The organism is Candidatus Krumholzibacteriia bacterium (assembly GCA_035649275.1).
Taxonomy (GTDB): Bacteria; Krumholzibacteriota; Krumholzibacteriia.
In genome coordinates, this window is record DASRJW010000026.1 from 1 (window position 1) to 41703 (window position 41703).

General features: G+C 67.7%; 40 protein-coding genes. 13 read left to right on the top strand and 27 right to left on the bottom strand.

Features of this window, described 5'->3' with window-relative positions:
• A partial coding sequence (locus VFE28_02285; protein ID HZM14806.1) for an Ig-like domain-containing protein occupies nt 1–3276 on the top strand: 3276 nt, incomplete at its 5' end.
• On the opposite strand, the gene VFE28_02290 is transcribed toward VFE28_02285, so the two are convergent.
• A complete protein-coding gene (locus tag VFE28_02290) occupies nt 3277–3849 on the bottom strand; it encodes a hypothetical protein (GenBank protein HZM14807.1) in 573 nt (190 codons plus the stop codon).
• Nucleotides 3850–4038: 189 nt separating this feature from the next.
• Nucleotides 4039–4545 carry a peptide-methionine (S)-S-oxide reductase MsrA gene (gene msrA, locus VFE28_02295; protein ID HZM14808.1) on the bottom strand — a complete coding sequence of 169 codons (507 nt, stop codon included), beginning with the start codon at nt 4543–4545 and terminating at the stop codon, nt 4039–4041.
• Here msrA (VFE28_02295) and VFE28_02300 point away from each other — a divergent pair.
• Nucleotides 4453–4659, top strand: a complete 207-nt coding sequence (locus VFE28_02300) for a T9SS type A sorting domain-containing protein (protein HZM14809.1) — start codon at nt 4453–4455, stop codon at nt 4657–4659. The genes msrA (VFE28_02295) and VFE28_02300 overlap by 93 nt on opposite strands.
• Before the next feature lie 630 nt (nt 4660–5289).
• Here the strand turns inward: VFE28_02300 and VFE28_02305 are convergent.
• From VFE28_02305 to VFE28_02340, 8 genes are all read right to left on the bottom strand, one after another.
• Nucleotides 5290–6984 (bottom strand): PAS domain S-box protein, encoded by a 1695-nt coding sequence (locus VFE28_02305; protein HZM14810.1) that lies wholly within the window; start codon nt 6982–6984, stop codon nt 5290–5292.
• A complete protein-coding gene (locus tag VFE28_02310) occupies nt 6963–7625 on the bottom strand; it encodes a response regulator transcription factor (protein HZM14811.1) in 663 nt (220 codons plus the stop codon). Before VFE28_02310 ends, VFE28_02305 begins: the two co-directional genes overlap by 22 nt.
• A 302-nt stretch (nt 7626–7927) precedes the next feature.
• The gene (msrA, locus tag VFE28_02315; GenBank protein ID HZM14812.1) at nt 7928–8467 is read right to left on the bottom strand and encodes a peptide-methionine (S)-S-oxide reductase MsrA; all 540 of its coding nucleotides are present in this window, start codon (nt 8465–8467) and stop codon (nt 7928–7930) included.
• 129 nt (nt 8468–8596) lie between these two features.
• Nucleotides 8597–9166: a hypothetical protein gene (locus tag VFE28_02320; protein ID HZM14813.1), complete on the bottom strand. Its 570-nt coding sequence runs from the start codon at nt 9164–9166 to the stop codon at nt 8597–8599.
• A gap of 20 nt (nt 9167–9186) precedes the next feature.
• Nucleotides 9187–9870, bottom strand: a complete 684-nt coding sequence (locus tag VFE28_02325; protein HZM14814.1) for a DUF4252 domain-containing protein — start codon at nt 9868–9870, stop codon at nt 9187–9189.
• On the bottom strand, nt 9867–10469 hold the full coding sequence (locus VFE28_02330; GenBank protein ID HZM14815.1) for an anti-sigma factor: 603 nt from the start codon (nt 10467–10469) through the stop codon (nt 9867–9869). The genes VFE28_02325 and VFE28_02330 overlap by 4 nt, the downstream gene beginning before the upstream one ends.
• On the bottom strand, nt 10466–10981 hold the full coding sequence (locus VFE28_02335) for a sigma-70 family RNA polymerase sigma factor (protein ID HZM14816.1): 516 nt from the start codon (nt 10979–10981) through the stop codon (nt 10466–10468). The genes VFE28_02330 and VFE28_02335 overlap by 4 nt, the downstream gene beginning before the upstream one ends.
• A gap of 36 nt (nt 10982–11017) precedes the next feature.
• Entirely contained in the window at nt 11018–11527 is a 510-nt protein-coding gene (locus tag VFE28_02340; GenBank protein ID HZM14817.1) for a GNAT family N-acetyltransferase, read from the bottom strand.
• 191 nt (nt 11528–11718) lie between these two features.
• Between VFE28_02340 and VFE28_02345 the strand changes: the two genes are divergently transcribed.
• From VFE28_02345 to VFE28_02360, 4 genes are all read left to right on the top strand, one after another.
• Nucleotides 11719–12648, top strand: coding sequence for an ABC transporter ATP-binding protein (locus VFE28_02345; GenBank protein HZM14818.1), 930 nt, complete (start codon nt 11719–11721; stop codon nt 12646–12648).
• 39 nt (nt 12649–12687) lie between these two features.
• A complete protein-coding gene (locus VFE28_02350) occupies nt 12688–13938 on the top strand; it encodes an ABC transporter permease (protein HZM14819.1) in 1251 nt (416 codons plus the stop codon).
• 5 nt (nt 13939–13943) lie between these two features.
• Nucleotides 13944–15083 (top strand): ABC transporter permease, encoded by a 1140-nt coding sequence (locus tag VFE28_02355; protein HZM14820.1) that lies wholly within the window; start codon nt 13944–13946, stop codon nt 15081–15083.
• A gap of 225 nt (nt 15084–15308) precedes the next feature.
• Nucleotides 15309–16169 (top strand): SDR family oxidoreductase, encoded by an 861-nt coding sequence (locus VFE28_02360; protein HZM14821.1) that lies wholly within the window; start codon nt 15309–15311, stop codon nt 16167–16169.
• Here VFE28_02360 and VFE28_02365 read toward each other — a convergent pair.
• From VFE28_02365 to VFE28_02390, 6 genes are all read right to left on the bottom strand, one after another.
• Nucleotides 16099–17871, bottom strand: coding sequence for a hypothetical protein (locus tag VFE28_02365; GenBank protein HZM14822.1), 1773 nt, complete (start codon nt 17869–17871; stop codon nt 16099–16101). The genes VFE28_02360 and VFE28_02365 overlap by 71 nt on opposite strands.
• Nucleotides 17858–18772 (bottom strand): DNA-formamidopyrimidine glycosylase family protein, encoded by a 915-nt coding sequence (locus VFE28_02370; GenBank protein HZM14823.1) that lies wholly within the window; start codon nt 18770–18772, stop codon nt 17858–17860. The genes VFE28_02365 and VFE28_02370 overlap by 14 nt, the downstream gene beginning before the upstream one ends.
• Nucleotides 18773–18776: 4 nt before the next feature.
• Entirely contained in the window at nt 18777–20102 is a 1326-nt protein-coding gene (locus VFE28_02375) for an SGNH/GDSL hydrolase family protein (GenBank protein ID HZM14824.1), read from the bottom strand.
• 14 nt (nt 20103–20116) lie between these two features.
• The gene (locus tag VFE28_02380) at nt 20117–21568 is read right to left on the bottom strand and encodes a pyridoxal-phosphate dependent enzyme (protein HZM14825.1); all 1452 of its coding nucleotides are present in this window, start codon (nt 21566–21568) and stop codon (nt 20117–20119) included.
• Between the two features lie 153 nt (nt 21569–21721).
• A complete protein-coding gene (locus VFE28_02385; GenBank protein HZM14826.1) occupies nt 21722–22732 on the bottom strand; it encodes a DUF523 and DUF1722 domain-containing protein in 1011 nt (336 codons plus the stop codon).
• Nucleotides 22729–23643 carry a TIGR01777 family oxidoreductase gene (locus VFE28_02390; protein ID HZM14827.1) on the bottom strand — a complete coding sequence of 305 codons (915 nt, stop codon included), beginning with the start codon at nt 23641–23643 and terminating at the stop codon, nt 22729–22731. The genes VFE28_02385 and VFE28_02390 overlap by 4 nt, the downstream gene beginning before the upstream one ends.
• 180 nt (nt 23644–23823) lie before the next feature.
• On the opposite strand from VFE28_02390, the gene VFE28_02395 reads away from it, so the two are divergent.
• Nucleotides 23824–25497: a HAMP domain-containing sensor histidine kinase gene (locus tag VFE28_02395; GenBank protein ID HZM14828.1), complete on the top strand. Its 1674-nt coding sequence runs from the start codon at nt 23824–23826 to the stop codon at nt 25495–25497.
• Here VFE28_02395 and VFE28_02400 read toward each other — a convergent pair.
• The gene (locus VFE28_02400; GenBank protein HZM14829.1) at nt 25436–25984 is read right to left on the bottom strand and encodes a hypothetical protein; all 549 of its coding nucleotides are present in this window, start codon (nt 25982–25984) and stop codon (nt 25436–25438) included. The genes VFE28_02395 and VFE28_02400 overlap by 62 nt on opposite strands.
• 181 nt (nt 25985–26165) lie before the next feature.
• On the opposite strand from VFE28_02400, the gene VFE28_02405 reads away from it, so the two are divergent.
• The 4 genes from VFE28_02405 to VFE28_02420 all read left to right on the top strand — a co-directional run bounded on the left by VFE28_02405 (nt 26166) and on the right by VFE28_02420 (nt 31240).
• Nucleotides 26166–26669 carry a tetratricopeptide repeat protein gene (locus VFE28_02405; GenBank protein HZM14830.1) on the top strand — a complete coding sequence of 168 codons (504 nt, stop codon included), beginning with the start codon at nt 26166–26168 and terminating at the stop codon, nt 26667–26669.
• 49 nt (nt 26670–26718) lie between these two features.
• A complete protein-coding gene (locus tag VFE28_02410) occupies nt 26719–28230 on the top strand; it encodes an AlkA N-terminal domain-containing protein (GenBank protein HZM14831.1) in 1512 nt (503 codons plus the stop codon).
• Nucleotides 28211–28732 (top strand): methylated-DNA--[protein]-cysteine S-methyltransferase, encoded by a 522-nt coding sequence (locus VFE28_02415; GenBank protein HZM14832.1) that lies wholly within the window; start codon nt 28211–28213, stop codon nt 28730–28732. Before VFE28_02410 ends, VFE28_02415 begins: the two co-directional genes overlap by 20 nt.
• 108 nt (nt 28733–28840) lie before the next feature.
• The gene (locus tag VFE28_02420) at nt 28841–31240 is read left to right on the top strand and encodes a tetratricopeptide repeat protein (protein HZM14833.1); all 2400 of its coding nucleotides are present in this window, start codon (nt 28841–28843) and stop codon (nt 31238–31240) included.
• Nucleotides 31241–31280: 40 nt separating this feature from the next.
• Here the strand turns inward: VFE28_02420 and VFE28_02425 are convergent, their stop codons facing one another.
• From VFE28_02425 to VFE28_02470, 10 genes are all read right to left on the bottom strand, one after another.
• Entirely contained in the window at nt 31281–31850 is a 570-nt protein-coding gene (locus VFE28_02425) for a DinB family protein (protein ID HZM14834.1), read from the bottom strand.
• Between the two features lie 8 nt (nt 31851–31858).
• Nucleotides 31859–33280, bottom strand: a complete 1422-nt coding sequence (locus VFE28_02430) for a pyridoxal-dependent decarboxylase (GenBank protein ID HZM14835.1) — start codon at nt 33278–33280, stop codon at nt 31859–31861.
• Nucleotides 33281–33358: 78 nt separating this feature from the next.
• The gene (locus VFE28_02435; GenBank protein HZM14836.1) at nt 33359–34165 is read right to left on the bottom strand and encodes a hypothetical protein; all 807 of its coding nucleotides are present in this window, start codon (nt 34163–34165) and stop codon (nt 33359–33361) included.
• Nucleotides 34166–34194: 29 nt separating this feature from the next.
• Nucleotides 34195–34566 carry a DUF59 domain-containing protein gene (locus VFE28_02440; protein ID HZM14837.1) on the bottom strand — a complete coding sequence of 124 codons (372 nt, stop codon included), beginning with the start codon at nt 34564–34566 and terminating at the stop codon, nt 34195–34197.
• Nucleotides 34567–34601: 35 nt separating this feature from the next.
• Nucleotides 34602–35051, bottom strand: a complete 450-nt coding sequence (locus VFE28_02445) for an SUF system NifU family Fe-S cluster assembly protein (protein HZM14838.1) — start codon at nt 35049–35051, stop codon at nt 34602–34604.
• A gap of 58 nt (nt 35052–35109) precedes the next feature.
• Complete coding sequence (locus tag VFE28_02450; protein ID HZM14839.1) at nt 35110–36351, bottom strand: cysteine desulfurase; 1242 nt, start codon at nt 36349–36351, stop codon at nt 35110–35112.
• A 13-nt stretch (nt 36352–36364) separates the two neighbouring features.
• Nucleotides 36365–37711 (bottom strand): Fe-S cluster assembly protein SufD, encoded by a 1347-nt coding sequence (gene sufD, locus VFE28_02455; protein ID HZM14840.1) that lies wholly within the window; start codon nt 37709–37711, stop codon nt 36365–36367.
• Between the two features lie 26 nt (nt 37712–37737).
• Nucleotides 37738–38508, bottom strand: a complete 771-nt coding sequence (sufC, locus tag VFE28_02460; protein ID HZM14841.1) for a Fe-S cluster assembly ATPase SufC — start codon at nt 38506–38508, stop codon at nt 37738–37740.
• 37 nt (nt 38509–38545) lie between these two features.
• Nucleotides 38546–39985: a Fe-S cluster assembly protein SufB gene (gene sufB / locus VFE28_02465; GenBank protein HZM14842.1), complete on the bottom strand. Its 1440-nt coding sequence runs from the start codon at nt 39983–39985 to the stop codon at nt 38546–38548.
• Nucleotides 39986–40011: 26 nt separating this feature from the next.
• Entirely contained in the window at nt 40012–40584 is a 573-nt protein-coding gene (locus tag VFE28_02470; protein ID HZM14843.1) for an Rrf2 family transcriptional regulator, read from the bottom strand.
• 255 nt (nt 40585–40839) lie between these two features.
• Between VFE28_02470 and VFE28_02475 the strand changes: the two genes are divergently transcribed.
• Complete coding sequence (locus VFE28_02475) at nt 40840–41352, top strand: DinB family protein (GenBank protein ID HZM14844.1); 513 nt, start codon at nt 40840–40842, stop codon at nt 41350–41352.
• 127 nt (nt 41353–41479) lie between these two features.
• Nucleotides 41480–41703, top strand: a 224-nt coding sequence (locus VFE28_02480) for a 6-bladed beta-propeller (GenBank protein ID HZM14845.1), incomplete at its 3' end; no start/stop codon positions are given.

Consider the following 41703-nt stretch of genomic DNA (forward strand, 5'->3'; position numbering starts at 1 on the left):
ACGGGCACCGTGGCTCTCGGTGTCACCGCCGTGAACGACGCACCCACTGCTGCCAACGATGCCTACGCTCTCGACGAGGACGTCGTCCTCACCATGGCCGCACCGGGAGTGCGGGGCAACGACACCGACATCGAGGGCGACACGCTCACGGTCAGCGTCGCGACGCCACCTGCCCATGGAACTCTCGTCCTCGCCGCCGACGGCAGCTTCACCTACACACCGGCGCTGGACTTCTTCGGCACCGACTCCTTCACCTACACCGTGCGCGATCCGAGCGGCGCCAGTGACACCGGGGTCGCCAACCTCACCATTCGCGGCATCAACGACTCGCCGAAAGGCGCCGACGTTGCCTTCGTCACCGAAGAGGACATCGCTGTCCACTCCGGACCTCCCGGCGTGCTGCGCACGGCGAGCGATGCCGATGACGATCCGCTCTCCGCCTCCTTGGTGACGCCGCCGCTGCACGGGGCGTTGGAACTCGGCCCCGATGGCGCCTTCGTCTATACGCCGGCAACGGATTACTTCGGCGACGATGGCTTCGTCTACGAGGTCACCGACGGCCACGGCGGCAGGGCCGGGGGCACGGTCGGGCTCACGGTGCTACCCGTCCAGGACCCTCCGGTGGTCGTGGAGGACGCTCATGTCCTCGACGAGGACGGCAGCCTCGAGGTGGTGGCGCCGGGTCTGCTGGCCAACGACAGCGACGTCGATGGGGACGTCCTCGAATCCCGCCTCCGTACGCCACCGGCGCACGGGGTGCTGCGGGTCGAGTCCAACGGTGCTTTCACCTACACGCCGGCTCCTGATTTCAACGGCACCGACACCTTCACCTACGTCGCCGACGATGGCAACGGTGGAACGAACCAAGCCACGGTGACGCTCACGGTGCGTCCGGTCAACGACCTCCCCGTGGCGGCCGACGACGCCTTCGGCACCGCGGAGGACGCGGCTCTCACCGTCTCCGGCCCAGGCCTCCTCGCCAACGACTCGGACCTCGATGGCGACGTGACCGCGGCTCGCGCCGGGACCTCTCCGGTCCATGGCACGCTCCGCCTGCAGCCCGACGGCGGTTTCGTCTACGAGCCCGCGCCGGACTACCACGGTCCCGACACATTCACCTACATCGTCGAGGACGGCCGCGGTGGAAGTGCCAGTGCCATGGTGCGACTCGATGTGACCCCGGCGCCCGATGCACCGGCAACAGCCGCCGACACCTTCACCGGCGACGAGGATACGGAGTTGAGCGTGGGCGCGCCGGGTGTCCTGTCGAACGACCTCGACGTCGACGGCGATCCGCTCCACGCGGTTCTGCTCGAGCAGGCCGCGCATGGCGAGGTCGTTCTCGACGCCGATGGCTCCTTCCGCTACCTCCCGGCGCCGGACTGGCATGGCACCGATCTCTTCACCTACGCGGCCGACGATGGTACTGGGCGCAGCACCACCGCCGCAGTCACGGTGACGCTGGCTCCGGTGAACGACGCTCCGACAGCGGCCCTCGACGCCTACGACCTCGCCGAGGACGCGGTCTTCGTGATCGACGCCCCCGGGGTGCTCGGGAACGATGCGGACATGGACGGCGAGATCTTGCACGCCGAGGTGCAGACGACAGTCGCCCACGGCGCTCTGGCGCTACGAGCGGACGGTTCCTTCACCTACACACCAGCGCCCGACTACTACGGGCCCGATGCTTTCACCTACAACGCCCGCGATGCCGCCGGTGCCACTGCCTCGGCCACGGTCCGCTTCCAGATCGCGCCGGTGAATGACGCCCCTCTCCCCGCCGACGACGCATGGAGCGTCGCCGAGGACGACACGCTCACCGTGTCCTCTCCGGGTCCGCTCGGCAACGACCGGGACGTGGAGGGCGATCCGCTCGCGGCGGCACTCGTCGTCCCGCCCACGCACGGCGTGGTCACGCTCGCCGCCGACGGGGCCTTCCTCTACGCCCCCGCACCGGACTTTTCCGGTGAGGATCGCTTCACCTATGCAGCGCGAGATCCTTCGGGCGCGGCGCGTCAGGGAACCGCGTTGCTGCGGGTGACGCCGGTGAACGACGCGCCCGATGCCGTCCCCGATGCGTACACTGTCGTGGCCGGCGGGAGCACCACCTTCGCCGCGCCGGGTCTGCTCGGCAACGATGTGGATACGGATGGCGACTCCCTTCAAGCCGTCCTGGTGGAGAGCCCCCGTTACGGCCACCTCGATCTGCAGTCCGACGGCTCCTTCGTGTACACGCCCCTTCCCGGCTTCACCGGGAGCGACGGCTTCACCTATCGCACCAGCGACGGCTTGGAGAGCGACATCGCTGCCGTCCGCCTCCAGGTGGACGGCCGCGGCGTCACCTACCGTGAGAGCGCCTCGGGCACCGTCTCGGCCAGCACGGAGGTGGCCACGACCACGACGCTGGTCGCCGTCCCCGGCGACCTCTATCTCGCCACCATCTCCAGCCGGCCCTTCCGCGCCGTCCTCGGCCTCGAGGGCATGAACCTCACCTGGACACGGGTGCGCTCCCAGTGCGGTGCCGGCGGTGAGACCGGCCTCGAACTCTGGATGGCGCGCGGCGAGCCGGTGTCGGCGGTGGTCACTGCCAGCCTCGCGGCACCCGCCGAGCAGGCGGTGGTCGCCGTCTCGCGTTATTCCGGTGTCGACCCCATGGATCCCCTGGGCACGATCGTCGCCGGCAATTCCCAAGGGCTGGAAGCGGACTGCAGCAGTGGGGCGGAAAGCGCCGACTACGACTGGCGCCTGGCGACTCTCACCGAGGGAGGCATCCTCTTCCGTGCCGTCACCATGCGCGACCGTGGGCATACGTCCACCGACGGCTCCTTCCTGCGCCAGAGGGCAGGGTCAGGCGCTCTCGGCGGCATGGCTTCCGTAGAAGTGCAGGATCGGGCCGTGGATGCAGGCGAGCACGCCCAGAGCGGCGTCCTCTCTGCTGCCGTGGACTGGGCCGCTGTCGCGGTGGAGATCCGTTCTGCTCACGTCGACGAAGCACGCCTTGCCGCCGAAAGGCTCGAAGTCCTTCCCAACCCGTTCATCGAGCACAGCCTCGTGCGCACCATGCTCTTCCGCCGGGCTCCCGTGCGCATCGACATCTTCGACGCCCGTGGCCGGCGGGTGCGCCAGCTCCTGGACGACGTCCGTCCACCGGGCCGGATGCAGGTGGACTTCATCGGCACCGACGACCGCGGCCGCCGTCTCGATTCGGGCGTCTATTTCATGCGCCTGCAGTCCGAAGGCCGCACGATCACGCGCAAGGTCGTCCTGCTCAAGTAGTCAATCGCGGTACAGCTGCTTCACCACCGCCCATGATCCCGCCTCGACTGTCACGAACGGCTCCAGTGCGGTCGAATCTCCCGCTCGGGCCGGGATGATGCCGCGATGCTTGACGTGCGCCCAGTCATGCGATTCCTCGGTGCCCCAGCGATCACAGGTTCCGGTCTGGCAATCCGGCGCGCATCCCTGGACATGGATGTAATGCCAGTAAACCACGAGGTTGAAATCAAGATTCAAGTCGGATGCGGTCGATGGGACGGCGAAATCGAACTGGACCCTTTGCGCACTTACAGGCTCACAATCAACGATGCCCGCCTCAGAAGCTGTGCAAACTTCCGGAGAGATGTTCATCGCTGGACCGAACGCGCCCGTCACTGAAAGCGTCCACCATGGATTGCCGGTGCGCCAACAGCAATAACCAACACCACTGCAATTGTCAGTGGCTGGGGCGAGGATCTCCACTGTGGGGACGAATTGGATGCGGCACGTCTCCTCGTCGAGCCGCAGGATCGACCCCGTGACCGTGAGCGTCGACTGCCCAAGCACGACTCCTGGGATCGTAACGATCAACAACGCAGGAGGAAGCCTCCTCAATATCGAGCTCACGCTGCACCCCAATCGAAATCGACACAATCGGAACACAGCCAACGTTCCATGTGAATGCAGCCTACATCTCCTCCTTCGGCGGGGTCAATGCGGGCCCTGGAGGGTCGGGGGGGCTCGTGCTCAGTGGGCTGCTCGGCAGTGCCGCCGCAACCAGAGTCACCGGGTCTTCAGCTTGGACAGATGTTGCTTGCGGAACTTCGCCACCTTGGGGGCGACGACCGCAGCGCAGTAGGGTTGGTTCGGATTGCGCCGGAAGAACTCCTGGTGGTAGTCCTCGGCGCGGGTGAAGTCGCGGAACGGGCTGATCTCGGTGACGATGGGGCGGTCGTAGACCGAGGTGACCTCTTCCCGCACCCGCTCGGCGCTCTGCATCTGCTCTGGCGTGTGGTAGAAGATCGCGGAGCGGTACTGCGTGCCCACATCGGCACCCTGCCGGTTGAGCGTGGTGGGATCGTGGATGGAGAAAAAGACGCGCAGCAGCTCCTCGCAGGAGAGCGTGTGCGGCGCGAAGGTCACCTGCACCACCTCCGCATGCCCCGTCCGGCCGGTGCAGACCTGCTCGTACGTAGGATGCAGCACGCTGCCACCGGAATAGCCGGACTCCACCTTCTCCACGCCCTCGAGCTGCTCGAAGACGGCCTCGAGGCACCGGGCCGGATGCAGGTGGACTTCATCGGCACCGACGACCGCGGCCGCCGCCTCGATTCGGGCGTCTATTTCATGCGCCTGCAGTCGGAAGGCCGCACCGTGACCCGCAAGATCGTCCTGCTGAAGTAGCTTGCCCTCGGAGAGTCGCTGCGTTCCGAACAGGGGGCTGGTGGGCGGGGGGCGGACTTGGCCGCCCCCACCGAACGAACCGCTCTGTCGCCTAGGCGTGAGCGGAGATCTTGTGGAAGAAGCCCGTCTGCTTGCGGAGCAGGCGTGGCAGGGAACTGGCGCACATTCGCGCCATCCGGCGGCGGCGCCCGAGGGACGAATCAGGCATCGTCTGATTGTCGCGGCTGCTGAAGAACCGTCATCCTGCACTTCGCACGCTTCGCCAAGTCGGTTTGGATCTGCGTGTATGCCGCTCATGAACGGCAACCGCAAGGGTGTGGAGGACGTGGGAAGCCATGAGGTTCGCATCGACAGCGTGGCGGCTCGCCGGTTGGCGCGAGACCTTCGTCGCCAGCATTGTGTGTGGTCACGGTGACATCGAGTCGCTGTTTGACCCGGGCGTCTTTTCGCGGGTGGTCCTCGTTCGCTGACGCGACGTTCGTGACCGACCCGGAATGGCCGGGGAGCCGGGGCGCCCTATCAGCGCCCTGGCTCCCACGCGAGCTCGAACGCCGTCCTGCGGACGATGAGGGTTCGTCCAACGCCGGGGCGACGCTCCTCGGCCCGAGAGCCCCGCTGCGCGCTCCGTGATCATCGACGCATCAGATTGAGGGGGATCACCAAGGCCTGCTGCGGCGTCGCGACCACGGCCGCCGGCCGCAGCGGAGCCCGGAGCGTCGCCCGGCTCCCCTCTCCAGGTTTGGATTGCATCTCGAAGGTGCCCCCGATGACATCCAGCCGCTCCCGGATGCTGAACAGGCCAAAGCCCCCGTCCTGTCCGACACGATTCCGTCTGCCCGCTTTATCGAACCCGACGCCATCGTCTTCGACGTGGATCTCGACCTGCTCCTCCTGCCTGCGGACCGCCACGATCACCCGGGACGCCTTCGCATGTTTGATCACGTTCATCAGAAGCTCGTGTACGGCGTGGAAGAGTAGGACCCGGACGTTCTCCTCAGTCGTTTTTGGCTTCTCGTCGTCTTGGAAGCGCACGTCGATGCCGTGTCGCTCATGAATCTGCTCTGCCAGCCACTCCAGAGCGGCTTCCAACCCGACCTCGTGCAGCATCGGCGGACACAGATCCCAGATCAGCGTGCGCGTGTAGTCGATCGACTCGTCGAGCAGCCGCTGAATCTCCTCCATCGGCCCTCGCGTGTCTTCGGACCTCGGGGCTGACTGCAGCATGCAGATCTTCATTCTGGAGAGAATCAGCATCTGCGCCAGATGGTCGTGCAGCTCCGCGGCGATGCGGCGGCGTTCCCGTTGCTCGGCGAAGGACAGTGCCGACGCCAGGGCGCGCAGCTGCTGCTGATAGAGCTTGATCTTCCTTTCCGCCAGCCGCCGCCGGGTGATGTCGCGAACGAGCGCGCACACGCCACGGACGTTTCCCGCTGCGTCTTTGATCGGGGAAATGGTCAGGAGCAGCCGGACCGGGGGCCCATTCCGGCGCTGCCGTAGGGATTCGAACGGGGCGATGGTCTCTCCCCGCGAGACCCGCTCGAGCAGGTGCGGCATCTTGGAGGAGGCTTCGCGTGCGAAGAGCGCGGCGATGGACCTCCCCACCAGCTCCGAGGTAGGCCGGCCGTAGAGCCGTTCCGTTGCGGGGTTGCAGCTCACGATCGTCCCATCGACTCGTATGGCGAGAACGGCGTCTTCCGTGGACGCCTCGATCGCCGCGAACTGCGACAGCGCTTCCTCGGCGCGCTGGCGTACCTCCGCTCCCGCCTGCAGAGCCCTGTTGGCATGCAGGAGCTCGCTCGTTCGCACCCCGACCCGTCGCTCCAGATCGTCCCGCGAGCGCCGCAGCAATCCGACCGCCCGGCTCCGTTCGGCCGCGAGCGTGTTCGTCCCCAGCGCGACGAGCACAAACACTCCAAGCGCGATCCAGTCATTCGGCTCGAGCCCTCGAGGCCCGGAGCGCAGCAGGAGGAACACCGCGCTCGCGATGCCGGCGAGAACGGTCGCGAGCAGACCTGGCCACTGTCCGCCATAGCAGGTACTGGCCACCACGGCGGCGAGCAAGAGAATGGAGGGTTGGCCTTCCCGGATCCCTGGCACTAGGAGCGTCAGAATCGATGCGAGCACAATCGAGGTGACGGCGAGGCAGTAGTGCAGGAGTCGAGAGGATCTCGAGGCCCTATCCTCGGGCTTCGAGGCCCTCTCGAGGGGGTCGCCCCTCGAGGGTGGACCCCGGCGTAGCGCGCGGCCATCGGGACTGCGGGGACGGGAGAAAAGGCGCAAGCGTCGGGAATTCCACACGGGGCTCAACGTCCTTCCAAGGACCACACGATCGCGTACCGAAACAGCTCTCGGCTCGAACCGAGCCCCAGCTTGGTCTTGACGTGATCGAGATGGGTTTCGACGGTCTTGATACTCAGGCAGAGCTTGTCCGCGATCTGGCGGGGCGACAGGCACTGGGCAACGAGGCCAAGGACCTCGAGCTCGCGGTTGCTCAGGCTCTCGATCGCGGCGGTCGCGGGTTCCCGGCCGGTCAGCTTGTGGAGCATCCGTGCCGACATTTCTTCGCTCAGGTAGATGCCGCCGCTCAGGACCTTGCGGACGGCCTCGACGAACTCCTCCGCAACTTGTTGCTTCATGATGTAGCCGGAGGCGCCGGCGCGCAGAACACGCTCGGCGTACAGGGTTTCGTCGTGCATGGAGAGAACCAGAAGGGGCAGGACCGGATGCCACTCTCTGAGGTCGTGGATGAGCCCGAGTCCGCTGCCGGCGCCGAACGCGAGGTCCAGTACCGCTACGTCCGGCTTCGAGGTGGAGACGGCCTGCAAGGCCTTCTCCGGGCAGTCGGCCTGGGCGCAGACCTCGAGCCCTCCCGCCTGGTGGATGATCTGTGCGATCCCTTCTCGAACGGCCGGGTGATCGTCCACAACCAGGACTTTGGCTTTCCCATTCTTGGAAGCTCGTTGCACAGCACCGCCTCCCCACCCCGCAGCCACCTCACATTAGGACGCCGCGCGGATCGTTTATACTCATCGCCAAGCGCGTGAACTATAGGCCTTTAGTCCAATGAGGCTCGAACCTGCGGAGAAGACTGCGGGTTACAGAAGCACGAGGTCCTCAGGGGCGGGTTCTCGTACAGCTGCTGCAGCAAGCAGGGACGTCGGAGGACGGCATTGCGCTGTATCGACGTGACTGTGGACCCTACTGCCATCACCGCGATGACCTGAAGTCACCTGAAGACTCTCTTCCGATGAGGTCAGACTCCGATCCGTCACCTGGTCTTCAACCTGGAGAGGTGCTCTTTCCGGAACTTCGCCACCTTGGGGGCGACGACGGCGGCGCAGTAGGGCTGGCTCGGATTGCGACGGAAGAACTCCTGGTGATAGTCCTCGGCGCGGTAGAAGGCGCGGAAGGGCGCGATCTCGGTGACGATGGGACGGTCGTAGACCGCGGCGAGCTCGTCCCGCACCCGCTCGGCGCTCTGCTTCTGCTCCGGTGTGTGGTGGAAGATCGCGGAACGATACTGGGTGCCCACATCGGCACCCTGCCGGTTGAGCGTGGTGGGATCGTGGATGGAGAAGAAGACGCGCAGGAGATCCTCGTAGCTGAGCTCGTCCGGGGCGAAGGTGACCTGCACCGCCTCCGCGTGTCCCGTCCGGCCCGTGCAGACTTGTTCGTAGGTCGGGAGCGGCGCGCTGCCACCGGAATAGCCGGAGTCGACCTTCTTCACGCCCTCGAGCTGCTCGAAGACAGCCTCGAGGCACCAAAAACAACCACCGGCAAGCGTGGCCAGCTCTCGACTCTCACCCACGTTCCAGCTCCTTGCCAGGCGCGTTGGGGCGCCGTTGCTCCTGCCGACACTATAACGCCGCCCGAGTCCCTGTAGTTCCCAGGAACCGAGAGAAGCTGTCCGTGATGGCAGATCAGGAGCCACACCGACTCAGCGGGCGCTGAGATCGAGGCCGAGCATCTGGGGCAGCTCGCCGGCGCGGTTTTCCATCGCCTTGGCCAGGAGCTGGTCCATGCGGCCCTCGACGCGGACGAGCGCCAAATGCTCCCGGTCGAGGAGGATCACGTAGATGTCGCGGATGAGGCCGCTCTCTTCCCGGGTCAACACCCAGACCAGCTCGGCTTCGGTCTGCTTCTTCACCGCCAGGTGCCAGCCCTCGTTCACGATCCGCGACCTCAGGTGCTGGGGTAGCCGCACCTCCTCCAGCGGCGGCAGCGCCAGCGTGTTGTAGAGAGCGAGCTGCACGCGGCGCACCTCCTGCAGGTAGTCGTGGGCTTCCTTGGCTTCCGGCGCCACCGCCACGGGGATGAAACCGGTGGCGAAGCGCGCCAAGCCGAGGGAGAGAGGTCCGAGGCTGATCCCCATGTCGCGCTCGAACTGCGCCCCTGGGAGCTGCCGTTCGATCTCGCCCTGGATCTGCGAGAGCTCCGGCGTCCACAGGCAGCCCGTGAGGCACGGCAGCAGGGTGAGGAGGAGCCAGGTTCGCGGACGGCGTGTCATCGTGTCCCCCGCGGCAGGAGCTACTTTTTCTCGGGCTTTTCTTTGCTCTCGGGCTTTTCCTTGCTCTCGTCGTGCGCCTTGTCCTTAGCGCCGTGCTCCCAATCCTTGAGATTGTGCAGCTCGTCGATATCGAACTTCTTTCCCAACCGCCCGATCTGCTCCGGGTCGATGTCACCGACGATGTTCACGAAGGTGGCGGTTTCGCCGTTCTCGACCGCCATCACCGTGATCCCGCTCAGCAGCTTCTCCCCCATCTTGAAATACACATAGACGTTGTCATTTTCTTCGCGGACACGCACGGCACATACCCAGCCGCCTTTTTCCAGCTTCCCCGCCAGGTCGGACACCTTGGATTCCACCGCCGGCAGATTCGCGTCTCCCAGGCGGAACTTCTGCACCCGCACCAGCTTGAGCTTGCCCAGCATGTCCGAGAGCTCGGGCTCGGCGTTCTTCGACATGGACGCCACCATGGCCAGGAGCGCGTCGTGCAGGTAGATCTCCACCACCGCTTCTTCTTCGCCGAAGAGACCCATCGACGCGAAGTCGACGTAGCCGGCGTGCTTGCTGTAATCCTCTTTCACCTCTTTTTTCTTTTTCTCCTGTGCCGCACCGGTCGGCGGCATCAGGAGCAGTCCCGCGAGCAACGCCGCGGTCCATAGAGCGCCGCGCCGCCACCGCTCCTTCCCGGATGTGCGCTCGTTCATGGCTGTCGATCCTCCTTGAGTGGTCGGCTCACGGCGTTGGTGACCGGCGCGACCACTCGCTCGCCGATCACGTTCCCCACGACTTCTCCCACGGTGCTCTCGAGCGCCTGGTCGCTCGCTCGCGCCGTCACCTGCGCCACGTACGCCAGCGCCCAGCGCACCTCTTCCTCCGCCTGCTGCAGCGCCACCGTCTCCGGCGACGGCGGCGGAGGCTGCCGGGCGAGGAGGGCGATGAGCAGAGCGGTGACCGCGACGCTGACGCCGGCACAGACGGGCCGCCAGAGGCCCTGCCAACCTTGGCGCCAACCGGCGAGCCGCTCTCTCCAGGGCACCCGGAAGCTGGCGTCGGCGGCGCCGACTTGCGCCATGACCCGTTCCGCCACCGCCGGGGGGCAGCTCCAGCGCGGTAGCGCCCGCAGGCCTTCCTGCACCCGGCGCGCTGCCTCCAGCTCCGTCCGGCAGGCGGCGCAACCTTCGACATGGGCGAGAAACCGCTGCTGCCTTGCCGGCGCCAGGTCGCCGTCGAGGAAGGCCTCGAGCAACACCTGGGCGCGGGCGCACGAAAGCGGCGCGTCCCGCCTGTCCTTCTCGGGCGTCATGGTTCGGCGTACTCCCCCAGCTTGGCGCGCAGCATCCGGCGACCCCGGTGCAGATACACCTTCACGGTGTTGAGCGGCAGACCGAGGGTGGCGCTGATCTCCTCGTACTTGAGCTGCTCGATCTCCCGCAGGATGACGATGCTCCGGTACGGTTCGGCGAGGTCGCGCAGCGCCTCCGAGAGCTGCCGCCAGAGCTCCGACGCTTCCAGCTGCACCGCCGGCCCGGGCTCCACGCTCGCCGTTCGCTGGGCCGTCTCGCCCTCCGGGTCCTCACCCACCACGGCCCGATAGGAGCCGCGGCGGCGGAGCGCATCGATGGAGGCGTTCCGGGTCACCCGGACGAGCCAGGGCCAGACACCGGCGGGTTCGAGGCGCTCCAGGTGCCGCCAGAGTCGGACGAGGACTTCCTGCGTCACGTCCTCGGCTTCCTCGCGGTTCCCGACCGTGTACCGGGCCAGCCGGTAGATGCGGTCCTGATACATGGCTACGAGCTCCTGGAATTGCCGGCGCATCGCTCTTCCCGGAAAACGGGGCGGACAGCCCCTTGGTTACTCCGCCTGGACCGCTTGGGGGCCCTCGGTAGCCGCTTTCGCGGGCAGGTCGATCTCCATGAAGACCGCCCCCTCGACGGGGTTCGGGTAGTACGGGGCGATCTCCCGGAAACCCAGGGCGGCATAGAGACGTTGCGCCGCGGCCATGACGGGGAGGGTGTCGAGCCGCATCCGGGTGTAGCCGAGACGGGCCGCGTCGCGCAGCACATGCAAGACCAAGTCGCGCCCGAGCCCTTGGCCGCGGTGCGACGCGCGCACATAGAGCCGCTTCATCTCGCAGCTCGTTGCATCCAGGGGGCGGAGCGCGATGCAACCCGCCGGCACCTCGCCCTCCATGGCCAGGAGTAGCCGGCCCCGCGGCGGGGCGTAGCGGCCCGGCAGCGTCTCGAGCTCCTCGTCGAAACCCTGGAAGCAGAGGCTGATCCCGAGCCATTCGGCGTACTCGAGGAAGAGAGAGCGGACGACGGCGATCTGCTCGCTCCGCGTCGCCTCGACGATGTGCACCATCTCGACCTCCGCGTTGCGCCTCCAGGATGATACGCGGTCGTCGCCCACGAGGTGCACGCAGCGCCGGGGCACCGGGAGCGCACGGTGCGTTTGGCGGGTGCGCCTGGAGTCCCTTACCCGCTCTCCCGCAGTAACCGCCCGGCACCGGATCGCGTATGATCCTCAGTCCATCCCCACAGCGGAGGGCGCCGGTGATCGACGTCAAGGAACTGCGCAAGACGTACGGCGATCTCGTCGCGGTGAACAACGTCTCCTTCCGCGCCGAAGCCGGGGCCATCTTCGGGCTCCTCGGACCCAACGGTGCCGGCAAGACCACGGCCTTGAGCTGCATCTCCGGCTTGCTGCGCCCCGATGCCGGCCATGTCCAGGTGCTCGGACACGACGTGGTGAGCGACGGTCGCGCCTCGCGCGAAAAGCTCGGCGTCGTGCCGCAGGAGCTTGCTTTGTACGAGGACCTCTCGGCGCGGGAGAACCTGCGCTACTGGGGCGCTGCCTATGGTCTGCGGGGCAAGCGACTCGAGGACCGTGTCCAGGCAGTGCTCGAGCTCATCGATCTGCACGATCGCGCCAAAGAAGCAGTCAAGCGCTTCAGCGGCGGGATGAAGCGCCGCCTCAACTTCGGCTGCGCTCTGGTGCACGAGCCCCAGGCGCTGCTCCTCGACGAGCCCACCGTGGGTGTCGATCCGCAGAGCCGCGTCGCTCTCCTGGAGATGGTGAAGGAGCAAGCACGCCGGGGCACTTGCGTGCTCTACACCACGCACTACATGGAAGAGGCCGAGAGCCTCTGCGATCAGCTGGCGATCATCGACCACGGCAAGATCATCGCCGCGGGAACGCTCGCCGAGCTGCGGGCCAAGATGGGTGAACGGGATCTGCTGCGCCTGACGGGACGCTTCGACCCAGCGAAGGTGCGGCAGGCGCTGTCGCGCCTGGACGGGGTGGAAATCGTGCAGGTGGAAGCGGCGGCAGTGACCCTCGCCATTCCCGAAGCCTCCCGCATGCTGCCCAGCGCGCTCCAGCTGTTGGCCGCGACCGGCGCCGAGCTGCACGAGACCACCTTGACGCAGCCGAACCTCGAATCCTTGTTCATCAAGCTCACGGGCAAAGAGCTGCGCGAGTAACGCCACGCCGCCGCGTGCGCCCGAGGAGGACGCCAGTTGATGCGCTTCGTCTGGTGGACGGCGCTCAAGGACTTCCAGCGCCAGCGTCGCAGCCCGGCGGATCTGGCCCTCTGGTTCGGCATGCCGCTCCTCATCGGCACCTTGCTCGTGCTCTCCATGGGCGGCCGCAGCGGTCCCCGCCCGCAGGCCCAGCTCCTGGTGGCGGATCAGGACGATAGCGCTCTCAGCCGCTTCCTCCTGACCGGCCTGAGCCAGGACGCCTCCGGCAGCTTCATCCGCGCCGAGCAGGTGGAGCTCGAAGCCGGCCGCAAGCGCCTGCAGAAGGGCAAGGCTTCGGCGCTTCTCGTCATCCCCGCGGGGTTCTCCGACGCCGTGCTGGCGGAGAAACCGTGCACGCTCCGCCTCGTCACCAATCCGGCGCAGCGCATCCTCCCCGGCATCGTCGAAGAGAGTCTGCGCATCTTCGCCGACGCGGTGTTCTACCTGCACCGTGTAGTGGGCGACGAGCTGCGCCGCTTCGCCGGTGGTCCCGCCCCCGGGCTCAACACTTTCCCGGACGCCCAGATCGCCGGCTTCAGCGTGAGCATGAACCGGCTCGTCGACCGGGTGACGTCCTACCTCAACCCCCTGGCCATCGAGCTGGTGACGACGACCGATGAGGAGGAGAAAGAAGATCAGTCGCCGCAGCAAAGCTACGCGCTACTCTTCCTCCCGGGCCTGCTCTTCATGTCCCTCCTCTTCATGTCCCAGGGGCTGAGCGAGGATCTCTGGCGCGAGCGCAGTCAGAAAACACTCCGGCGCGTCGTCATCTCGCCCGGATCGGTGACCCAGTTCCTGGCCGGCAAGGCCCTCTACGGCGTCGTCCTCATGGCCTGTACCACGCTTCTGGCTCTGACCATCGGCTTCTTCTACTTCGAACTGCCGGCCTCGGTGTTGCCGCTCGCCGTGGCGTGGAGCACCTTTTCAGGCACCCTCCTCCTTCTGATCATGATGACTCTGCAGCTGCACGTCTCCAGTCAGCGCGCCGGCAACATCGTCAGCATGAGCATCATCTTCCCGCTCATGATGGTCGGCGGCAGCTTCTTCCCCTTCGAGGCCATGCCGGACTGGATGGCCAAGATCGGCGGCTACACCCCGAATGGTTGGGCGGTGCAGCAGCTGAAGGCGATCCTCAGCCAGAAGGTGCAGCCCCAGTCCCTCGGCCTGGCCTTCTCCGGCATGCTGGTGGTGGGCGGTATCCTTTTCCTCTCTTGCGCGCGCCGACTCCGGCGCGGCTTCGCCCAGGGGTGACGGCCATGCTGCGCCAGGTGTGGTTCATCGGCCGCAAGGACATCCAGTACATGCTGCGGGAGCGCGAGACCCTGGGCTGGATGTTCGTCATGCCCGTCGTCTTCTTTTTCTTCATCGGCACCGTGACCAGCAACTTCGGCTCCCGCGGCGGCAGCCAGGACCGCCTGGCGCTGTGGAGCGAGGGCGACACCGGCTTCCTCGGCGAGCAGCTGGAACACCGCTTGAAGGACCGCCAGTTCCAGGTCGACAAGCCACAAACCCAGACCGAATTCCAGGCCGCCGATCGGCGACTCCTCCTCCCCGCCGGCTTCACCGACTCGGTGCTCGCCGACCGGCCGGTGAAGTTGCACTTCACCCGCGACGAAGGCGGTCTCGGCAACGACTACGATCGCGTCCGCGTCGGTCGCGCCGTCTACACCCTCCTCGCCGACGTCATCGTGAGCGGCGAGACCGGGATGCCGCCGACGTCGGCCACCTTCGCCCGGCTCGACTCGCTGCCGCGGCAGCTGCAGGTGGAGGTGTCGATGGCAGGCAAGCGCCGGCAGGTACCCACGGGCTTCGAGCAGGCCATCCCGGGCACACTGGTGATGTTCATCCTCTCGATCCTGACGACGAGCGGTGCCGTCCTCCTCTTCACCGACCGCCGGCAAGGGCTGTTGCGCCGGCTGGCGTACACCCCCATCCCGCGCCGCGCCGTCGTCCTCGGCAAGTGGACCGGCAAGATGGGAATCGGGGCGATCCAGATCGCCTTCGGCATGCTCGCCGGAACCGTGCTCTTCAAGATGAACTGGGGTCCCAACTTGTGGATGGTGGCCCTGTTGTTGCTCGCCTACGCAGCTCTCACCACCACCCTCGGCATCCTCCTCGGCAGTCTGGCGCGCAGCGAGGGCCAAGCTGTCGGCATCGGTGTCGTCGCCACCAATGTGCTCGCGGCTCTCGGCGGCTGCTGGTGGCCCATCGAGATCACGCCGCGCTGGATGCAGAAGCTGCAGCTCTTCCTCCCCACCGGCTGGGCCATGCACGGCCTGCACGAACTGGTGAGCTTCGGCGCCAGCCCCGCCGCCGTCCTCCCTCATCTCTTCGGCATGCTCGCCGCCACGCTGGTGCTGTTCCTCGTCGCCGCCCGTCTCTTCCGTTTCGAGTGATGTCGACTCGAGGGATGCCTTCGTTTCGATCGACCGCCCCACCGCTCTGACCTGCATCGGTCGTCTCCTGCGCCAGCGGCCCATGGTCCAGCTTCGCTGCTGCGCCTGGCGAGCCGCAGCGCGATTCGTTGCAGGATCCCCTGGGCATGGGGTATTTTCGCCCCATCGAACCGCTCGGTACGCTCCGTCTCGTCCCTCGGGCACGACGGCTACGGAGGCAGGCGCTTGATTCTCGTCACCGGTGCCACGGGAAACATCGGCCGCGAGCTGGTGCGACGGCTCGCCGCAGCCGGCGTCCCGGTCCGTGCCTTCGTGCGCGATGCGGCGAGGGCGGAAGACCTGCGCCAGGCCGGCGCCGAGATCCTCGTCGGCGATCTCGACCACCCGGAGACGCTGGCTCCCGCGCTCGACGGGGTGGAGCGGCTCTTCCTCCTCACCCCGGCGGACCCACGGCAGGTGGAGCAGCAAGGCCGGACCGTGGACGCGGCGCAGCGCGCCGGCGTGCGCCACGTCGTGAAGCTCTCTGCCCTCGGGGCCTGGCTCGACTCGCCGGTGTCGCTTGGGCGCTGGCATGCGCAGACGGAGAAGCAGATCGAGAAGTCCGGCATGGCCTGGACGCACCTGCGGCCACACTTCTTCATGCAGAGCACTTTGGGATTCGCGCCGAGCATCGCCGCCGAGGGCAAGCTCTACGCCCCCATGCGCGAGGGCCGCGTCGGCCTCGTGGACACCAGGGACATCGCCGCGGTGGCGGCCGCGGTTCTCGTCGGGAGCGGCCACGAGGGCAAGACCTACGACGTCACCGGACCCGAGGCACTCGACTTCCACACCATCGCCGCTCACATCGCCAGCGCCACCGGGCGCAAAGTCACCTACATGGATGTGCCGCCTGGCGAGGCGGAGAAGGCCATGGTCGCTGGCGGCATGCCGGCCTGGCTGGCCGATGCCCTCTTGGGCTTCTACGGCATCTTCGCCGCCGGGCACGCCTCGGCCACGACGCGCGTCGTCGAAGACGTCACCGGGAACGCCGCGCGCACCTATGCGCAGTTCGCCCGCGAGCACGCCCGCGTTTTCGCCGGCGCCTGAACACCGCTCGGGCAGCCCAATCCCTCTCGCACGCCTCGATGCGCTCCGCCGTGAGCGGCTCCTGGCGTTCCACCAGGCGCACCCCGCCGCCGCCAGGCTTCAGGAAGACGTTGGGGGCGAAGCAATCCACGTAGCCCGGTGGCGCTCGGCGCTCGTGCGCCATGCCGCGGAGCGCCAGCGGGTCCACGGGAGTGCGGGCGATGACGTAGTCGTTGAGACCGAGAAGGTCGAGGATGTTCACCTGCGGCAAAGTCCACGAGGCGACGCCCACGGCCTGGAAGGCAAGCACCGGGAATCCGTCGGCAGGCAGCCGCTCGCCTTCGGCGCGGCTGGGAAAGAGCGAGGCCAGATAGGCCTGATTCACCTTGTGCTCTTGGTGTCGCACGCACACCCAGTGTTCGATGAGCCAGGCTTGCAGCCCGTCGAAGGTGGCGGCGTACCAGCGCACGGGCCGCGGCCAGTGCGGCGCCAGCTCCACCAGCAGCCGGCGCGTCTCCGCCCGGGTGCGACGTTCCTGCGACAACACCCAGTGGCTCCAGGGCACGGGGAGCGCCAGCGCCACCTGCGTCGCGAGGAGCGCCGCCAAGACGCTGCCCCGCAAGCGGGAGCGATGGGCGAGCCACACGAGGCCCAGATATCCGGGTACGACGAGATGGCTGTACACCCGGTATTCGAAATGGTCGCCGCCGACGACGAAGGTGTAATAGAGGAAGTGGGCGAGAAGCGTCGCCAGGCACAGGCCGACCACCGCACGCTGGGTTGTCACCTCGTGTGGGTCACGAGCGTCGATGGTGGCCGCCGTTCCCTCCACGACCGCCACCGCGCTCTGCCGCGCCTGGCGCAGGCCCAGCACGAGAAGCACCAGCAACGGAAACCAGAGCGCGTACTCCAGGACGAAGGAGAGCAGGTAGCGTATGCCGCTCTCCGGCCAGGCCCCGACCACCTTGGCGTGATAGGTGTTCGGGAGCCACGCACCATAGAAGGAAACTCTCCAACCCAGATGGAGGGGGACGACGAGGAGTGGCGCGCCGGCCGCGAACGGGCGCGGCCCACGCAAGCGCCACCCGCGCAGCCCCAGCACCCCGAGGGTGGCGGCGGCGAAGAGCAGCCCCTCGGGGCGGGCGAGGTAGAGGCAAGCCGCCAGCCCCGAAACGAGGAGCAGGCGCGACGCCCGCGGCCGGCGCCCGTCGAGGCAGACCGCGAGCCAGCCGAGGACGAGCAAATCGAACAGCGCGGTCTCGAAACCCGAGCTCGACCAGGTGACAAAGGTGCGATGCGTGGTCACGCCGAGGAGAAAGAGCGCGAGGAGGACGAGGCGCCAGCGCCCGAGCGCCGGCCGCCAGGAGAGACGGAGAAACATGGCGGTGCCGAGGCCGAGCGAGCCGAGGGCGCAGAGCAGGGAAACGATGTTTGCCGCCACCGGCGGTTGCACTCCGGTCGTCCGCCAGATCCCGTCCAGGAGCGCCACCCAGAGAAAGCTCGTGTACCCCTCCACGGGACGGAACGGCGGCGCGTTCCACACGTAGCCGTGCCCGAGGATGCTGTTGCTCACATAGCGAAAGGCGATGAAGGCGTCGTCGGTCAAGAACCAGGTGAGCTTCCAACCGGCGACGAGCAACAGCCCTGCCCCGGCCAGGAGCAGCGACACGAGCCAGCGGTCCGAGAGACGCCGGCGGCGCGAGTCGGCGCTAGGAGGCTCCACGGCGCTCGTTCTTCATCTCCTCCAGCTCCTCCGGCGTGCGCGGCCAGTCTTCGCGCAGCAGGCGCGAGAGAGCCCGATCGGCCAGGAGCTTGCCCCCGGTCTGACAGTGCGGACAGTAGTTGCATTCGTTCTCCGCATGCACGATGCGCTGTACCTTGCTGCCGCACACCGGGCACGGCTGGCCGAAGCGCCCGTGCACGGCCATGCCCGGGCGGAAGGCCGTCACCTTTTCCGGGAAGGCTTCGCCGGTCTCCTGGCGCAGGCGCTCCAGCCACTCGCGCAAGGTTGTCAGGGTCGCCTCGTGCAGCCGCGCCCACGACGGGTCGTCGAGATTCTGCGTGCGTTGGAGCGGTGACAATCGCGCCCGATGCAGGATCTCGTCGGAGTAGGCGTTGCCGATGCCGCTCAGCAGGCGCGGATCGGTGAGGGCGCGCTTGAGGGTGCGGTTCTCCCGCAACAGCGCTTTCCGGAATGCCTCCACGTTCGCCTCCATCACCTCGAGGCCGCCAGGATCGAGCGCCGCGAGCTCCGCCTCGCCGCGGACGAGGTGCAGCGAAGCGCGCTTGCGCGTGCTCGCCTCGGTGAGGAGCAACGTGCCGGTGGAGAAGTCGAAGGCCGCGAGGCCGAGCCGGCGCGGCACGGGCTTGCCCTGCTCGCGCCAGCGCAGGCGCCCGGAGATCATCAGGTGCAACACCAAGAAAAGCTCGCCCTCGAGGCCGATGACGATCCGCTTGCCCAGACGGCGCAGGCCGACGACGCGCCGCCCCGCCGCAGCGGCGAGCGGTGGCTGCACCGTGCGCAGCAGGAAGGGGCTCGCCAGCCGCACCTTCTCGAGGCTGGCTCCCAGGATCCGCGGCTGCAGCCGCTCGAGATAGAGCGCCACGTCGGGGAGTTCGGGCACGGGATCAGCCGCCCTCGGAGGTGCCGGCTGCGGGTGCACGGTGCTCGAGACGCAGCACCGCGCCGGCCAGGGCCTGGGCGATGAGCTTGTGCCCGGCCGGGCTCGGGTGGACCACGTCGTTGAACAGGTGCGGCGCCGGCCGCGCGGCATAGAGCCGATCGAGGTCGACGAGCTCCACCTGCAGACTCCGCGACACGATGCGCACGCGCTCGTTGTATTGCGCCATGACGCCGCGCTCGCGGTCGTGCAACGCCACTTGCCCGAGCTCCGCGCGCGCGCCCTGGGGATCACCGGCCCGCTCCAGCTCGCGGGCTTGCAGGTAGTGCAGGTAAGGCCAGTCCGGATGCTCCTGCAGAGCGCCGGCGAGGAATTGCCGCAGCTCCTCGCTCCCCGCGGCGCGCTCCAGACCCAGGCCGCGCCGGGCGAGCTGCTGGGCCACCCACCAGTCCTGCGTCACCCACGCCGGTTTGCCGTCGAGCGTCACCGGGACCTCGTTTTCCACCAGCGGCGGTCCCGGCCGGAGCGGCGTGGTGAGCAGGATGGGCGTCGCCCCTGCCGCGCGCGTCGCCTCCACCATGGTGCGCAGATTGGCCTCGAAGGTGTCGAGGTCGACGCGCCGCTCGGGCTGGACGAGTTTCCCTTCCCGGCGGACGAGACGCAGCAGGTGCCGGCGGAGGAGGCGGTAAGCGTGGCTGTGCTCCAGGGTGCGCACCAGCCACGGCGTGGTGTAGCGCGTCTCCCGATCGCTGGCGTTGGAGAAATGATGGTCGTTGTAGCCGAAGTAGAAGGTGACGAAGTCCGGAACGTAATCGGCCAGCACCTGATGGAGCAACAGGCGTCCCTGGTGCGACGAGTAGCCATCGACGCCGAAGTTGAGCGCCTCGAGCTCCATGCCGTCGCCTTGGAGCAACACCGGCAGCACCGCGGCGTAAACCTCCGCATCGACGCCGATGGTGAACCCCATGGTGCAGGAGTCGCCGAGATGGGCGATGCGCTTCCTCGCCACCTTGCCCTTCTGCCACTCGGGGCCGCGAAAGCCCTCGCTGTTGATCCGCATCGGTCCGTAGACGCCGGGCTGGAGCCGCCAGCCCAGCACCGGATCGCGCCGGTGGTGCGGCAGCTCGAACTCGAAGCTCTGGGTGAAGCGGAAGTGTCCGGCGGGCTGCGGGATCGAGAGGTCCGGCCGCGCCAGACGCACGAGGCCCTCGGCGGCCGCGACGGAGAGGAGAAGAGAGCTCACCACGAGGGCGGTCGCGGCGCGTGGGCTGGTGCGCGCCGCTGCACCGCGTTGTCTCGCCCCGCCGCCGGCGCTGCCCAGGTTCTTCCCCATGCCCACCTCGGTCCCTACGACGGCAGCCCGACGCGGGCGTTGAAGGCCTCGATGGCCCGGTCCCAGGCCTCCACCTGTGCATAGGTCTCGTCCCAGAAATCCGGCGACCAGAGCCGCGCCAGATCGCGGGGATCCTTCCGCTGCTGTTCCACCCAGGTGAAGTACTTGAGATGGTGCAGGGCTTTCCTGTCGCGATAGCCGAGCTCGCGCATCGCCTCGGTGCCGATGCCCTGCAGGTAGCGCGCGAAGTGCCGGGCGGCGAGCATGCCGCTGTACGGCCCCTGCATCTGCCGCTGTTCCTGCAAGCGACTCTGGTAGAGGTCCATGGAATCGGTGAGGCAGGTGAAGAGCACGTCCCGCGCCGAGAGCTCGTACCAGCGCGCCGTCTTGATCGCGGCCACGAGGTTGCAAATGCCCGAGATGCCGAGCCAGGACAGCCGCGGCAGGAAACCCACCTCCACGCCCTCGCCGGCCAGGAAGCAGGCCCCTTCCGGTTCGTTGAACAACCGCATGAGGGCGAGGCACTGGGCGTCGTCCACGGCGCAGACGAGGTCGGTGTGGCGCACGTTGTGGATCCACGGTACGTGCTTGTCCCCGATGCCCTCGATGCGGTGCGCGCCGTGGCCGCCTTGCAGCAGCGTCGGACACTGCAGCGCCTCGGCGGCGACGAGACGGACCTGTGGGTGCCGCTGGCGCAGGAAATCGCCGGCTGCCAGCGTGCCGGCGGAGCCGGTGGCGGCGACGAAGGCGGCGAGACGATCCCCCGGCCGCGCCATCTGACGGAAGACGTCGTCCACCGCAGCACCGGTCACGTGGTAGTGCCAGATGGCGTTGCCGAACTCGTCGAACTGGTTGAAGATGACGCACTCCGGCCGGGTGCGGCGGATCTCCCAGCAAGCGTCGAAGATCTCCTTCACGTTCGATTCCCCGCCGGGCGTCGCGATCACCTCGGCGCCGAGGCTGCGCAGCCACTCGAAGCGCTCCCGGCTCATTTCTTCCGGCAGGATGGCGATGGCGTCGCAACCCAGGAGAGCGCAGTCGAAGGCGCCGCCGCGGCAGAAGTTGCCCGTGGACGGCCACACCGCCTTGTGTGCCGTGGGATCGAAGCTTCCCGCCACGAGCTTGGGCACGAGACAGCCGAAACCCGCGCCCACTTTGTGCGCTCCCGTCGGGAACCACTTGCCCACGAGTCCGACGATGCGGGCTTCGACACCCGTGAGGGCCGGCGGAAACTCGACCCAGTTACCGCCGTGGAAGAGCCCGCCCTTCTCCACCGGTTCGTTCTTCCAGGTGATGCGGAAGAGATTCGCAGGATCCACGTCGTGCAAGCCGACCTGCCGCAGCCGCTCCCGCACGGTTGCTGGAATACGGCTCGGGTCGCGCATCTGGGCGAAGGTGGGGATGCGGATCCCCCGCTCGCGGCAGCGCGCCGCGGCGCGTCCGAGGACGGCTTCTTCTCTGCTCATGCCCCCTCCGAAGTGTGCAGCCCCGGACGATGCGATCCCGGCCACGGTGGGCTGGGATGACGGGCCCAATGGCTTCCGGAATCTCGCGGCTGCCGCGCGAGCCACGGCATTCTAGCCGCCCCTCGGCCCCTCGTCACGCTCCCAGCGTTCCCCTCACACATGGTTGCGCAGCATGAGTTCCTTCGGGTGCGGCTCGAGGTAGGTTTGACCCTCGAGGTACGACACCCCGTGGCGGCGGACCAGGTGGCGGAGAAGCGTGATCGGCACCACGAGGGGCACGAGACCGCGCCGGAAGTCCTCGATCACCGCTTGCAAATCCTGCCGCTCCCCCGCATCGGCGCACTCCTTGAGATAGCCCTGGGCGTGCTGCAACACGTTGACATGCTTCCGTGTCGTGGCCAGTGTGCGCAGTCCCCGCATGAAGGCACCGCGGTAGCGGTTCGCGAGATCTTGGCGGACTTCGCCGCGCGCCCGGGCGACGAGGCGGCCGAGAGCGGCATAGGTCGCGGGATCGTGAGCCAGGAGGAGCAGCTTCTCTCCGGTGTGGAAGCGGACGAGGTCCCCGGTGCTCCAGCGGCGCGAGAAGAGTGCCTGCAGGCGGTGGTAGGCGAAAACCCGCTCCACGAAATTGTCGCGCCGAGCGGCGTCGTGGAGCCTGCCTTCTTCCTCCACCGGCAAATCCGGGAAGGCGGCGAGGAGAGCCGCAGCGTACAAGCCGACGCCACTCCGCTCGATCCCCCCCTGGCGCCCATGCAGCCGTACTCGCTCCATGCCGCAGCTCGGCGAATCTTTCTTGAGGATGTATCCCGAGAGTACGAGGCGCGCCAGCTCTCGAGTCTTGCGCTTCCCGTAGGCGCGCATGGCCGCGGTGTGATCGATCGCCGTCTTCGTGCCCACGAGGCGCACCGTCCCCTCGCGCTCCACCAGATGGATGGGCTCGCGCGGCGTTCCGAGGCCGATCTCCACCTCGGGACAAACGGACACGTAGCGCACGAACGGCGCCAGGACATCGTTGACGAAGGCATCGCGCTTGTGACCGCCGTCGTAACGCACCGGTTCACCGAGGAGACAGGTGGAGATCCCGATGCGAATCTCCCCGGCGGTGCCGGTGTTCCGCGGCGACGACCTGCGGCGCGGCGCGGCCCGCTTTCCTCCTGGGCTCATGCCGTGCTGCCGCCCGCTCTGGCCCTCGAAGGCTGTAGCACGGCGCGCAGGGCCTCCTCCAGCACCGGATGGCGATGGCGGAAACCCGTGTCGAGCAGACGACGGGGCAGCACGCGAGCGCTGGCGAGGAGCATGTCGTCGGCCATGGCGCCGAGCAGGAATCGCAAGGCGAAGGCAGGGGCCGGCAGCAGCGCGGGCCGGTGCAGCACGCGCGCCAGAGTGCGGGTGAACTCGGCGTTGGTGACCGGCTCCAGTGCCACGACGTTCACGGCACCGCGCAAGCTCGTGGTGGCGAGCGCGTGCAGCATGGCCGCCACCGCGTCTTCCAGGGCGATCCAGCTCATGAATTGTCGTCCGTCCCCGAGGCGACCGCCGAGGCCACAACGAAAGAGGGGCACGATCGGCTTCAGCATGCCTCCCCCACGCGCCAGGACCACACCGAAGCGCAAGCGCACCACGCGCATCCCCGCAGTTTCCGCCGCAACCGTGGCGCCTTCCCACTCGAGGCAGGTCTCGGCCAGGAAACCCGTGCCGCCCTCGTCTTCCTCGGTGAGCGGCGCGTCGGCGCGGTCGCCGTAGAAGCCGACAGCGGAGGCCGAGAGGAGCAGCCGCGGTCGCTGCGGCGATGCCGCCAGGCTCTCGCAGAGGAGCTTCGTTCCGAGCACGCGGCTGTCGTGGATCGCGCGCTTCTTGCTGGGGGTCCAGAACCCGGCGACGCTTTCGCCGGCAAGATGCGCCACCGCCTCGATCCCGTCCCAGACCGACGCGGCCAAGATTCCACGGCGCGGGTCCCAGACGTGTTCCACGTCGCCCCCGCGGCCGAGCCGACGCACTCCATGTCCTTGCTCCCGCAACGCCGCCGCCAGCGCGCTTCCGAGCAGGCCCGACGCTCCGGTCACGAGCACTTGCATCGCCGATTCTCCCGGTCCGACGCGCCACGCCGTCGCCTCGTCGCGCTCACGTTACAGCATGGAAACCCCTACCCGCCATCTTCCAGGCGTCGGGATCGCAACACTGCGTGGCACGAGCGTTGCTGTTTCTGCCGCCGTTTCATCGTCGCGACGACTGCACCCGAGCCCGATGCAGGCCGTATGGATGCACTCGAATCCCCGCAGCCTCTCGAGGCTTTGCTGCGCTCCGACATCGAAGAGCACACTTTCCTCGACAAGACGGCGCGGAAGAATTGGTTCATTCTCATCGCCACCAGCTTGATCTCCACGCTGGGGCTCGGCCTCGCCGTCGCCCCGCTCCTGGGCGAGGCGGTCCTCAACTTCTGGCCCTGGGAGTACACGAACCACGCTTTGCTCGCCGGTCTATCCCTCCTCGTCACCACCTTCGTCTGGTACCTCACCAAACAAGAACGCCGGGTCGCCCATCTCCGCGGCCAGCTCCTCGATGCGCGCCGGCGCGAGCTCAAGTACTGCAAGAGCTACGGGCGCGCCGTGTCCCAGGCCAACGCCCAGCTGCACCGCGAGATCGAGGAGCGCCGCCGGATGGAACAGGAGCTGCGGCGTCTGAACGAAACCCTGGAGGATCGCGTCGCCCGGCGGGGCGAGGAAAACCAGCGCCACGCCGAAGAGCTCCGCATGGCGAAGCAATCCTTGGAAGACCAGAACCGGCGCCTGCGCGAGCTCTACAGCACGGCGCACCAGTTCGTCGACAACGTCTCCCACGAATTCCGCACCCCGCTCACGGTGATCAAGGAGTACGCCGCCGCCATCGAGGAGGATCTGACGGAGAGCAGCAGCGAGGAGCAGCGCCAGTATCTCGACACGATCAAGCATCGCGTCGACGACCTGCACGGCCTCGTGGAGGACCTGCTGGACATCAGCCGCATCGAGGCGGACCTCCTCCGCACCTCGCGGCGTCCCTGCCGGGTGAGCGACATCTTCGCCCGCGTGCGTCCGACGCTGGAGCGCAAGGCGGCGAGTTCGCAGGTCTCCTTGGAGCTGCAGGCCCCCGCCGACCTGCCGCGGCTCTTCGGCGATCCGGAGAAGATCGGGCGCATTCTCCTCAACCTGGGAGTCAACGCCATCAAGTTCTCCGATCCCAGTACGTTGGTGCATCTGTGGGCCCGCCCCGCCACCGACGAACGGGAGATCCAGATCGGCGTCACCGATCACGGACCCGGAATCGCGGCGGAGAATCTCGAGATCATCTTCGAGCGTTTCAAACAGCTCGATGGCCAGGTGCGCTCGAGCACCAAGGGGTTCGGCCTGGGCTTGAACATCGTGAAGGAATTGGTGCAGCTGCAGTTCGGGCAGCTGCACGTGGAGAGTCAGGTCGGATCAGGCAGCACCTTCTCCTTCACCGTGCCGCGGGAAGAACCGGAGCTGTTCATGCCGCTCTACCTGGAGCGGGTGAGGTCTATGCGTGGCAGCGCCCAGTTCGTCTCGCTCCTCACCGCCGCCACAGACGCCGCAGAGAGAGCCGGCCTGCAGACCCTGCAGGACTTCCTCGAGGACAACATCCGGCGCACCGACATCCTGCTGCCGTCCCTGCCTTCCACCTGGATCATGGTGGCGGCAACGCACGAGGTCACCACGGACCAGGTGGTGGCGCGCATGGAGCGGGCGCACGGTGAAGCCAACCGCGCCCGCCAGCATTCGTTCCTGCCGGCGTTGCGCTGGAGCATCCACGGCTGCTGGCGACTCGACGACCCGTCGAGCAGCTTCCTACCGCGCCTCTTGACGTTGTTGCGGCCTACGAGTGCCGGGGACGAAAGGTCACCCGTTCCGGATACCGCTGGACCAACGTCTCGATGATCTGACAATCCCAGCACATTGGCTGGTGCGTTTCCAGGACCGCTCGTACTTCCACGGCAGCCACCTCGTGCCAAGCAAGGATGCGTCGCTCCGGGTGCATCAGCCCCGGCTTGTGCGTCGTCCAGTCGATGTGGCTCAGGTCCTTGCCGCAAAGCACGCAGCTCTTGCCTTCGAACCAGGCCGCGACGATCTGGCGTACCAGGCAGCCCTCGGGAGCCTTTTCGATCTCCCGCACGCAGTCTTGTCCGCAACCGGCGCGTTCAGGCCAGCGGGTGCAGGAGCTCAACTCCAGCTCCCGTGTTCCGCGCAGCGCGGCCAGCGCCGCAGCCTTGGCGTCGACACTCACGCCCGCAGGAGCGCCGGTCTCGGGACACTGGACCACCCGTTCTCCACGCGACCGCCAGTAAGCCCGACCGGCCGTGCGTACGAGAATGACCAGGATGGTGAGCGCCACTGCCGCCAGGATTCCCACCCCGAGGAGATTCATGCGCCCTCCTTTCGCCTTCACCCGGAAGATCGTCGCTGCAGGGTCGAGACGCCAGGTGCGGTCAAGCGACGCGCGCGGTCTGCTGAGACGGTTTCCCGCCCTCGATGACGGTGTTAGACTGCTCGCTGGGCCAGGCGCCGCCCAGAAAGTCCTCGCTCTTCACCTAGACTGGGAGCACGTCATGAACGCGTCTCGTCGTTTCGGAATCCCCGCCCTCTTTCTCCTCCTCTTCGCCGCCGGCGCTTTCGCTGCCGGTTCGGGGTCCAAGTCCCAGACCCCCGAGGCGTCCACCGATCCGGCGATCCAGCTCTACGAGGAAGGCTTGAAGAAAGTGGAGGCCAAGGATTGGAAAGGTGCTCTCTCGCTCTTCGAGCGCGCCCATCAGGCGAAGAAAAAGGACCCGGATATTCTGAACATGCTCGCCTTCACGCAACGCAAGAACGGGCAACTGGACGATGCCTTCACCAACTACGCCAAGGTGCTAGAGATGAAGCCCGAGTTCCCGCAAGCCCGGGAGTACCTGGCAGAGGCGCACCTGCAAGCCGCCATGGAGCAGATGAAGATCTTGCGCGATTACGGCTCCGAAGCGCAGGCCGAGGTGACGATGCTCCTCGACGCCTTCGCCAAGGCGGCGTGGACCGTGGGTGCCCGTCCGGCCGCGGGGGACAGCACCCGTCGCTGGTGACACGGCCCCGCCTGTCCAGGTCCGAAAACGGCGCATTCTGGGGCCGGCGATGGGGTACAACTCTCGCATGGAGACCACGGAGCCGAGAAACCTCGACGACGCTGCATGCTATCAGGCGCTGCGCACCCGGGACGCCCGCTTCGACGGGCGCTTCTTCACCGCAGTGCTGTCCACCGGGATCTATTGCCGGCCCGTCTGCCCGGCGCGGACGCCGAAGCGGGAGAACGTCCGCTTCTACGCCTACGCCGCTGCCGCCCAAGAAGCCGGCTTCCGGCCTTGCTTGCGCTGCCGGCCGGAGACGTCGCCGGGCTCGACACCCTGGCTGGGCACGACGACCACGGTGTCCCGGGCCCTGCGGCTGATCGCCGACGGCGCTCTCGACAGCGAAGCCGTCGGCGCTCTGGCAGCGCGTCTCGGTGTCGGGGAACGCCATCTGCGGCGTCTGTTCCTCCGCCACCTGGGCACGACGCCGCGCACCCTGGGGCAAACGCGCCGGCTCGCCTTCGCCAAGAAGTTGATCGACGAAACGCGCCTCCCCGTGGGCACGGTCGCGGCCGCCGCCGGCTTCCGCAGCCTCCGGCGCTTCCACACCGCCTTCCGCCAAGCCTATCGCCAGCCGCCGCGGGCGCTGCGGCGCCGCAGCGCCCTGTCGCCCCGGGACTCGAGCTCCGACCTCACGCTCCGCCTCCCTTTCCGCCCGCCCTTCGACTGGGACGGCGTGCTGCGCTTCTTGTCCGCCCGGGCGGTCCCGGGGCTCGAAGCGGCAGCGCACGGCAGGTACCGGCGCAGCCTCAGGATCGGCGAGCAGCAGGCGCTGGTGCAGATCGAACCGGTGCGGGGGGAACACCATCTTCTCGCCCGCATCCGCCTCGCCGACGCGACGCTCCTCCTGCAAGTGGTGGAACGCTTGCGGCGTCTCTTCGATCTCGACGCGGATCCCGAAGCGATCGCCCGCCATCTGCGGCGCGACCCGCGTCTGGCGCCGCGCTTGCGCCGCCGCCCGGGAGTGCGCCTCCCAGGCAGCGGCGACCCCTTCGAGGCAGCGGTGCGGGCCATCCTGGGACAGCAGGTGAGCGTCGCTGCCGCCACCCGACTCGTCGCCCGTCTGGCCGAGCGCCACGGGGAACCGTTGAGCCTCGACCAGAGCGGCATGGAAGAAATCCGCTTCGTCTTCCCGAGCCCGCAGCGACTCGCCGCCGCCGATCCGGCGGGATTCGGCTGCCCGCGGGCGCGTGGCGAGACCTTGGTGCGCTTCGCCCGCGCCGTCGCCGACGGACGCATCTCCTTCCAGCCGGCATCGCTGTCTGCGTTCGTCGAATCCCTTTGCGCCCTACCGGGCGTGGGGCCGTGGACGGCACACACCGTGGCCCTGCGTGCTCTCGGTGAACCGGACGCTTTCCCCGCCGGGGACCTGGGGCTACGACGCGCTCTCGGCAGCGCCGGCCGGCTCGCCACCCCGCGGCACGTCGAAGCTGCCGCCGAATCCTGGCGCCCCTGGCGGGCCTACGCGGCCATGACACTCTGGAACGGAGGATCGACGCATGCAGACGCGAAGCACTGAACTGGACAGCCCCATCGGCAAGTTGCGTCTCCTGGCGCGGGGCGACACGCTCTGCGCCCTGGAGTTCGTCGACCGCCGCGGCGGTGGTGCGCTCCCCAAGTCCGCCCAGCGCGCCGCACCGAGGACCGCTTCCGCCGCGACGCCACTTCTCGCCGCCTCGCACCCCGTGGTGCGGCGTCTGCGCGCCTACTTCGACGGTGACATCAAAGCCCTGGACGACATCGTCGTGGAGGCCGACGGGACGGAGTTCCAGCGGCGCGTCTGGCAAGTGCTGCGGCAGGTGAAACCGGGAGCGGTGATCTCCTACGGCGATCTCGCCCGCCGCGCCGGCAGCCCCGGCGCCGCCCGGGCCGCCGGTGCCGCGTGCGGCAGCAATCCGATCGCCGTCGTCATCCCCTGTCACCGTGCCGTCGGCGCCAACGGTTCTCTCACCGGCTACGGCGGTGGCATGGAGCGCAAGCGCTGGCTGCTGCGGCACGAAGCGGGAGAGCTCAAGCTATAATGGGGCCGCTCTGGAAGCGCCGACGGTCCCACTCTGAGCAAACGAGTCCACTGCATGCAGGATCGTGGAATCCAGCCTCCCAGGAACGGCGGTCCTTGGAGTCGCTGGGTGCGCGCCGGATTCTGGGTGTTCGTCGGGCTCCTTCTCTCGGTTCCACTGCATCTCGGTGTGCGGACGCTGCGCTCGCACCGGTCCCCGGCCACCGCATCGACCCCGCAGTTCGTGGGCAGCAACCGTTGCGCCGCTTGCCACGCCCCGCAGTTCGCGGCCTGGCGCCACTCGCACCACGGACTCGCCATGCAAGCCGCGGCGGACAGCACGGTGCGCGGCGATTTCGCCAACGCCGAGTTCAGCGCCGGCGGCAAGACGACGCGCTTCTCCCGCCAGGGCGACAAGTTCCACGTCCGCACCGAAGGGCCCGACGGCGCCACGCAAGATTACGAAGTGACCTACACTTTCGGCGTCGAGCCCTTGCAACAATACCTGGTGCCATTTCCCGGCGGACGCTTGCAGTGCCTGCTCGTCGCCTGGGACACCGAGCGCCGGCGCTGGTTCGCTCTGCCGCATCAAGACGTGGCGACCTCGGATTGGCTGCACTGGACGCGCCCCGGCCAGAGCTGGAACACGATGTGCGTCGAGTGCCACTCCACCGGCGTGCAGAAACGCTACGATCCGGAGACCGCGACGTTTCGCACTACTTGGTCGGAGATGATGGTGGGTTGCGAGGCCTGTCATGGCCCGGCGTCGTTGCACGTCGCCTGGGCGGAGAAACCGCCCGCAGCGCGCCCGGTCGCCGCCGATGCCGCCCTGGTGACGCGCACCTCGGGCCTCGGCCACCGCGAGCTCGTGAACCTCTGCGCCCCGTGCCACACGCGGCGCTCCCAGTGGAAGGACATGGTGCGCCCCGGCGAGGACCCCCTCGATCTCTTCTACCCGACGCTACTCTCGCCGGGCGTCTTCCATCCCGACGGCCAGATCCTGGAAGAGGACTACGAGGTCCATTCCTTCCTGCAGAGCAAGATGTACGCGAGCGGGGTCCAGTGCACCGACTGCCACGATGCGCACACGGGCAAGACCCTGGCGCAGGGCAACGAGCTCTGCGCCCGCTGCCACCGGGCCGATACCTACGACAGCCCGAGCCATCACTTCCATCCGAGCCCACGAGACGGCGCGACCCATCCCGGGGCGCAATGCACCTCCTGTCACATGCCCGGGCAGACCTACATGGGCGTGCACTTCCGCCGGGATCACAGCATGCGCGTGCCGCGGCCTGATCTCTCAGCGAGCCTTGGCACCCCCAACGCCTGCGCCGGCTGCCACGCCGACAAGACGCAGAGTTGGATGCTCGAGAAGTACGACGAGTGGTACGGGAAGACGCGCAAGCCGCACTACGGCACCATCCTCGCCGCCGGGCAGGCGAATCCCACCGCCGCCGCGGGCGCGCTCGCCGCCCTCGCTCGCGACCGCCTGCACCCTGCCATCGTCCGCGCCACGGCGCTCGACTTGCTGGCGAGCGCCGCGGACACCGTCGTCAGCGCCACGCTCACGGCGGCGCTGCGGGACGCCGACGCCCTCGTCCGGCGCACTGCCGCCAACCGGTTCGCGGCGAGCGAGCCGGCACGCTTCGCCCGCGCCCTGGTGCCGCTGCTGCGCGACCCCGTGCGCGGCGTGCGCATGGAGGCAGCAGCGCGCTTGGCCGAGCTGCCGCCGGGAACGCTCGTGGCCGACGACCTCCAGGCGCAGACGGGCGCCCTCGACGAATACGTCGCCGCGCAGAACTATCTCGCCGACATGCCGTCCGGGCCCTACAACCTGGCGAACCTGGCGGTGGCTCAAGGGAAGCTCGAGGAGGCGGAGAAGCAGTACCGGCGCGCTTTGGCCATCGACGAGCAGTTCTATCTCGCCGCCGTCAATCTGGCGCTTCTCCTCAACCGACAGGGACGCAACGAGGAGGCAGTGCTGCTCCTGGAGAGTGTGCACCGCGCTCATCCCGACTTCGCCGAAGTCGCTTTCGACCTGGGTCTGTTGCAGGCGGAGCGCGGCAAGCCGGAGGAAGCGAAGACGGCCTTGCGTGCCGCGCTGCGCGCCGATTCGAGCCTGGCGCCTGCGGCCTACAACCTGGCGGTGCTGGTGGGTGAGGCGCAGCCGGCGGAAGCCGCCGCGCTCTGCCGGCAAGCGGCGGCGCAGCGCCCCGCCGAGCCGCGTTATGCCTACACCCAGGGGTTCTACGCCTGGCGCGCCGGCGCGACGCAGGAAGCCGTCCAGGTCCTGGAGAAGCTGCTGCAGCGCGCGCCATTGTATGGTGACGCCGTGCTCTTGCTGCGCGAGATCTACACCCGGATGGGACGGGATGCCGAGGCCAGGGCACTCGTCACGAGGACGCTGCAGCAACCGGGATTGCCCGCACCGCTGCGACAGAGCTTGGAGGCCGAGCCGGAAGCAGGATCCAGAGCGGCGCCGCCCGGAGCTCCATCGTCGCCGCCTCGGCTCGGCGCCCCGTCACCTTGACACCCACGCAGCGCGGGCGGGACGAATCCGCTCGCTCCCTTCATTCGCGGGCTCGCTTCTTCCACTGCCAGAGCCCGGCCGTGACCGCTACGGGCAGGCGGTGCCCCCATTGCCGTGCCAGCAGGCACAGCTGCCCACGGTGGTGCGCCTCGTGGGCCACGAAGTAGGTGAGGAAGTGTGCGAGATCGGTCGGAAAGTTCTGCCACGCGGCCGGGGGAACCGCGCCACCCCGCGCCATGCCGAGTCGGATCAAGTCGATGAAGCCTTCACTGCTGCGGGCGAGCGCCCGAGTCAACTCCGCCGGCCGAACCCGGCGTCCATCCACGTTCCTGGGTACCACCACCCCATGGCGCGCGCCCAGCATCTTGATCCACATGCAGCGGGCATTGTGGATGTGGGCCGCGATCATCCGCACCGTGCGGCGCGGAGCGCCGGGAACGGTCTTCGACCACAACTCGGGCGGGAGATTCTCGATGAGATAGGTGGTGACGCGGTGGTTCGTGCGCCAGGCGGCGATCCACGCCTCGCCGCCCTCCGGAGCTCGCGGCGCCCTCGTTCGCCTGGAGCGAAGCTTCGGCTTCGGGCGCTTTGCCGCTTTGCCTTCCGCCATGACTCCCCTCAGCAGGAGGGTTGCACGAGGGCCGCTTCTTCCTGGATGCGCTGCCAGGCCTCACGCACGTGGCGCTCTTCCGTCTGCGGCTGGCCGACACAGAAGCGGAGCACCGTGCGGTCGTCGAGGCGGGTGTGGGTGAGGTAGAGCTCCCCGCTCCGGTTCAAGCGCTCGAGCAGCTCCTGGTTGACCGCATCGCTACTGCGCAGGCGGAAGCACACCAGGTTGAGCGGCGGCGGGACGACGCACTCGAAACGCGGGTCCGCAGCCACCCAGCGCGCGAATTCCTGCGCCAGATGCACGGTGTGCCGCACGTGCCGGCGCAACCCCTCGACGCCGTACCAGCGGATCACGAACCAGAGCTTGAGGGCCCGGAAGCGCCGCCCGAGCGGCACGTGCCAGTCGCGGTAGTCGATGACCTGTCCGGAGGCGGTGGCCTGGTTGCGCAGATACTCCGGCAGGATGCCGAGAGCCCCGATCAGGCTGGCGCGGTCCGCGACGTAGAAGCAATCGCAGTCGAAGTTGGTCAGCATCCATTTGTGCGGATTGAAGCAGTAGCTGTCGGCGTGCTCGAGACCGGCGTGGATGCCGCGGAACTCGGGACAGAGCGCCGCCGTCCCCGACATCGCCGCGTCCACGTGCAGCCACAGGCCCTCGCGGGCGCAGAGACGGCCGATCGCCTGCACCGGGTCGATGGCGTTGGAGGAGGTCGTCCCCACGGTGGCGCAGACGAAGAAAGGCACGAGACCCAGGGCACGGTCGGCGGCGACGCGCCGCTCCAGCGCCTCCGGCCGCAGAGCGAAGCGCTCGTCCACTTCCACCAGCCGCAGCTTCTCGCTTCCCAGGCCGGCGATGCGCGCCGCCTTCTCTACCGACGAATGCGCCTGCGTGGAGGCATAGGCCACCAGACGGCCATCGCCGCCGCGCCGGTTGCTCTCGCCGCCGGTGGCGCGCTCCCGGGCGGCGAGCAAGGCGCAGAGCGTGGCGCTCGAGGCCGTGTCCTGGATCACGCCGCCGCCGGAGCCGCTGGACTTGAAGCGCGGCGGCAAGCCGAGCATGTCCACGACCCAGTCGAGGACATGGGTCTCCAACTCCGTACAGGCCGGACTCGTGGCCCACAGCATTCCCTGCACGCCGAGCCCGGAGGCCAGCAGCTCGCCGAGAATGGCGGGGCCGGAGACGTTGGCGGGGAAGAAGGCGAAGAAACTCGGCGACTGCCAGTGGGTGATGCCGGGAAGGATCTTCGTCTCCACATCGGCCAGGATGTTCGCAAAGGCCTCGCCGTGCTCCGGGGGCGCCGCCGGCAGACCGGCGCGGATCTCTCCCGGAGCCGCCCGGGAGAGCGCCGGATAAGCGGCGACGCGCTCGAAGTAGTCGGCGACCCAATCGACGACGGCGCGTCCTTGCAGGCGGAACTCCTCGGGCGTCATGTGCACGGGTGGGTCCGTGCCCCCGGCGCCCGGCCGCACCGTGCCCTGCGACCCTGTCTGCGTGCCCTCCGCGTCCACCTATTGCACTTTCACCGAATCGGGGCTGGTGAAGACGCTGGCGGGCAAGGTGCTGAACGCCGCCAGCTTCCAGTCGGGCTCGCTCCGGCCGTGATCACCGGCCAGCATGATGTCTCCGACCTTCCGCCATGCCTTCCAGGGCATGGTGAATTTCGGTTCCCCATCGCCCGCCTTCTCGTAGTAGGACCACTCGCTCACGAGCCGCGTCTGCTTGTCCACGAAGATGTCGTACTTGTTCTCCGGCGTCAGGCCGACGCCGGTGAAGGTGAGCTCGAGAACGTCGGCCGGCTTGCCGTCCTGCATGGCGCGCTCGCCGAGATAGCGCAGGCGCACCCCCGAGTCCTTGAGCTTGTACGGCATGAAGACCCAGTACGAATCGTTGGTCCACCAGGCGAAGCCTTTCTCCAGGCGCGTCTGCAGAGACTCCGGTTGCGTGACCTCGACGCCCTTCTCCCAGACCCGGCCCTTGCGGGTCTGGATGTTCATGAGCACGAGCTTGTCACCCGCTTCGATGCGCACGTCACCGGTCCACTTGTTCCAATAGTGCATGCGCCGGCCGAAGAAGAGCCAGCGCACGTAGTGGGTGTTGTCCCAGGCCGGACGCCCGCCCATGGCGCGCATCACTTCGTCGGCGATCTCCATGGCGCGGGCATCCGAGGCGTCCTTCTGGAAGCCCGGCATGGCGGGGTTCTCCTCCGCCGGAGACGCCGCGGGATCGGCCGCGACCACGATGGCATCGAGGGAGAACGAGGCGAGGAACAAGGAAAGGGCGACGCCGGGATAAGTCCAGCGACTCGGCGTGTTCATGCTCCACCTCCTGGGTCGGGAGGTGCAGTTTACATCATCCCGAGCTGCAGTTTGGCGGCCTCGGTCATGCGCTCCGGCGTCCACGGCGGTTCCCAGACCAGGTTGACGCGCGCCGAGGCGAGGCCTTCGATGCTGGCGATCTTGGTTTCCACCTCGCCGGGAAGGCTGCCGGCGACCGGGCACATGGGGGAGGTGAGGGTCATGGTCACCACCGCATGGCCGCCTGCGTCGACGGCGATGTCGTAGACCATGCCGAGCTCGTAGATGTTCACCGGGATCTCCGGGTCGAAGACCGTCTGCAAGATCGCGATGATCTGCTCCCGCAGCGCCTGCAGGTCGGCGCCGCCGGCAGCCCCGGGCTCCGTCGCCCGCTCCACCGGGTCCTTGGGTGCGCTTTCCATGCTGTTCTCCGTCCGTTGGCGGCGCGCCGCCGCCCTCACTCCGTGCTGACCTCGCCGGCGCCGCCGTCGAGCGCCGCTTCCAGGGTGCGCCAGGCGAGGGTGGCGCACTTGACGCGGACCGGGAAGTCCTTGACCCCGGAGAACACCGCCAGTTTCCCCAGCCGCGTCGGGTCCGACTTTTCGGTGCCCGTCAGCATCTCGATGAAGGCGGCGAGCAGTGCCTCCACCTCGTGCCGCGGCTTGCCCTTCACCGTTTCGGTGAGCAGCGACGCCGACGCCGTCGAGATGGCGCAGCCGCTGCCCTGGAAGCTGACATCGCGCACGATGTCCCCTTCGCAGTGCAGGAACAGGGTGAGCTTGTCGCCGCAGAGCGGATTGAAGCCCACAGACTGCGCGCTCGCTCCCTCCATGCTCCGGAAGTTGCGCGGGCGCCGCCCGTGATCGAGGACCACTTCCTGGTAGAGATCGCGCAGATCGGCGTTCACGAGCATCGTCCTCTCCGAACTGCCGCCCTGGGGTCCGGCCCTTGCCGCCGCCTCTGCCCTAGCAATGGAAGATCTCCTGCACCTGGTGCAAGGCGCGGGCGAGCGCGTCCACCTCGGCACGGGTGTTGTACAGGGCAAAGGAGGCCCGCACCGTGGCGGGCACACCGAAACGCTCCATCAGCGGCTGGGCGCAGTGGTGTCCGGCGCGCACTGCCACCCCCTCCTGATCGAGGATCGTGCCCACGTCGTGGGGATGCACGCCTTCCAGCGTGAAGCCGACGACCGCTGCCTTGTGCCGTGCGGTGCCGATGAAGCGCAAGCCGCGGATGCTGCCCAGGCGTTCCATGGCGTACTGACGCAGGTCCTCCTCATGGGCCCCGATCGCCTCCAGGCCGACATTCTGCAAGTACGACATCGCTGCTCCGAGACCGATGACGCCGGCGATGTGGGGAGTCCCGGCCTCGAACTTGTGCGGCAGGTGGTTGAACGTCGTCTTCTCGAAGCTCACCGAGGCGATCATGTCGCCGCCGCCCTGGTAGGGCGGCATGGCCTCCAGCAACGCCCGCCGCCCCCACAGGCAACCGATGCCGGTGGGGCCGAACATCTTGTGCCCCGAGAGGGTGTAGAAGTCGCAGCCCAAGGCACGCACCTCGATCTTCAGGTGCGCCGCCGCCTGGGCGCCATCGACGAGCACGATGGCGCCGTGGCGCTTGGCGAGGGTGGTCATCTCGCGCACCGGGTTGATCGTGCCGAGGGCGTTGGAGACGTGCGCCACCGCCACGAGACGCGTGCGCGGCCCGAGGAGCTTGGCGTACTCCTCCAGGAGGACCTCGCCCTGGTCGTCGATGGGGGCGACGCGCAGCACCGCGCCCGTCTGTTCGCAGAGGAGCTGCCAGGGCACGATGTTCGAGTGGTGCTCCATGGTGGTGACGACGATCTCGTCGCCGCGCGCGAAGGTCGTCCGCCCGTAGGCTTGCGCCACCAAGTTGATGGCTTCCGTGGTACCGCGGACGAAGATGATCTCCGCCGGGTCTGCGGCCCCCAGGAAGCCGGCCGCCTGGGCCCGCACCGCCTCGTAGGCCGCGGTGGCGTGCTCGCTCAAGAAGTGCACGCCGCGGTGGATGTTGGCGTTGCCCTCGCTGTAGTAGCGGCTCAGCGCTTCGATGACGGACCGCGGCTTCTGCGTAGTCGCGGCGTTGTCCAGATAGACCAGCGGCTTGCCGCGCACCTGCAGCTGCAGGATGGGGAAATCGGCGCGGATCCGGTTCACGTCGTACGCGGTCTGTAGCTTCGTCGACATGGCTCCAGCACTTTCAGCAGGGGGCATCGGCTTCCTGCCCCACGGGGATGAAGTGGAAGAGATCGGACTCCACGGTCTTGCGCAGCGGCTCCAGGCGGATCCGTTCCAGCACGTCGTTGGCGAAGGCGTAGGTCAGGATGCGCCGGGCCGTCTTGGTGTCGATGCCGCGGGCCCGCAGGTAGAAGAGCGCGTCCGCTTCCAGCTCGCCCACCGTGGCGCCATGGCTGCACTTGACGTCGTCGGCGTGGATCTGCAGCTCCGGCTTGGTGTTCATCAGCGCTTCCTTGGAGAGCACCAGGTTGCGGTTCTCCTGACGGGAATTCGTCTTCTGCGCGTCCTTGGCCACGAACACCGCGCCGTTGAACACCCCTTGGGCGGCGCCGTCCAGGATCGTCTTGTAGATCTCGTGGCTGGTGCAGTGTGGCCGCGCATGCACGATGCTGGTGTGGTCGTCGACGAGCTGCGCATCGGCGATGACGTTGAGGCCGTGCAGCCTGCAGCTGGCCCCTTCGCCGTCCAGGAGGCAACGCAGGTCGTTGCGCGTCCGGCTGCCACCGAAGGCGATGGAGGTGGAATGGAAGCTGCTGTCCCGAGACTGGTGCACCTCGATGGCGCCGACATGGTAGGCGCTCCGGCTCTCGCGCTGCAGCTTGTAGTAGTCGAGCACGGCCCCGTCACCCAGGACGATCTCCGTGACCGGGTTGGTGAAGTGGGACTCCGTCCCCAGGGAAACGTAATCCTCCACCAAGGTCAGCTCGGCTTGCGGCTCCAGGATCAAGATGGTGCGCGGGTGCGACACGATCGGCCCCTGCGACGCGGTGGAGAGCCAGAGCAGGTGGATCGGATCGCGCATGGCGACGCCCCGGGGCAGGACCACGCAGGCGCCATCGTGGAGCAGCGCCGTGTTGAGCGCCACGAAGGGCTGGGACTCGAAGGCGGCGTGCTGCGCCAGATGGGCTTCCAGGAGCGGGCGGCGCGCGCCCAGCGCCGACGCCAGGTCCCCGGCCACGACGCCTGCCGGCACGTTCCGGGCCGTGGACAGGGCGGGCTCGAAATAGCCGTCCACGAACACCAGCTGCGCCCCCGGGAGACAGTGCACCTGGAAGGGCGCGAGCGCCTCGTGCCCGATGTGGCTGCGCTCCGTGTCCCGGACGTAGTGGAAGGCCGTGCGCCGCAGCGGCGTCAGGTCGAAGTAACGCCAGGCCTCTTGCCGCGGTGTCGGCCAGCCCAGGGCCACGAAGCGCTCCATGGCCTGGCGCCGGCGCGGCTCGAACCAGGAGCTGCCGTTCGCCGCCGTCAGGCGCTCGATCGCGGCGAAGCGCGCCGTGATAGCGTCCAGTGCCTCGCTCGTTCCGAGCATCGCCCCTCTCCCGTCCTTTGCTGCCACTAAGCCCCCTCGGTGACTGCTTCGTCGACCCAGGAGTAGCCTTTCTCCTCGAGCTCGAGGGCCAGGTCCTTGCCGCCGGACTTCACGATGCGGCCCTTGGAGAGGACGTGCACGTAGTCGGGAACGATGTAGTTGAGCAGCCGCTGGTAGTGCGTCACCACCAGGATGGTGCGCTCGGGGCTGCGCATGGAGTCGATCCCCCGGGCCACGATCCGCAGGGCGTCGATGTCCAGACCCGAATCGGTCTCGTCCAGGATCGCCAGCCGTGGCTCGAGCACGGCCATTTGTAGGATTTCGTTGCGTTTCTTCTCGCCCCCGGAGAAGCCTTCGTTCACCGGGCGGCCGAGGAGGGTATCGTCAGCCTCGAGCAGCTTCATCTTCTCCCGCACCAGCGCCAGGAAGTCCATGGCGTCCAGCTCGGGGAGGCCGCGATGCTTGCGCACCGCGTTGACTGCGGCCTTGAGGAAGTAGGTGTTGTTGACCCCGGGGATCTCGACCGGATACTGGAAGGCGAGGAACAAGCCGTTGCGGGCGCGCATCTCCGGTTCCAGATCGAGCAAGGGCTTGCCGTCGTAGAGCACTTCTCCGGCGGTGACGACGTACCCGTCGCGCCCGGCCAGGACGTGGGCCAAGGTGCTCTTCCCCGAGCCGTTGGGCCCCATGACCGCGTGCACCTCGCCCGGGTACAGGTCCAGGTCGATGCCGGTCAGGATGGGATTGCCGCCGGCCTCGACGTTGAGACCGCGGATGTGCAGCAGTGGTTTCCGCATGCCCGTTCCTTCCTTGCGCCTCAGCCTTCCTTGCCCCTCAGCCAACGGCGTTCTCCAGGCTCACGCTCAGGAGCTTTTGCGCTTCCACCGCGAACTCCATGGGCAGCTCGCGGAAGACCTCCTTGCAGAAGCCGTTCACGATCAGGTTCACCGCGTCCTCCTCGGAGAGGCCGCGCTGCTTGCAGTAGTAGATCTGGTCCTCCCCGATCTTCGAGGTGGAAGCCTCGTGCTCCAACCGCGCCGTGGGGTTCTTCACCTCGATGTAGGGGAAGGTGTGGGCGCCGCACTTGTCGCTCATGAGCATGGAATCGCACTGCGAGTAGTTGCGTGCGTTCTCCGCCCCCTTCAGGATCTTCACCAGGCCGCGGTAGCTGTTCTGTCCGTGTCCCGCCGAGATGCCCTTGGAGATGATGGTGCTGCGCGTGTTCTTGCCGATGTGGATCATCTTCGTACCCGTATCGGCCTGCTGGTAGTTGTTGGTCACCGCCACGGAGTAGAACTCTCCCACGGAGTTCTCGCCCTGCAGGATGCAGCTCGGGTACTTCCAGGTGATGGCCGATCCCGTCTCCACCTGGGTCCAGGAAATCTTGGAGTTGCGGCCGCGGCAGGCGCCGCGCTTGGTGACGAAGTTGTAGATGCCGCCCTTGCCATCCTTGTCCCCGGGGTACCAGTTCTGCACCGTGGAGTACTTGATCTGCGCGTCGTCCAGGGCGATCAGCTCCACCACCGCCGCGTGCAGCTGGTTGGTGTCGCGCTGGGGCGCCGTGCACCCTTCCAGATAGCTCACGTAGCTGCCGGCGTCGGCGATGATGAGGGTGCGCTCGAACTGCCCGGTGTCGGCGGCGTTGATGCGGAAGTAGGTGGACAGCTCCATGGGGCAGCGCACGCCCTTCGGCACGTAGACGAAGGAGCCGTCGGTGAAGACGGCGGCGTTCAACGCCGCGAAGAAGTTGTCCGTGTGCGGCACCACCGACCCCAGGTACTTGCGCACCAACTCGGGGTGCTCGCGCACCGCCTCGGAAAAGGAGCAGAAGACGATGCCCAATTCGCCGAGCCGCTTCTTGTAGGTCGTGGCCACGGAGACGCTGTCGAAGACGGCGTCCACCGCCACCCCGGTCAGCCGCTTCTGCTCTTCCAGCGAGATGCCGAGCTTGCTGAAGGTCTCCCGCAGTTCCGGGTCCACCTCGTCCAGGCTTTGCAGCTGCGGCTTCTGCTTGGGCGCGGCGTAGTAGACGATCTTCTGGTAGTCGATGGGCCCGTACCGCACGTTGGCCCAGTGCGGCTCCTCGAGCGTGGTCCAGTGCCGCAGGGCCTTCAGCCGCCACTCGCGCATGAACTCGGGCTCGCCCTTCTTGCCCGAGATGAGACGGACGATGTCCTCGTCGAGGCCAGGGGGCACCGTATCGGACTCGATCTCGGTGGTGAAGCCGTACTTGTACTCGCTCTCGGTCACCCTGCGAATTGCTTCGGTGGACATTCGCTCCTCGCCTTTCCTTGCTTCGGCTAGCGCTCGACACCCGGGGTGACCAGGTTCACGTATCCCGGGCTTCGAGCCGACGCCGGCAGGTCTGGGCCCACCAGCTTGGCGAGCGCCTCGAATTTCGCTCGCATCCAGTCGCCCATGGTGCTCTCGCTCGTGGACACCAAGTCCTCGAGTGTGGTCCGGGACAGCATGTAGTCGATCATCAGCTGTAACCCCGACCACAACGAGCGGATAGAGCAGGTCGGCGAGTGGACGCAGAAGCTGAGCTCGCCGCTGAAGCGATCACACGTCTCCGCCGGCCGGTACAGCTTGCCGCCGAGCGCCGCGAGCGCTTCGGAAACGCAGACTTCCGCCGGCGGTCGCGCCAACCGGTAGCCGCCATTCCGGCCGCGAACGCTCTCCACCAATCCTGCCCGCGTCAACACGCCCATCAGCTTGCCGACGTACTCCGTCGACAGCCCCTCTCGTTCGGCGATCTGGGCGATGGTGGAGGACGGCCGGCCGAGGCCGCCCCCGAGAGCCGCGAGTTTCTCTTGCCGCGCTAGGCTCAGGATGCACCGGAGCCCGTATTCTTCCTGGGACGTGAGCTTCATCGCCCCCCGACCTCTCGCATTGAATGCCTACTTATTAGTACTCTTTTACGGCCCAAAAGTCTACCCTCCTATCCATATTTATTTACAATAACTACAATGGCTTATGGGCTTGCTGTCCACCCTGGGTGACTCTGCGTGGAGAAGGCCGAAAGGGATAGACTCCTTGGATCCCGCGGGCCACCAGAGCTCCTTGCTGATAGCCCATGGGGGCCGGTGCACCTAGAGCGCAGGAAACGTCGAAGAAAGGAGGCGCGCATGCTGGCGCGGCCGGAAGCTACGGAATACGCACCCTACTACGGGAAATACATCGGAGCGCTGCCCGAGGGCGACATTCTGGAGATCTTGGCGTCCCAGAATCGGCAAACGCTGCAACTCCTCGAACAGCTCGGGGAGGAGAAGGGCAACTTCAGCTACGCCCCTGGCAAGTGGAGCATCAAGCAGGTGATCGGCCATCTCTGCGACACGGAGCGCGTCTTCTCCTACCGCGCTCTGGCCTTCGCGCGCAACGACCGCACCCCGCTTCCTTCCATGGAGCAGGACGATTACGTCGCCGCGTCCAATGTGCAGCGCCGCACCCTGCGCAGCGTCGCTGCCGAGTTCGGCAGCATCCGCGCCGCCACGCTGTCGCTGTTCCAGAGCGTGGAGGGAGACATGTGGCTGCGCCGCGGCACGGCGAGTGACTGCGAATTCACCGTGCGCACCCTGCCCTACATCATCGCCGGGCACGAGCTGCATCATATGAAGGTGGTGCGGGAGCGCTACCTCTAGCGACGTCATGTGGCCTTGTGCTCAGGGTTGCCGTGAGGCACCGATCTTACTGACCTTGCTGTTCATCAGCCCTCCCGCGGGCGCCACCGAAACGCCCGCCGCGGGCCCCTGGGGCGACGTCCGCTTGGTGGAGGACCTGCGGATCGGAAGTTACGATGGGCCCGAGGAGACGATCTTCGGTCGCATCTCGTATCTGACCGTTGGCCCCGCGGGCTCGATCTACGTGGCCGACGACCAGCTCGAAACCCTCCGCGCCTATGACGCCGACGGGCGCTTCGTGCGCACGATCGGCCGCAAGGGCGAGGCGCCTGGAGAGTACCTTCTCATCCTCGGCATGACGGTCCTGCCCAA

Excerpts from the sequence above, each read along its gene's own strand:
- sufC (HZM14841.1), bottom strand. The coding sequence starts at position 38,508 with ATGCGGAAACCACTGCTGCACATCCGCGGTCTCAACGTCGAGGCCGGC.
- VFE28_02375 (HZM14824.1), bottom strand. The coding sequence starts at position 20,102 with ATGGGGAAGAACCTGGGCAGCGCCGGCGGCGGGGCGAGACAACGCGGT.
- VFE28_02440 (HZM14837.1), bottom strand. The coding sequence starts at position 34,566 with ATGGAAAGCGCACCCAAGGACCCGGTGGAGCGGGCGACGGAGCCCGGG.
- VFE28_02385 (HZM14826.1), bottom strand. The coding sequence starts at position 22,732 with ATGAGCCCAGGAGGAAAGCGGGCCGCGCCGCGCCGCAGGTCGTCGCCG.
- VFE28_02425 (HZM14834.1), bottom strand. The coding sequence starts at position 31,850 with ATGGCGGAAGGCAAAGCGGCAAAGCGCCCGAAGCCGAAGCTTCGCTCC.
- VFE28_02405 (HZM14830.1), top strand. The coding sequence starts at position 26,166 with ATGAACGCGTCTCGTCGTTTCGGAATCCCCGCCCTCTTTCTCCTCCTC.
- VFE28_02390 (HZM14827.1), bottom strand. The coding sequence starts at position 23,643 with ATGCAAGTGCTCGTGACCGGAGCGTCGGGCCTGCTCGGAAGCGCGCTG.
- VFE28_02335 (HZM14816.1), bottom strand. The coding sequence starts at position 10,981 with ATGCGCCGGCAATTCCAGGAGCTCGTAGCCATGTATCAGGACCGCATC.
- VFE28_02450 (HZM14839.1), bottom strand. The coding sequence starts at position 36,351 with ATGTCGACGAAGCTACAGACCGCGTACGACGTGAACCGGATCCGCGCC.
- VFE28_02415 (HZM14832.1), top strand. The coding sequence starts at position 28,211 with ATGCAGACGCGAAGCACTGAACTGGACAGCCCCATCGGCAAGTTGCGT.
- VFE28_02475 (HZM14844.1), top strand. The coding sequence starts at position 40,840 with ATGCTGGCGCGGCCGGAAGCTACGGAATACGCACCCTACTACGGGAAA.
- VFE28_02430 (HZM14835.1), bottom strand. The coding sequence starts at position 33,280 with ATGACGCCCGAGGAGTTCCGCCTGCAAGGACGCGCCGTCGTCGATTGG.
- VFE28_02350 (HZM14819.1), top strand. The coding sequence starts at position 12,688 with ATGCGCTTCGTCTGGTGGACGGCGCTCAAGGACTTCCAGCGCCAGCGT.
- VFE28_02470 (HZM14843.1), bottom strand. The coding sequence starts at position 40,584 with ATGAAGCTCACGTCCCAGGAAGAATACGGGCTCCGGTGCATCCTGAGC.
- VFE28_02400 (HZM14829.1), bottom strand. The coding sequence starts at position 25,984 with ATGAATCTCCTCGGGGTGGGAATCCTGGCGGCAGTGGCGCTCACCATC.
- VFE28_02300 (HZM14809.1), top strand. The coding sequence starts at position 4,453 with ATGCAGCACGCTGCCACCGGAATAGCCGGACTCCACCTTCTCCACGCC.
- sufD (HZM14840.1), bottom strand. The coding sequence starts at position 37,711 with ATGCTCGGAACGAGCGAGGCACTGGACGCTATCACGGCGCGCTTCGCC.
- VFE28_02380 (HZM14825.1), bottom strand. The coding sequence starts at position 21,568 with ATGAGCAGAGAAGAAGCCGTCCTCGGACGCGCCGCGGCGCGCTGCCGC.
- sufB (HZM14842.1), bottom strand. The coding sequence starts at position 39,985 with ATGTCCACCGAAGCAATTCGCAGGGTGACCGAGAGCGAGTACAAGTAC.
- VFE28_02330 (HZM14815.1), bottom strand. The coding sequence starts at position 10,469 with ATGACGCCCGAGAAGGACAGGCGGGACGCGCCGCTTTCGTGCGCCCGC.
- VFE28_02325 (HZM14814.1), bottom strand. The coding sequence starts at position 9,870 with ATGAACGAGCGCACATCCGGGAAGGAGCGGTGGCGGCGCGGCGCTCTA.
- VFE28_02340 (HZM14817.1), bottom strand. The coding sequence starts at position 11,527 with ATGGTGCACATCGTCGAGGCGACGCGGAGCGAGCAGATCGCCGTCGTC.
- VFE28_02410 (HZM14831.1), top strand. The coding sequence starts at position 26,719 with ATGGGGTACAACTCTCGCATGGAGACCACGGAGCCGAGAAACCTCGAC.
- VFE28_02435 (HZM14836.1), bottom strand. The coding sequence starts at position 34,165 with ATGAACACGCCGAGTCGCTGGACTTATCCCGGCGTCGCCCTTTCCTTG.
- VFE28_02320 (HZM14813.1), bottom strand. The coding sequence starts at position 9,166 with ATGACACGCCGTCCGCGAACCTGGCTCCTCCTCACCCTGCTGCCGTGC.
- VFE28_02355 (HZM14820.1), top strand. The coding sequence starts at position 13,944 with ATGCTGCGCCAGGTGTGGTTCATCGGCCGCAAGGACATCCAGTACATG.
- VFE28_02395 (HZM14828.1), top strand. The coding sequence starts at position 23,824 with ATGGATGCACTCGAATCCCCGCAGCCTCTCGAGGCTTTGCTGCGCTCC.